Here is a 56,812-nt window from a genome sequence, read left to right on the forward strand (position 1 = left end):
GGGCGCTTAGCTCAGTTGGTAGAGCGTCTGCCTTACAAGCAGAATGTCGGCGGTTCGATCCCGTCAGCGCCCACCATAATTTCTATCAGAAATTTAAATTCCCTAAATTCATATTCATCTATAAATATCTTATACTTACATGTAAATTTATTTACTACGTGACTCAGTGTAGATACAACGTTTCTATTCTAAAATTAAAGTCCTTATACCTTTAAGTTATTCTTTTTATTGATCGCTAGTTCTTAATTTTTTAGCATTAGTGTTTTTTTACTCTTGCTGTTGATGGGCTTCCTCCTCCTTATTAAATTTCTTTATTAGTGGCTAAAGATAAGAATCTAACTTGCAATTTATGATCTTCAGCTTACATCAACTCTGTATTTGTACCGATCACTAATATTTTCACAAATAAAAAAACTGCTATTTTTTAAATAGCAGTTTTTTTTATTAAATTATTTTTAATATTCGTTTAAAAGCCATCCACTTGCATATGCGAAATATTCACGTAACCATGCATTGTAGCGAGTAGCTAATGGTGTCTCGGCCGCTATCCCATAAACTTGGGTATAGCCCTGTTTTTTTGCAATTGCTATTGCTCGAGGAATATGAAAATCACTTGTCACAATAGCGATTGGCTGGTCTAAGGTAATGTGGTGCTGTTCTAATAAGGGTTTACTATTTTTTAAGTTAAGCTCTGTGCTGGTGCTTTTATCTTCAAGGATCATTTGATCTCTTGCGATATGATACTTTTGTTCAAGATAACGAGACATAACCAATGCTTCGCTTTCTTTTTCTGAAAAATCAAGACCACCTGTTAGAACAATCTGTGCTTGCTGCTGTTTTAGGGCTAGAGGGGCGGCCGTATCTAAACGTTTTGCAAGAATTGTGGATGGCTGACCATTCTCAACACCGCTTCCTAAGACAATAATTGCTTTTACTGGAGGAATATTATTTGAAGTATCTTTATTTTCTTTAATAAAGCTAAAAAAATAGCCTAAGCCAACTAACCATATCCAGAAGCATAACCATCCAAAACGCCAAAGTGTGTGTAAGCGATAGTGATAGAAGAAAAAGCGTTCTAAATGATAATAAAATAAGGAATATAGGCAGAAGAAAGCACCTAAAATTAAAGGAATAACGGTGCCTACATTAATTTTATTGAGACAAATTAGAACTAATCCATCTAGAAATAAAATCGAACCAATGATTGCTAGGAAAATACGGATCCACTTACTGACTTGCATTGTGCTTAGAGTTGCAATTTAAATTGCAGACAGTGTATGCAAAATCATTCTGAATGCAATAAAAAACCGAGTAAAGCATTTAAGCTATTACTCGGTTTTTGTTTTTATTGATCTTTAATAAACATCACGGCGGTAACGGCCTTGTTGTCTTAAATCATCTACCTGTTCTTCACCTAGAATTTCGATAAGTGCTTGATCGACTCCACTTGCCATACCATCAATACTACCGCATACATACAGAACAGCACCCCGTTCTACCCAGCTTACTAATTCTGCTGCATTCTGACGGATTACATCTTGAACATACATGCGTTGTTCTTGATCTCTCGAAAATGCTAAATCGAGGCGTTTTAACATTCCTGTGGTTTTCCATGCCTCAATAGTTGATTCATAGAAGAAATCACATGCTCTTTGACGTTCACCAAAGATTAACCAGTTTTCAGTGTAATCATGACGTGTACGGGTGTGTAATAGGCTCATTAAGCCAGCAATACCTGTTCCGTTACCAATGCAAATAATAGGGCGGTTATCATCAATAAGATGGAATGATTCATTGGTACGAATACGCAAAGCAATTTCATTATTAACTTGTGTATGTTGAGTCAGCCAACCTGACCCTAAACCTAAATTACCAGACGCATCAAATTGTTGGCGTACAACCAAACGAAGGACTTGCTGAGAAGGAATACTCGCAATCGAATACTCTCGCGTTGGTAGAGTAGGGAGCTGCTCTAATAAATGATCCAGATTGGCAAATGGTTCAATTTCTCCCGTTAAATCTTTGTTCCAAAGAGCTTTTTCAATTGAAATCTGTAATGAATCAACTTTTGAATTTTTAAGAATATGATGCTTTTGCAAAAAAGCGTGAATACGTTCAGGACTATTACCAGGCTGGATTTCGGCAATATCACCCGCTTGCCATATCGCTTCATGATTTGCTTTAAGTTCAATATTATAAGCAGGCTGACCTAAGCTATTTGGATTGAGTAAATCACGTTGCTGCAATGTCCAACTATCAAATACTTTTTCCAGATTTACCGCATGCAAATCTAATTTAGTTGCCTTCGCAAGAGATTGGTTCCATTTTTGAATATCCGATTGGTTTGCATTATCAACTTCAATTGTATTGAAGAGAGCATGAGCACCATTTGCTTTAAGCCAAGCATCCACGGCATGGCCAAAACTACAGTAAGTGTCTGGATATTCTTTAGAGCCTAGCGCTAGAACAGCATAGTTGATGTGCTTAAGATCCACATTCAATTTTAAAAGTTTCTTAGCAAAGCTTGTCGCGAGATCAGGAGCATCACCAGTACCATAAGTACTGATCACAAATAAAACCTGCTGATGTTGCTCTAAATCAGTTTGTGTTAGCTGCTGTACAGGTTTTACCTGAACAGGTTGATGAGCCTCTTGTAAACTTGTTGCCGTACTCCAAGCGAGTTGTTCAGCTACGCCTGTTTGAGTTGCATAAGTAATAAGCCAAGGCTTTGCATTTGGATCAATGTATTGTCCTGCTAAAGACTGACGAGCCGCCTGTGTTAATTTTTTCTGTTTACGGCGTTTAAGGTAAAGCATCCACCCAGTAACTAAGAACAAAGGCATTGCTAGAGAGGCAAGCATCGCAACGAATTGATAAATTGGTCCAAAGAAGCTACCGCGGTGTACAGGCAACATGCTGCTCATAATCTTTTGATTAAGCTTTTTGTCTTCGTAAAGCTCCATCTTTTCGATGTTGCCAGTTTGATAATTATAGATGGCTTGGTTACGTGCCCGTTCGTGTTGTGGGGTAGCATCGACAAAGCTTAACTCAATTTTTCCATCATCTTTTTTCGGTAAGCTTAATGTTAGAGTCGAATAATCACGTCCAACCTGACTATTGAAGCCACTCCATGTTTGATTAAGTACTGTAATGAGTTGAGTATTATCTAATTGAGGCTCTGATTTTTTATCATTATTACGGTCAGATTGTTTACCTTGCTGTATTCCACGATTTTGATTTTGAGGAGTAGCGCCATGATCTTGTCGTTTAGGCTGTTCAACTCCCATCACTTTGAACATGCCACTACGCCACCAATCATAAGACCAATATAGTCCTGTACATGCGAAAAGAAGATAAAAAACAATGACCCATGTGCCGACAACAGCATGTAGATCCCAAATAAAATTCCGGCCTTTGAGTTTCGGTTTAACAGCAAGCCATTGACGAGCAGAGTGCTTTTTAGGCCAACGTAAATATAACCCACTGAGTACGAAGTAAATTAGCATGAGTGCGCAGGCCCCAGTAATTTGTTTACCAACTTCACCTGCTGTTAAATTACGATGAATTTGTTGTATGAGTAACAATAACTTTCGACCTTTAACATCTGGAAGAACCTCAGCGTTATAAGGGTTCACCATCATATTATAGCCACGGCGTTCACCTTCTTTTTCAATATTCACCACAGAAGAAGAGGTGGGGTCCTTGGCGATCGTAATGCTATTAATTTTGATTTCAGGTTGGGTTGTATTGAAATGCTGGTAAAGCTGAGCAGGAGTTAATTTTGGAGTGTTTTCAGCTTGAACAACATAACTATCAGAATTCACCCATTTTAAAATTTGTTGGTCATAAGAATAAATTGCCCCTGTAACACCCATAATGGATAAGATGAGGCCAGCAGTAATACCCAGAAACCAATGAATTTGAAATAAAATTTTTTTAAACATGGTCGAAAATGTAAATATGATGGAGATCTTGTAACGAAGTATAGCCGAAGATTGGGGAGATAATATGGATTTTGGAGATAATATTAATTTTCATTATCATTTATTTTTAGCTTAATAAAAAACCTCCATGAGGAGGCTTTTTATAAAATCTAGAATTACAAGGTTTTTGGTTCGCCTACAGATTCTTTTAAGTGTGTGCGAATTGTATTGAACGAGAAGTTTTTCGAATCCATGCGCTTAGGTAGGATATAAGCACCTTGTTGTTCTTGGCCTTTTGGGTCTTTTACCTTGAAATTGACCAAAATAAAATCAGGTGTATTGTACCATTCGTAGATATTTTTCCATCCAATAGTACCTACGCCTTCTTGTAAGCCCATTTGTTGACGCATCACAATACCATGAGGCTGCACACCTAAACGAATACCTTTGATTTCCTGTACCGGAAATTCATTCATTTTGCGTTTAACGTACCACTCTAATCCGTATTTACGACCTAGGTAGTAAAGTACTACAGCAACAATAGCAACCCAGCAAAAAACAGTAGAGTAGTTCTTAATAAAAATAAGACCTAATATAGCTAGGGCTAAAATGACACCCATAATTGCCCAAATTTTTGTGCTGATTTTATTAGTGCTGCGCCAGATAAGAAGCTGTGCATTACGTTGTTCAGCTTCTGACACGTCATAGGGAACAGGCTGAAGCGTATAAGCGTATAAAGTTTTCGCGGTCATAGTGCAAATAACAAATTGTAAACTGTTTTAAGTTTAGCATTAATTGGCATAAGTCAGGAAAGGATATTATGCCAATTTCATACTAATTTCCGACTCAAATTTATAACGATGCAAGCTCGCTGGCATCGTTATCAAGATCATGACTTAGACGTTGTTTTAGCATACTAAAACGGTTCAATACACCAAGCATGAGTGATAGCTGCTGTAAAATGATGAGTGATTTTTGATCCTCTTCATTATTTTGGCTCAAACGTTGACGTATCGTCTGGAGCATATTTTGTGCTGTAAGATCAGGCATCTCATCTCTCAATAAAGCCCCCTGAATATCATCTAGCGCTTGGTCTAAGAGTTTAAGAACAGCTTGATCTTGAATGCTTTCTCGATGTGCTCCAAGTGCGGCGATATAACTTAAAAATGTATGGTTTAAACATAAAAATTCAAAGATATCCGACTTACGGGTAGGGTCAAAGTCTGGCTCTGTTGCTAAAGTTGAAATAAGTGAAGCAACCTCGGCATCTGTATTATGAGCAGCTCGTCTTACAATACGGTAATTCAACGCATGATTGCGACCTTCATGATATTGTTTAACAACTTCAGCTAAATAATTGCATTGAGCTTGTAATGAACGTCTGATGTTGCGAGGTAAGCGTCGGAATTTCCAGTCAGGCCAAATAAAGGTCACACCAAACCAAGCTAGGGCACATCCAATTAAAGTATCTACAAATCGCGGAATAGCAGCAGCCATTGCCGAGCCATCTAGATTAAAGTTAATTAATGCCAAAATTGTAATAAATGCGGTTGCTTGAGCATATTGCTTACTGCGTAACTCAAAAAACAGTACCCCGCTCAAGATCAACATTAATAGTTGTCCTTCGACGGAAGGCACGAGAAATACAATGGTAAGACCAACAATAATTCCGACTAATGTTCCGACAATTCGTAAGCGTAAGCGACGTTTGGTTGCGTTGAAGTTAGGTTGGCTTACAAATAGGGCTGTAAGCATAATCCAATAGCCGTACTCGATATTGGTCATTTGAATCAGCACATACCCAATAAAAAGAACGATTGAGACGCGAATTGCATGGCGGAAAAGTACAGATTCAGGAGTTAAATTTTGCTTTATTCGGATGACAATATCATTCCATCCTTGTAAATCATCATCTTTAAGCTGGTTCTCTGCTTGTTTAACTTTATCAGACTGAATGTGTTGTTCCGTTTCCAAGTTAAGTAACTGAGAGTCGATAGATTTTAAATTTTGGTATAAAGCGAAAAGAGCATTTACCCATAAAAGATCATAATGCTGATCACGTCTTAGCTTCTCTAAAGATAGTCTTAAGTTCTCAAAACTCTGCTTGAAACGTTTGTTATGTTTATAGGGTTTACGTTGTAAAATACATTCATTTAACTCTTGGCAAGCTTTACCTTGAACTGCCAAAATTCGTTGAAATCTAAATAAAATATCGCTGTGCTGAAAAATTTTGGCTAACTTTTGATAGTCGATATGGGCTGAGTCAGCACGCTCATGAATGTCTTGAGCGACAAAATAATAATGTAAGCTTCGACGTGTATCTTTTTGTCCACGGTCACCTTTTAAACGAGTCAATAAAGCTGTTTTTAAGTCATTAAAAATCGTAATTAATTTACCATTTTCTAATGACAACTCAATCATGCTTTGCTGATAGCTGGCAGGAGTCATATCTACATCAAATAAGTTTGATTTCGCAAATAGAAAATCACCTAGAGAGGCATAAGACGCTGCGAGTTTGTCTTGAAGTTGGCGAACGGGGAATAGCAAAAAGCTAATCGTTGCAATGAGGCCATACCAAGCAGCGCCTGCAACTAAAAGAGCAGGTTGAATATACCAGTGATCGAAAAGGTGAACACCCAACATTGTATAGACCGAAACAACCAAACAGCCATAAGAAATGGTGGCGTAACGACGTCCTAATGAACCTAGTAAAATCCAGCCAATACATGAAGCAATCAACCCTAAGGCAAAAGCCATTGGGTAGGGGAAAAGTAGTTGTACAGAAGCTGCGGTAACGAAGAACCCAATATAAGTATAAATTAGGTTCATGATTCGCACGGAAAAGCGATCATCAATATCACTCAAACCTGCTGCGACTACACCTAAAGTGAGTGGAATAGTTGCTAATTGATAGCCTAAAAAATAAGGCACGAAAGCAGTTCCTGAAAAGGCTATCAGCATTCGCACGTTATACATAAATGTTGTGTTATAAGTCGCTCTTTTTAGGCGTTTAAACCAAGATTTCAAATGAAGTCCTTGCTGATCAACCTGAGTGATAAAGGATTTGTGTATTTCTACACCAATGTTGCACAAATCATACGATAGACAGTGTAAGCTTGTCTGTATGCAAATGAGTGAAAAATGAAATATCGTTATGTCTGAACAAACAGCCCAGCGTCAATATTCTATTGGCTGGATTATGTTGCTCGCTTTACTTACGGCTTTAGGGCCGTTATCCATTGATATGTACTTACCTGCGTTACCACAAATGGCCCATGATTTTGGGGTAAGTACGCAAATGGTGGCAAATACACTACCAGCTTATTTTTTTGGTTTAGCCATTGGGCAGTTGGTTTATGGTCCTTTAAGCGATCGTATCGGTAGAAAGAAACCACTTTACTTTGGCCTCGCGCTTTATGCAGTCGCAAGCTTATTTTGTGTAATGGCTACTAATGAATGGAGCTTGATTGCGGCCCGTATTTTACAAGCTTTAGGTGGTTGTGTTGGCGTAGTCATGGCTCGTGCTGCAATACGCGATAAATTGGACGTACAAGGCTCTGCACAAGCTTTCTCAAGCATGATGATTGTCATGGGGCTTGCACCAATTTTGGCTCCTATGATCGGAGCATGGATTTTAATTTGGTTCCCTTGGCAGGCTATTTTTATTGCGCTTTCAGTTGTGGGTGCACTATGTTGGCTGTGTGTACATTTCTTTTTTAAGGAAACTTTGGCAAATGATAAAAGGCTTAAGCTATCGCTCTATCAAGTGGTGACTTTATATGGAGCTATTTTCAAAGATGCGAGTTTCCGCTTACCTATGTTTGCAGGGTGTTTAACAGGGGCTGCATTATTTTGCTATATCAGCTCAGCGCCTGCGGTTTTTATGGATCAGTACGGGCTTAATCAGCAAGAATTTGCCTACGTATTTGGACTAAATGCTTTTGGCATTATGTTAATGTCATCTTTAAACAAGCATTTAACGACACGTGTTGAAATTACCAAACGCTTAAAATCGGGTTCACTTGTGCAAGTGACTGGAGCCATCATTGTATTTATTGCGGGTTTAATTCCTGCGGCGCCTTTATGGCTGGTTATGGTAGGGTTGTTTTTAGCTATTTCAGGCATTGGTTTAACAGGCCCAAATGCGATGGCGTTAGCAATGTCCAAACAAGGTGCTCGCGCTGGAACAGCAAGTGCAATTATGGGAAGTATGCAATTCGCTTGTGGCCTTTTAGGTGGCGTGCTTCTTAACTTCCTGATTTGGTCTGCATCGCTCAATATGGGGGTGATGATGGTGTTATTTACACTAAGTGGTTTTATTGTCGTCTTGAAAGCGACACAACAGGTCGAAACCAAGCCATTCTCATAGCTTTTAGAGAATGGCCACTTATAGCTTATTCGTCTAGAAAAACTGTGAAATTTTCAACAGGTTCTCTAGGTGTAATAAAGGTATTTACAATATGATTAGGGTCAGCATGGCCTAACGCAATTGCACATACTAGTTCTTCATCATCTGATGCACCCACTATATCTAAAACAATAGGGTGAAAATGATTCCAAGCTGCTTGTGGGCATGTATCTAAACCACGTGCCTTGGCAGCGACCATCACGTTTTGGATCATCATTGCGATATCCATTTTAGAACCGATTCCCATAGTTTTATTTACGGTAAAGAAAAGACCGACTGGTGCATCAAACAGTTTAAAATTACGTAGTTGCTGTTCAGCCATTTTTTCTTTTTCACCCTTTTTGATTTCGAGTAAACCATAAAGGCCCCAACCATTTTCGCGGCGACGGTCAATAAAAGGAGATATCCATTTTTCAGGGTAATAGGCAAAAGTTTCTTTATATCGTTCTGCAAGTTCAGGATTTTTTGAAACTTCAATTTGTGCAGCACAGACACGTTCAACTATTTCATCACGCTTTTTACCTGTGACCACATAGACTTTCCATGGTTGGGTGTTCGTTCCAGAAGGTGCTCGACTTGCGACTCGTAATATATCTTTAATGACTTCTGGCTCAATTGGAGTATTTAAAAAAGCGCGGACAGAATGTCGAGAAGTGATAGCTTCATCAACGAGACGAACTTGTTCCAGATTCATGCGTACTCCTATATCTTTTCTTAAATACTTCATACTTTTTTGAAGTTTAATTTCATGTTTTGAAAGTACTTCATTTATAAGCAAAAAATATTAGAAAAGGGATATCCTTAAAGATATGATGATGTGTTTAGTTTCGATATAATGTCTAATTAAATCTAATGTGAATATGCCACTTTAGATCTAAATAGACAAAAAAATATGATGTTTTTGACTAAAAAATAAATCTATAGCATCAGTTGGTTTAAAAATTACTCAATTGAAAAAAAGGTATAATATGTTTAAAAACAGTGCAAAACAGGTGGTTTTGGATGAAAAGCAATCGGAAATAACATAAAATTTTAATGAAAAACATACACAAAATTTTAAATTTCTGCATAATACCGACTTTTTTACGCAGGTATGATTTCTCCATACTCATGTTAGGAAAGAAATGGCTGCATGCAAAATCCCTTTACAAAAAGGATTTGAGTGTAGAAATGGAGAAATACACGAGGAATAAGGAGCTTTACATGAGTTTACCGCTCATCAACAAGCAGTTCATGAAACAAGGATTGGCGATTACCATTGCAACCATGAAAATGAACGTAACTCACGCAACTACTGAGCTACAAGAAATACAACAGCTTGGTACAGATCTAAATGCACTCTTCTCCAATCAGAGGGAAAAGGGCGCAGATAGCCGCGTTATGGCGATGGCTCGTTACAGTCTTTGAAATTCATATCCATTTTAGACATTCGCTCTCAAGTATATGTAAATATGCTTATTGGCTTAAATCCAGATTTTTATAACTCGATTAATTGATGGGAATCATTAAGCGAGCTGATTTAGCGGTGGTCATTTGTTAGTTTCCAAGTTTGTAGCCGAGTCGATGCATTCTGTTCACCCAAATGGGAATATGTTCAGTGGTGCGATGAATTCATTTTATCTGAAGGGTGCTTTCTCTCATGCGACCTTCAAAGGCTTAGTGCTGGGCATTATGTTGCTTAAACTTGTGACGTTAATTGCTATTCAAGTGACATTAAAAGTTTTTCCTTAAATGTACTGAAGAAGTCCCTATTTTGAGGGGCTTTTTTGTTTATTGCAGTATTTTGGCTTGTGCTATTAGCACATTAGCAAGAACGTAAGCGGACCGAGTATGAACGAACAACTCAATGCCACACTGATGTCGTGGGTACAATTTTTTAATGATCCTTTATGGGATTTTCTGGTTATTTTCTTGCTGGCTGTCGGTATTTTTTATACGGTCTTAACGGGGGCAGTGCAGATCCGCATGTTCTTGCAAAGTATCCGTGTCATGAAAAGCAGCCGTACAGAAGGCGAAGATGAGCATGGACTTACACCTTTCCAAGCTTTTGTAACGGGTCTTGCAAGCCGTGTTGGGGTGGGTAACATTGCAGGTGTGGCAATTGCGATCGCAATTGGTGGCCCTGGCGCTGTGTTCTGGATGTGGGTAACTGCCGTACTTGGTATGAGCTCTGCTTTTATTGAGTCTACACTTGCTCAGCTTTTTAAAGTTCGAGATAACAAGACTAAACAGTTCCGCGGTGGACCAGCTTACTATATTACCCAAGGTTTACGCAGTAAAACCTTTGGTGTGGTTTTCGCACTAGCACTCATTTTTACCTACGGTTTCGTATTCAACTCAGTCCAAATTAATGCGATTGCTAATGCTTCTTCACATGCTTGGGGTTGGGACAAAGCTAATCTTATTGCTCATTTAGGTGGTGTTGATCTAGAAATTTCATGGGTTGGCCTTGCGCTTGTCGTTATGGTTGCATTGGCAATTTTTGGTGGTATTAAACGTATCGCTAAATTTGCAGAGATGTTTGTACCTTTAAAAGCGGGTCTTTATCTAGCCGTTGCTCTCTATATTGCAATTAGTAACTATGCAATTTTGCCTGATATTTTAAAGCTGATTGTGACTGAAGCTTTCCACTTCAATGCTGCGGCAGGTGGTTTCTTCGGTGCGGCAGTGTCAATGGCAATGATGCAAGGTATTAAACGTGGTTTGTTCTCAAACGAAGCAGGTATGGGTTCTGCGCCAAACGCAGCTGCTGCATCTGATGTAAAACATCCTGTAAACCAAGGTTTAGTACAGATGCTTGGTGTATTCGTAGATACGTTCATTGTATGTACAAGTACTGCAATCATCATCTTAGTTTCTGGCGTTTACCAAGACGCAGGTTTTGTTGGTGTTGAATTAACACAACGTGCCTTAGAAACTCAAGTTGGGCATTGGGGATCTGATTTCCTAGCGGTTCTATTATTCTTATTCTGTTATTCAGCTGTATTAGGTAACTATGCTTATGCAGAAGGTAATGTACAGTTTATTAATAACAACCCGAAAGTCATGTTTATCTTCCGAATTTTCGTATTGGTGATGGTGTACTTCGGTGCAATCGGTAGTGTTCCACTCGTTTGGTCAATGGCTGACTTGTTTATGGGTATCATGGCAACCATTAACTTGATTGCAATTTTACTATTAACGCCAATGGCACGTACTTTGTTAAAAGATTACCGCGAGCAATTAAAACGAGGCATTAAAGAGCCTGAGTTTAAAATTGACAAGTATCCGGAATTGAAGAAAAAAGTTGATTCAGATATCTGGTAAGTTTCAAAAGGCCTCTTATACATAAGGGGCCTTTTTTATATAGGGGACAAATAAAATACTTGAGTCTAAATTTTAAACATGACAAATTAAATAAATTCACTACAGCTTTTCACGAAAGTAGCAACTAAAATTGCAATCCGAACTTAAACCTCATAGTGCGAAGATGGGCCATGAAACAGCTTAAATTGTGGGTTCTCGGACTCTCTATGGTGTTGGCGGGATGCCAGACCACCACACACTTGTCTGCTGCTCTAAAACCGCAAACGACAGAAGCTTATGCTCGTCCTGTCGATCAACCTTTTGCAAGAATTAAAAAAATGCAAAAACGTCCTGTTGTTGCGCTTGTATTGGGTAGCGGTGGAGCACGAGGTTATGCTCATATTGGGGTGATTGAAGTTTTAGAACAACATGGTATTCGCCCGGATTTTATTGTAGGTACGAGTGCGGGTAGTATTGTTGGGGCAATTTATGCGAGTGGTAAAACACCTGCTGAACTGCGTGATACTGCTTTAAAAATGAAAGCTGGTGACGTCCGTGACATTAGTATCGGTCTAAAAGGTTTTTTTGATGGTAAAAAAGTAGAGAACTACGTTAACCAGCAAGTAAATAATATGCCACTCGAAAAAATGAAGATTCCAATGTATGTGGTGGCAACTGAACTGAAGCATGGCACTAAGACCGTATTTAACTACGGCAATACTGGGCAAGCCGTGAGAGCCTCTGCTTCGATTCCGAGTATGTTTGTGCCGACTAAAATTGGTAAATCTGAATATGTAGACGGTGGGTTGGTGAGTCCTGTACCGGTTGAAGTAGCTCGTGATTTAGGGGCTGATGTCATTATTGCAGTTGATATTTTAGCTCAGCCTATTTACACAGAAACATCGAATGTCTGGGGACTGTTTAACCAGAATATTAATATCATGCAAGGGCGTTTGGCAGCAGAAGAATTACAATATGCAGATGTTGTTATTCAGCCAGATTTAAGAGAAAAAGCACATATTTTTGATGTCAAAGGCCGTGAAGCTACTATGAAATCTGGTATAGATGCAGCTAATGCCAAGCTTTCTGATATTCAGTTTGCTATTGATGAAAAAATAGCTGAACAAAATATGTCTACGGAAGGCTTGAGTGCTCAAAGCCAATAAATAAACGTTAATATTCTGAAAATTATAAAAAAAGCCCACATAGGGCTTTTTTTATGGAAGTCTAAATCTTCAATTTTTGGAATAAAATTTTTTGTATATTAGAGACATGTTGGATATGCTGAAAACTCTAATGGTTAATATGAAATATTGTTGCCGTTTTTTAAAAATAATTGATTTGTAGTGTATTGAGGCTGACTGGATAAATGATACAGCAACAGGTTAAAAATGGCTTTCCAACATTAGATGATGTTCATGCTGCCGCAGAGCGTTTGGAAGGTTTAGTTGTAAAAACTCCCTTTGTTTTCTCAGAGACCATTTCTAAAACCTTAGGGGCTGAGATGTGGTTGAAATTTGAAAACTTACAATTTACAGCTTCATTTAAAGAGCGGGGTGCTCTGAATAAACTGTTGTGTTTATCTGAGCAAGAAAAGCAACATGGTGTTATTGCAGCTTCGGCAGGCAATCACGCACAAGGTGTAGCCTACCATGCTCAGCGGACAGGTGTGACTGCAACTATTGTAATGCCGAAATCTACGCCAAATGTTAAGGTGCAACGAGTACGTGAGTACGGTGCGCGCGTTATTTTGCATGGGCAGGACTTTTCAGAAGCTGCTGCTGAAATGCATCGTGTTGCACAAGAAGAATCTTTAACGATTATCCACCCATTTGATGATGCTGAAATTATTGCGGGTCAAGGCACCATTGCACTTGAAATGCTTGCGGCTGTGCCTGATCTGGATATTTTGGTTGTGCCAATTGGTGGTGGTGGTTTAATTTCTGGTATTGCAATTGCTGCTAAAGCGATCAATCCAAAAATCAAAATTATTGGGGTGCAGTCAGTTGTATACCCAAGTATGGCAAAACTACTTTGCAATTATCAACATGCGGTTTCAATGGGCTCTACTGTTGCTGAAGGTATTGCGGTAAAAACTCCAGGTGAGCTTACGACCCAAGTTGCTAAAGAATATGTTGATGACATTGTCGTTGTTACTGAGGACATGATTGAAGAAGCGATTGCACTATTACTTAATATTGAAAAAACAGTATGTGAAGGAGCAGGAGCGACAGGTATTGCTGCAATTATGTCGCGTCCCAATCTATTTTTAGGTCATAAATTAGGTGTGGTGCTGTCGGGTGGAAATATTGATACACGTGTTATGGTCTCTGTATTACAACGCCATTTAACCCGTACAGGCCGTATGGTTCGTATTCGTGTTGAATTACCGGACAATCCAGGTGCTTTAGCTCGTTTGACGGCCATTATTGCTGAGCAAGGTGGTAATATTTATGAACTACGTCATGAACGCTTTGCGGCAACAAGCCGTGCCAAAGAAAGCGCTGTAAGCGTTGATGTAGAGTTAAAGAGTGCCTCAGACCTAGATTTGCTCATTCAAGCAATGCAATTAGAAGGCTATATTGTTCGTAAAGAAGAGATTTAATCTCTGATATCACTGTGTTATAAAAGCTGTATATGGCTCTATCGAGAGTCATATACAAGGTAATTTAAATGGATTAAATTGCCAAAAAAGGGATTAATTTACAAAAAAACGATCAAATCCTTCAATGGAACAGGAAAAACTGACAATTCTCTAAACTTTACCCTTCACAATTTTAAGGTTTAGGTTTTAGTATTCCTTTCATTGTAAATTTGAAGAAATATAGGGATATCCACGCTCAATGTTCAAATCATTTTTTCCATCACCAAGGTATTTTTTTATATCTGCGGTCATTTGGATCGCGCTCAATATGGTGCTCTGGTACTCAGGTGGGAACACATGGGGAACTTTTATCGGCTTTGCTAAGGGCTACCATGATGTTCAACCACCATTAGGTGTGAGCCGTTTTTGGTCTCCCACTTTCTTATGGTTTTATGTTTGGTTTTTAGTCTCTACTGCGCTTTTTGCTGGTTTCTGGAGGACTATATCGAATAACCCTTGGCAACGTTGGTCTGTGTGGGGCTCGGCGTTTATTTTATTCAATATCTGGTTTAGCGTTCAGGTTAGTGTAGCTGTTAATGCATGGTATGGGCCTTTTTATAATCTCATTCAAAGTATGTTGGATCACGGTGGTGGTGATATTAATAAACTTTATATGGGAACAGTTACATTTCTTTTAATTGCGATGGTCGGTGTGACTTTAGCTGTTATTAATGCTTTTTTTGCTAGTCATTATGTATTCCGCTGGCGTACAGCAATGAATGAATATTACACAGAGCATTGGGAAAAGCTTCGTCATATCGAGGGGGCTTCACAGCGTGTTCAAGAAGATACCATGCGTTTCGCCTCTGTTTTAGAAGACCTCGGAGTAAATTTTGTTAAGGCTATAATGGTTTTAATTGCCTTTTTACCTATTCTTTTTGAACTTTCTAAACAAGTTAGAGTACTGCCTATTGTAGGTGAAATTGATCATTCATTGGTCTGGGCTGCAATTGTATGGGCTGTTTTTGGTACTGTTCTATTAATGGTGGTTGGTATTAAATTACCTGGTTTACAGTTTAATAATCAAAAAGTAGAAGCTGCCTATCGTAAAGAACTTGTCTATGGTGAGGATCATGAGGAGCGTGCACAGCCAAAAACATTAAGAGAATTGTTCTCAAGTGTTAGGCTGAATTATTTCCGTTTATATCTGCATTACTCTTATTTTAATTTAGTTAGTATTTGGTATATCCAATTAGATATTTTATATAGTCTAGTTGTTTTATTCCCTTCTATTGCCGCAGGTAAAATGACATTGGGTTTAATTACGCAAATAGGTAATGTTTTTGATAAAGTCCGTGAATCATTCCAATATTTAATTAGTTCATGGAAAACGATTATTGAACTGCTTTCAATTTATAAGCGTTTAAGAATATTTGAGAAAATTTTAGATTAAAAAGTAATCATATCTCTGAAAGATGCCTTGGTTCAAGCCATGGCATCTTTAGAATATTAAGTATTTAGTAGAATAAAAGATTTGGTAAGTTTCTTCGTTTATAATTTTGATTTATATAAAAATATATTTTTGAAAATATTATATTTTCGCGGTATAAAACTTGCTTCTATATTGGTTTTAATTTTGCCATTCGCTTAATTAATAAAAAATAATCACTTTAAGCTATTGTTTTAGATCATTAAATATTTAAATATGAGGTTAAGTCTTTGAAATCTATTTTACTTAAAAGTGCTCTTACGATTGCACTTATGACTTCTGCTAATTTGGTACGTGCGGAATTAGTAACAAATTCTCAAATCAAAAAAATATCAGGTATAGATCAACAATATATTGATTCCTCTATTAATGAAAAGAACGATTTTTATTCACATGTAAATGGTATTTGGTTAAAAAATACTGAAATCCCAGCTGATAAAGCAAGTTGGGGAGCTTTTAATCAGCTCCGTGAGTTATCAATCAGCCAAGTACATGGAATTGTAGAAGAGCTCTCTGGTCAAAAGTGGGTGGATGGTAGTTTAGAGCAAAAAGTAGCTACTCTATATGCTAGCTTTATGGATGAAAAAAGTATTGAGAAGCAAGGTATTAGTCCCCTAAAAAATAAGATAAATCAAATTGATAAATTGAAAAATAAGAATCAAATTGCAATTTTAATGGCACATTTTGCTCGTATTGATGTCAATAGCCCAATCCGTCTAAGCATTGAACAGGATATGAAACAATCTACTGAAATGGTGGCTGGTTTGGAGCAAAGTGGTTTGGGTCTACCTGACCGTGATTATTATTTGAAAGATGATAAAAAATTTATTGAAACTCGTGCACAGTATTTAAAGTATATTGAAAAAACTTTAACACTTGCTGGAGACTCGCAAGCAGCACAACATGCTCAGGAAATTTTAAAACTTGAAACTCAGTTGGCAAAAATACAATGGAGTAATGTACAAAATCGTAATCTTGCAAAACGCTACAATAAATACAAAATCAAAGATTTATATAAACTAACACCTGTATTTGATTGGCAAGGTTATCTAACAGCAACTGAATTAAAAGGAAAAATTAATACTATTCAGGTAAATCAGCCAGACTACTTTCAGGGCTTAAATACAATTATTCAAGATACACCCTTAGATATATGGAAAGCTTATTTTAAATTGCATTTGATAAATAATTTTTCTCCATTACTAAATAGCGCTTTTGTAAATAATAAATTTGATTTTTATAACAAGACACTTCGAGATATTACTGAACAAGAAGCGCGTTGGAAGCGTGGTGTACAGCTTGTTGATAAGGTTCTGGGAGATGGTATTGGCAAACTTTATGTTGAAAAATACTTTCCTGCTGAGAAAAAACAACAGATAGAATTATTGGTGCAAAATCTGATTCGTGCTTATGACCAAAGCATTACAGAATTGGACTGGATGAGTCCTGCGACGAAAATACAAGCTCGTAAAAAGCTTTCTCACATGTCAATAAAGATCGGGTATCCAAAAAAGTGGCGTGATTATTCTGGTCTGCACATCGCTAAAAATGATTTAGTTGGAAATATAATTCGTGCAAGTGAGTTTAGATACCAATATGAACTTAATAAATTGGGTAAGCCGGTTGATCGTGATGAATGGTATATGAAACCACAAACGGTGAATGCTTATTACAATCCATCATTGAATGAAATTGTATTTCCAGCAGCGATATTACAACCACCTTTTTTTAATATAAAGGCAGATGATGCAGTGAACTATGGTGGTATAGGTGCTGTGATTGGCCATGAAATTAGTCATAGCTTTGATGATCAGGGGAGTCAGTTTGATGAATTGGGCAATATGAGAAACTGGTGGAATGCTGAAGATCATCAGCATTTTAAAGCTAAAACACAAGCGTTGATTGAACAATATAACCGTTATGAACCGATTGCTGGTTATCATGTTAATGGTGAATTAACATTAGGGGAAAATATTGCAGATAACTCCGGGTTAGCAATTGCCTATAAGGCTTATCAAATTGCATTAGATGGTAAGCCAGCCCCTGTAATTGATGGACGGACTGGTGAGCAACGTTTTTATATGGGGTGGGCTCAAGTTTGGCGTGCGAAAACCCGCGAAGCTCAAGCGGTTATCTATTTAAAAACAGATCCTCACTCTCCTGATAAAGTACGTGGCAATGGAGCTTTAATGAATCAAAAACCATTTTATGAGGCTTTTAAAATAAACGAAGATGATCAGATGTATTTACCACCAGAGAAGCGGGTAACTATTTGGTGATTAAGAAAACCCGCGAAAGCGGGTTTTTTATAAGTATTGGATTAATGGGTTGTATTATAAAAATTAAGGATAGGTCCTACTAAAGACTGTTGAGATTTATCTAAGGTGACTTGAATCTCTTTATAGTTAAAAGTGTCTTCATCATCATATTTAGCTATACCATGCGTTTTATTGTTCACTTGTGGAATTTGATAACTAAAAAAAGCCACTTTCTTAGAAGGATGAACAATGTTAATTAGTTTTTTAGGGTCTTTATAATCACCGAATTCATTTTCAAGACTTTCTTTTAACAGCTCAGGAAAATAAAGAGTTGCATTTGGTAGTCCACAGCCAACACAAAATGAAGAATCATAAAGTTCTATTGCTTGTTTTTGATCTGTACTCATTATTAGAGCAAAACCAGTCCCGTTAGCACCCGCATTTGCTTGCACATCTTGCCAGTTTCTTGGAACGAGCACTAAACCTGTTTCAGGTAATGCAAGAAGCTTGAGTTGCTTGGCATGTTGAGCATCGAGTTGAAAATTAAAACGGCAGCTTTTAGGCGTGCATTTTTCAAAATCTTTAAGTAAACCATCCTCCATTGGGTTCTGTGCAGTAACACCATAAAACGGAACTGTAACGCCGTTTAAAAATTTTGCCTCTCCTAGAGTGTAGAACTGATTGTCTGCTTTGCGGGTTGCAGCAGAGCTATAAAATTTGGGGAAATGGGGAGTAAAGCTTTTTACTTCTGCATAAGCAGATGAGGTTAGACAGGTAAATGCAGTAAATAATAAAAAATTCAGTTTTTTCATTTTTAGAAAGTAATCAATTTAAATTTTATATAAATCTAGCATATTCTTTTAAACTAGACGGTAACTCAAAATTTAACACTATTGTTAACTTCATAATAAAACAGACTTATAGAGATATGAAATAATGAAAAATATGCTTTCAATTTGCTGTTTGGCAGTAATGAGTTCTTATAGTTTTGCTCAAGACATCAAAGGTATTTCATTTTCACACCAAGAGTGGGAAGTTTCTTGCAGCAATACGGGAACATGTAAGGCTGCAGGGTATCAAAATGAAGAAAATGGTGATAACCCAGCTTCAATTTTATTAACACGTAAAACAGGCCCAAAACAACCTGTGCAGATTGAATTTGCTTTGTCAGACTATGAGCAAAGCATGCCAGCAAACCAGCTTAAAAATATTCATTTTTATATAAATGGCAAAGATTTAGGCGCTGTGACTGTAGATGGTACTGAGTTACCACTTATGGGTAAACTCAACAGCTCACAAGTCAATGCTTTACTACAGCAGTCCAAACAGAAGACCGAAATTGTATTTAAAAATGCTCAGCATGAATGGAAAATTTCCGATGCTGGAATGACTGCTGTGTTACTAAAAATGGATGATTTTCAGAAGCGTATCGGAACTGTTGGTGCTTTGGTTAAAAAGGGCAGCGCCAATGAAACCAAAGTGCTTATGCCTGAGCCAAAACTACTTGTTAAACGTATTAAGACTTCAAACAAACCTTATTTAACTTTACAGCCTAAAAATAAAAAGTACCAAGCCATACATCGTAGTTTGATGGCTGCTAAACCGAATCAGAAAGAAGATGGCTTTTGTGAAGGCGTTTATGGCGGTAATAGCGATGGAGCTGAACCACAGAAAATTGAGCTATATAAACTAACCAATAAGAAAGTTCTGGCGACTACGTTGTGCTGGAGAGGGGCTTATAATGAAGGATATGGTGCTTGGGTGTTAGATGAGTCTTTAAATGGTAAGGCAACATTTGTGACTGAGTCCGCTTCAGATTTTGATAGCGGTATTATCAGTAGTGCTCAAAAGGGAAGAGGCATTGGAGACTGCTGGGCAAGTGAAGAATGGGTGTGGGATGGTAAGAGTTTTGTACATACTAAGGATATGTGGACGGGTATGTGTAAAGGCTTGGCAGCAGGTGGAGTGTGGGAGCTTGATCGAATAGAGTCTGTGGTGAAATAAGTATTTTGTGGTTACAGAGTCATAACAGGTAACTTTAGTGACTCTGTGATAAAAAGAACAGATTGTTTATTGGAGCCAGACCTATGTCACATCATCTTTACGCTATTGTTCGCCGTAAGTTTTCACACCTGAGCCGTTCAATATGTGTGGCTGCTGCTGTGTTGGGGACTACTCAAATTGCGATGGCTGGACCAACGGTTGATCAGCTCAGTGATTGTTTAGTTAAGGCTACAACGGCTTCAGACAAAACTACTGTACTTCAATGGACATTTACGGCTTTAGCTGCTCATCCAGATTTAAAAGCATTTAGTAATGTAACGCCTGAGCAAAAAGATCAGTTAGACCAAAAACTGGCTCAGGTTTTACAACGTGTGATTGTGGAGCAATGTTCTGCTCAGACCAAAGCTGTAATTCAGGCTGAAGGTGTGAAGGCGGTTGGAGAGGCTTTTCAACAGTTAGGTCAAAGTGCGGGTGAAGATATTGTTAAAGACCCGGCCGTTAAACAGCAGTTACAAGGTACATTGCGTTATATCGATTTAAATAAATTAGTGACGACGTTTTTAACACCAGAAATTTGGAATAAATTAGGGATTACAAGATAAAAATCTAGTTTTCTATTTTAGTAATAAAGCCTGCTATCTAACAGCAGGCTTTATTGTATTTGGGATAAAGAGATCTCTTTAGATCGTAATTGTAGCCCCTAAAACTTTCACAAATTGAGCTAACCAAGCTGGATGTGCAGGCCAAGCTGGAGCAGTCACTAAATGACCATCTGTAACTGCTTCAGTCACAGCAATATCTGCGTATTGTCCACCTGCCAATTTTACTTCGGCAGCACATGCTGGATAAGCTGAGCAGAGGCGACCTTGTAATACATCTGCCGCTGCCAGTAACTGAGCGCCATGGCATACGGCTGCTATCGGTTTTTTCACTCTATCGAACTCGCGTACAATTTCGACAACACGATCATTCATGCGTAAATACTCTGGTGCACGACCACCCGGAATCACTAGACCTACATAGTCTTCGGTATTAACGGCATCAAAATCATAATTAATCGCGAAGTTGTGGCCACGTTTTTCACTATAAGTTTGCTCACCTTCAAAATCATGAATAGCCGTTGCAATATGGTCGCCGTTCTTTTTATTTGGGCAAACAGCATGCACGGTATAACCTAGACCAGTTAAGAACTGAAAGGGAACCATAGTTTCATAGTCTTCGGCATAGTCACCGACCAACATTAAAATCTTTTTAGACATGATTTATCTCTCTTATTTAAAATATATGTGATTTCAATTTTTAATTTAAATTAGCACAATGAAAGTATGATTTTTAGCAAAAAGCACATTCTTTAGTCGAAGGATGTTTCATAAGGATGTAAAAAAAGCCCCGATAAATCGAGGCTTTTTCTTGAGTTGACTAATGAAATCAACCAATCAACTTCTTCATTAATTCATTTACTTGAGCAGGGTTAGCTTTACCCTTAGAAGCTTTCATGACTTGACCAACAAGACCGTTAAAGGCTTTTTCTTTACCAGACTTGTACTCTTCAACCATTTTTTCATTGGCTGCAAGTACTTCTTTAATGATCGCTTCAATTGCACCTGTGTCAGTTTCTTGCTTTAAGCCTTTTTCTGCAATAATGTCATCGGCAGATTTACCTTCCGATTCCCACATAAAGCCAAAGACTTGTTTAGCAATCTTACCGCTAATGGTGTTGTCAATAATGCGTGCAATCATGCCGCCAAGTTGTTCAGCAGAAACAGGAGAGTCTGCTAAGTCTAGGCCAGCTTTGTTTAACGCACCTGAGAATTCACCCATTACCCAGTTTGCTGATACTTTACCTTGCTTCGCACCGCCAGCAGCAGCCACAACAGCTTCATAGAAGTCTGCCATTTCGCGTGAGAGCGTAAGTACATGTGCATCGTACTCAGTTACACCAAAGTCTGCGATAAAGCGCGCACGGCGAGCAGCAGGGAGCTCTGGAAGTGCAGCGCGAGCAGCTTCAATTTGCTCATCAGCAATAATCACAGGTAACAAGTCTGGATCTGGGAAGTAGCGGTAATCGTTTGCTTCTTCTTTAGAACGCATTGAACGCGTTTCCATTTTGTTTGGATCGAACAAACGAGTTTCTTGGTCGATACTTCCGTCGTATTCCAAAATTTCCATTTGGCGTTCAATTTCAACATTGATCGCTTGCTCAATGAAACGGAATGAATTGAGGTTTTTAAGTTCACAGCGCGTACCAAAAGGTTGGCCCGGACGACGTAAAGATACGTTACAGTCCGCACGGAATGAACCTTCTGCCATGTTACCGTCAGAAATACCTAACCAACGTACTAATGTATGAATCGCTTTAATGTAAGCAACAGCTTCTTCAACTGAACGCATGTCTGGTTCAGAAACGATTTCAAGTAAAGGTGTACCAGCACGGTTTAAGTCAATGCCAGACATACCTTCAAATTGGTCGTGTACGGATTTACCAGCATCTTCTTCAAGGTGAGCACGAGTTACGCCAATGCGTTTAGTCGTACCATCTTCAAGCTGAATGTCGATGTGCCCCAAGCCCACAATCGGGTTGTCCATTTGGCTAATTTGGTAGCCTTTTGGCGAGTCAGGGTAGAAGTAGTTTTTACGTGCAAATACTGATGCTTGGTCGATGTAAGCATCAATTCCAAGACCGAAGCGAATTGCAAGATCAACCACTTTTTCATTCAAAACTGGAAGTACACCCGGCATTGCCAAGTCCACAAGGCTCGCTTGCGTGTTTGGGTCTTGACCAAATTCAGTCGATGAACCAGAGAAAATTTTAGAATTGGTTGCAAGCTGAGTGTGAATCTCGATACCAATAACGACTTCCCAACCGTCAATCAATTTCAACTTTTGAGCTTCAGCCATTATGCGTTCTCCTCAGCAATTGCCGCACGTTGAGTATGGAAATCGGTGTTTTGTTGGTATTGATGAACAATCGACAATAATTGTGATTCTGACCAATAGTTACCAATCAACTGTAAGCCTACAGGTAAGCTGTCTTTATCAAAACCAACAGGAGCATTAATCGCTGGTAAGCCTGCCAAGTTCACTGCAAGTGTATAAATATCGCCTAAATACATTTCTGTTGGGCTTAAGTTCGCACCAATTTTATATGCAGTTGTTGGAGCAGCAGGAGCCGCAATCACGTCCACATTTTCAAATGCTTTTAAGAAGTCTTGTTGAATTAAACGACGTACTTTTTGTGCTTTCACATAGTAAGCATCGTAATAACCCGCAGAAAGCGCATAAGTACCAATGAGAATACGACGTTGAACTTCTGGACCAAAACCTTCTGAACGAGAGCGTTTGTAAAGATCCATCAAATCAGCAGGGTTTTCACAGCGGTAGCCGTAACGAACACCATCGTAACGTGACAAGTTAGAAGATGCTTCTGCTGGCGCGATGAGGTAATACGTTGGAACATAGGCTTCAGTCATGTTGAGGTCAATCTCAACAAGTGTTGCACCCATTTCTTCAAGCTTTTTCAAAGACTCTTCAACACGTGCTTTTACATCAGCATCTAAGCCTGCAACGTTAAAGTACTGTTTAGGAATACCAATGCGTAAACCTTTTACAGATGTGTTGTTTAAGTTTGCAACGTAGTCATCAACTTCTTTTTTAACCGAAGTCGAGTCTTTTGCATCATGACCTGCAATTACATTCATGAGGTAAGCACAGTCTTCGGCAGAACGAGCCATTGGACCCGCTTGGTCTAAAGATGATGCATAAGCAATGATCCCGAAACGAGATACACGACCATAGGTTGGTTTTAAGCCTGTTAAACCGCAGAAAGAGGCAGGTTGACGAATTGAGCCACCTGTATCAGTACCTGTAGCAAAAGGTGCTAAATCAGCTGCTACAGCCGCAGCAGAACCCCCTGATGAGCCACCAGGAACGTGGTCGAGTGCCCATGGGTTACTTGTTGCACCAACATACGAGCTTTCTGAAGTTGAACCCATTGCAAACTCGTCCATGTTCACTTTACCTAAAGTGACCAGACCAGCTGCTTTAGTTTTTTCAACAACAGTTGCGTCGTATGGAGAGATGAAGTTGTCTAGTATTTTTGAACCGGCAGTTGTTTTAATGCCTTTGGTACAAAAGATATCTTTATGCGCAAGAGGAATACCCGTTAAAGCGGTTGCATTACCTGCTTTTAATGCAGCATCGGCAGCGTCGGCTTCAGCAAGCGCTTGTTCAGGCGTAACCGTCACGTAGCTTTTTACCAGTGGGTCAATTTTAGCAATACGTTTTAAATAGTGTTCAGTCAGTTCGCGAGATGAAAACTTCGCTTGGCTTAAGCCCTCAGCAAGTTCACGAATTGATAAGCGATGTAAATCAGTCATGAGTAAAATTTCTTTACATTCAAAATAGGGAAGATGGGTTAATTGAGTAAAAGTTATTCAATCACGCGAGGAACAAGATACAAACCATCTTGAGTTGCAGGCGCAACTGCTTGGTATTCATCTCGATGATTGCTTTCAGTTACCACATCAGCACGTAAAGGTTGAGGATTGTCAAAAGGACTTTTCAAAGGTTCTACGCCTTCCGTATCAATGCCTTTTAAGGTTTCCATCATGCCTAAAATTTTATTTAGACTTTGAGCATATTCAGCAGATTGCGTATCATTGAGCGACAATCGAGCAAGATTGGCGATTGCTGAAACTGTTTGTGCATTTAAATCTGCTGAATGCTGTGCATCCGATGTAGACATAACATCACCTAATCAGTATTAAAAATTTTCAAAATATCGTGCGTTATAATAAGCGATTGACTTGTTCAAATCATCACATTTAGTTTAAAGTTGCCACCTTGCATCCACATGAAAGTTTAACTGAGAACGAACCGTGATTCTAAAACGACTAATTGGCTTGTTTTCGCCGGATCTAGCCATTGATTTAGGTACAGCAAATACACTTATTTATGCACCAGGCCGCGGCATTATATTAAATGAACCAACAGTTGTGGCAATTCGTCACAGTGGTTCACAAAAAATTGTTGCTGCTGTAGGTCTAGATGCTAAGCAAATGCTGGGCCGTACGCCTGCGAATATTTCTGCAATTCGTCCAATGAAAGACGGTGTAATTGCGGATTTTGAAGTGACTGAAACCATGTTGAATCAGTTTATTGGTAAAGTTCACGAAAAACGTTTGTTCCCACCTGCACCTCGTGTAGTTGTATGTGTACCATGTAAATCAACTTTGGTCGAGCGTCGTGCGATTCGCGAAGCAGTATTTAATGCTGGTGCCCGTGATGTTCGTTTGATTGAAGAGCCTATGGCAGCAGCAATTGGCGCAGGTATGCCAGTTGAACAAGCATGTGGTTCTATGGTTGTGGATGTTGGTGGCGGTACAACAGAAATTGCAATTATTTCATTGCAAGGTTGTGTCTATGCTGACTCTTTACGCATCGGCGGCGATGTTTTTGATGAGCAAATCATCAATTATGTTCGTAAAGCTCACGGTTGTGTGATTGGTGAAACTACTGCTGAAATTATTAAAAAAGAAGTAGGCATGGCTGTTTCTGATGGTACAACATTAGAAATCGAAGTACGTGGCCGTAACCTTGCAGAAGGTGTGCCTCGTGCAATTACCGTAACTTCTGACGAAATTACTCAAGCTATTTCTGATCCGTTACAAAGCATTGTAAGCGCTGTGAAATCTGCTCTTGAGCAAACTCCTCCTGAACTTTCTTCTGATATTGCTGAGCGCGGTATTGTGTTGACAGGTGGTGGTGCGCTACTTCGTAACCTTGACAAGTTATTGGCTCAAGAAACTGGTTTACCAGTTGTTGTTGCTGAAGATCCTCTTACTTGCGTAACCCGTGGTGGTGGTAAAGTATTAGAATTCTTCGACAACCCGAACCATGACATGCTTTTCGTCGGTTAAGTTTAAGGATTAGGCGGTGCAACCGAATATTTTTTCAAGACAGCCGCCATCTTTCCGCTCGTTCATTATTGCGGTCATTACATGTTTGGTTGTGCTGTTCTTTGATTGGCGCATGCCTTATGTAATTCAGCCAGCAAGGGATGTCTTGTACGCTGCATATAACCCAATTTATGCATTGGCTAGTTATCCGGTACTGTCGAGAGAATGGCTGAATCAACAAACAAAATCTGAAGCACAACTGCGTCGTGAAAATACCGCGATGCAGGCTGAGCTTTTACAAGCTCAAGTCCGCTTACAGAAGCTTTCTGAACTGTCAGCTGAAAATACCCGTTTACGAGGCCTTCTTGATACACCGTTAATTATTGATGGTCGTATGGAAATTGCCGAAGTGATTGGGACAGATGCAGACCCATTACGCCATATCATCATTATTAACCGAGGCTCTACGGACCATCTAAAGGTCGGTCAAACGGTTCTGGATGATAAGGGGATTATGGGGCAGATTATTAATGTATACCCTCATAGCTCACGTGTGATGTTGTTATCAGATAAAGAACATTCACTGTCGGTACGTCTTGAGCGTACTGGAATGCGGGCGATTGTTTCTGGTACAGGTGATTTGGGCCGTTTAAAAATGGAATATGTCCCGACCAGTGCGAATATTCAGGTGGGTGATAAAGTGTTTAGCTCAGGCTTGGGTGAACATTTCCCAGCAGGTTACGCAGTGGGTACAGTGGCCAAAATAAAACGCCATAATTCAGGTGAGTTTGCTGAAATTGATGTAACACCATCAGCACAATTAGCAACAGGCCATCATGTAGTTGTACTTTTCTCTGAATCATTAGCGAAGGAGCAGCCGTATGCCGATCGCTAAACTTAAACGAGAAAAGCGTAAAGACCCATTATGGGGAATTATTCTCTCCGTTATTGTGGGTTCTGTACTCATGGTTTATCCGCTATCTTATGATATTTCAGGATGGCGGCCACTATTCATGTTGATGATCATGCTATTTTGGGTAGTATGTCAGCCAACATGGTGTGGGGTCTGGTTTGCATTTGGGATGGGGATTTTTACAGACTTACTGCTTGATGCGCCTTTAGGGCTCAATGCCTTAAGTTTTGTAATTGTGACTTTTCTTACCCGTTTTTTAATTCGGGAACGCCGTATTTTAACTTTTGTTAATTTATGGACGATAGCAACGTTGGTCATTATTGCCCATTTAGCATTTATGTGGGTAACACAGACGATGGGTGGAATTCATTTTTCGATTGCTAGACATTGGCAACCTTTGATGACAAGTATCATCACGTGGCCAGTCGTCTATTATTGTTTGGCAAAATGGCGCATATAGTTTTAGCATCTAGCTCTCCTCGTCGGAAGGAGCTGTTGCAACAGCTAGGCTTAGATTTTGAAATCTATAGTCCTGACATTGATGAGTCTGTTCATGAAAATGAGCTGGTTCATCATTATGTTGAACGGTTGGCTAGAGAAAAAGCTCAGACTGTATTGAAGCTTTTTCCAGAAGCAATTGTTATTGCTGCCGATACAAGTCTGGGACTTGATGGTCAAATTATTGGTAAGCCTGAATCGAAAAATCATGCCTTTGAAATCTGGAAACAATTATCTGGACGTTGGCATGATGTGTTTTCTGGACTGTGCGTTGCGACTCAACAACAGATGTTAAGTCAGGTAGTGCAAACACAAGTTGAGTTTCAGCGCCTGACTACACAGGATATGGAAGATTATTGGACCACGGGTGAGCCTGTTGGAAAAGCGGGTGGATATGCAATTCAAGGAATTGCCTCGCAATATATTCCCCAAATTCAAGGAAGTTATAGTAATGTGGTAGGACTTCCTTTATACGAATTTGCACAGTTATTCAAAAGAGTAAAGACATAAGGGGTTGTTATCATTCTTCATTGAATAGCATTGTCGATGAACACTAGACAACGTTAAAGTTAACAGCTTCTCTGACTCTTTAATAAAAATTTTATAATGCTTTGAGTTTATGTATGTCAGAAGAACTACTTATTAATGTCACGCCTATGGAGTGTCGGGTGGCATTAATCGAAAATGGAACTGTTAATGAACTGTATGTCGAGCGTACAGTTAAACGTGGTCTAGTCGGCAATATCTACAAGGGTAAAGTTGTGCGAGTGCTTCCGGGCATGCAAGCTGCCTTTGTTGATATTGGTTTGTCTCGAACAGCCTTTTTACATATCAATGATATGGTTTGGCCTCGTTCGCAGCCTACCCCAAATGTCTTTGAGCTATTACATCCTGGGCAAACCCTTACTGTCCAAGTAATGAAAGATATGTTGGGCACAAAAGGTGCACGTCTAAGTACAGATCTTTCAATCCCTTCTCGCTATTTGGTTTTAATGCCATATGGCAACCATATTGGTGTTTCGCAGCGTATTGAGTCTGAAGAAGAGCGAGATCGTCTGCGTAATATTATTGAAGGTATTCAATCTGAGCATAATTTACCCGGTAGCGTGATTGTCCGTACGGCTGCAGAAGGTGTGGATGAGGCAGAAATTGCACAGGACATGTGCTATCTGAGCAAATTGTGGGAGTACATTCAGCGTAAACAGACCGACGTTGCTGTTCCTTCTTTAATTTTTGAAGAACTTCCATTACCTCAACGTATTATTCGCGACTTAGCAAGCGAAGAAACTGCAAAGATTTATGTAGATTCGCGAGAGATTCATGCAAAACTGCTTGAGTTTGTAGATGAATTTGTCCCGAATATGAAGAGTCGTCTCATTCATTATCCGGGCGAGCGACCACTATTTGATCTTTATAATGTTGAAGAAGATATTCAAAAAGCCTTACAAACTCGCGTAGCTTTGAAGTCGGGCGGTTATCTGATGATCGACCAGACTGAAGCCATGACAACGATTGACGTTAATACAGGTTCATATGTAGGTGGTCGTAGTCTTGAGGATACGGTTTTTAAAACCAATATGGAGGCGACTCAAGTTATCGCACGTCAACTTAGACTGCGTAATTTGGGGGGGATTCTCATTATTGATTTTATTGACATGCAAGAAGCAACTCATCGTGAAGAGGTGATGCGTCAGTTTGAGAAAATGCTTGAGCGAGATCACGCGAAGACCAAAATTACTCAAGTGTCAGAACTTGGTCTGGTCGAAATGACGCGTAAACGAACTCGTGAATCATTAGAACACTTGTTATGTGAATCATGTCCAACATGCCAAGGGCGGGGTTTTGTCAAAACAGCGGAGACAGTGTGTTACGAAATATTTCGTGAGATATTACGATATACCCGCGCATTTGAGTCAACGAGTGGCTTTACTGTTGTTGCCCATCCTTCTGTGATTGACCGATTATTAACAGCAGAAGCACCAGCAGTAGCCGATTTAGAGCATTTTATTAACCGTGTTATTAAATTTCAGGTCGAAAATTTATATACGCAAGAGCAATACGATATCATTTTAAGTTAAAGTTGTAACAAGATATCGCTTAATCCTTGTTACAACTGAAATTTTACTTTCATTCATGAATTTTAAATACTACTTACATACAGTAGCCCTAGACGTTCTCCCTATTAAACGTCTTAGCAAACAATAAGAGGTATAACCCATGAATGTAAGTGAAAACTTAATTAGCAACGGTCTTAAACATGTTTTAGAAAGCACGCCAGTAAATAGCTGCTATATGTTGAATGACCAAGGTAAAGAAGTACCAATCACAACTGCAATGATTCGTTCAGTATGTCATCAGTTGCTTAACCAGTGCCGCACAATCAAAAAATAAGGGGCCAATTCAAAGCCCCTTAACTTTTTCTAACTTGCTGAATGATGTTTCAGCTGTTTCTCTGCAATAATTTCTTCAAAACGTTGAATCTCATCTTCTAAATGAGTCAAAAGGTTTTGCATTTTCGGCAAAGCATTTCGACAAGCTGTTAATCCAACTTCAAGCTTATCTAAATAACTGGTCATGGTAATGTTTAGAGCTTGTCCATCCATGACAATCGAAGCAGGGTAGAGTGCATCTAATTTCGCGCCATTCCAATAAAGCGGCTCACGTGGTCCTGGTACATTGGAAATCACTAAATTGAACGCCTGACGCTTAGGAAGCATTCCTGACATGATGTTTAATCCTGCCGGACCATAAACAACCGCACTATAGTTTAAAATTTCATTCGCAGTCATGCGGCTAAAGCGTTGCTTTGAATTCTGCATGCTACGGCGAATGATTTCTAGACGCTCTAACGGTTGATCTTTATGCGTCCCTAAATTTGCCAAAATCATGGTAATTCGGTTACTCATGTCAGAATCATCTGTACGTAATGAAGCTGGAACCCAGGCAATAAGTGGCTTTTTAGGTAAGCTGTTTTGGCTAATCAAATATTCACGTAAAGCGCCTGAACATACAGCTAGGACAACATCATTAATCGTCACGCCTAATGCTTTTGAAATTTTTCTAAGGCGGCTTAATTCAAATGATTGGGCCGCAAAACGACGTGAAGCACTAACTCTTTGGTTCAAAATAGAAACTGGTGCCTGAAAAGTAGAAACATAATCAGGATTTTTACCCATTTCCTTGAATATTGTTTGAGATAGCTCGTGCATAACTTTTGGAGCTATGTCGAGTTGAGATTTAATACCGCCTAAAATACTCTTAATTTTACTAGTACTTGGAGTTGGTACTTTTAGCCGCTTAGCTCTTTTACTCTCAACACACCATAAAGGAACAACATGTTTCTCTTCCGGCGTTTTTGACAGAGATTTCTCGATCAAACGCATACCAGCAACACCATCTACCATTGCATGATGGATTTTAAAATACATGGCAAAACGATTGCCCTCGATTCCTTCAATAATGTCACAAGTCCAAAGTGGCTTTGCGCGATCAATTAGTGAGCTATGCTGCTGTGAAATATACACCAGAAGTTCACGAATACGGCCAGGATGAGGCAAAGCAATGTGGCGAAAGTGATGATCGATATCGAATTCTTCATCTTCATCCCAAAATAGACCACTTAAACGGTTATTGAAGGGAGGGATAGGAATGCTCTTTGACCGTTTAATATCTTCTACTAAATCATGTACAAAGGTTTCTGGTGCATTTTCAGGAATTTCAAATAAAAATAATCCACCTACATGCATGGGTTGCTGTCTTTTTTCAAGTGACAGAAAAATGAAATCAATTGGGTGTAATGGACGCATAAATCATTGTGCCTCATGCATTTTTCTAAGAAGCCCTTATATGAGCTCTTATTAGAATTATAGAACCGTAAAATTAAGTATATAGCGTTTAGAGTAGAGAAAATATGACTTTGTGTACGGAACATGACATAAAAAAAACCACTGATTTGCCAGTGGTTTTTTGATATCCAATTACTTTTTCATATTACCAGCATGTAAGCCACACTCTTTTTGAGTGGCTTCTTCCCACCACCAGCGTCCTTCACGCTCATGTTGATTTGGTAATACAGGTCGCGTACATGGTTCACAGCCAATAGAAACAAAACCGCGCTCATGAAGAGGGTTATATGGAATTTCCATCATACGGATGTAGCTCCATACCTCAGCACTTGTCCAGTTCGCTAGAGGATTATATTTAATGAGTTGCTTACCTGGACCCGAGAAACCTGCATCAGCTTGTACTACAGGAATCTCTGTACGCGTACCAGGACTTTGATCTTTACGTTGCCCCGTAATCCAGCCATCTAAAGTCGCAAGTTTTTTACGCAAAGGCTGAACTTTTCGAATACCGCAACATTCTTGATGCCCATCTGTAAAAAAGCTGAATAAACCTTTTTCGTTTACCATGTTTTGAACAGCTTCAGATTCAGGGAAACAAATTTCGATATTGATATTGTAGTGTTTACGGACAGTTTCAATAAATTGATAAGTTTCGGCATGCAGGCGGCCTGTGTCGAGACTAAATACACGGAAAGGTTTGCCTAAGCGTGAAGCAATATCAATTAACACAACATCTTCTGCTCCCGAAAACGAAATTGCAATTTCACCTTGTTGGCTTAAGGCAAGTTCTAAAATTTCTCGAGGGCTTTTGGTTGCATATTCAGCAGCAAGAGCATCTACGATATCAATAGTCGGAATAACGGTCATGTGTGTTCCTGGCAAAAGGCTTGGGCGCATTGAGTTATGAAAAATATTCTAAAGGATAGTTGATAAAGTGCTTAGCACTTTAATTTCGATCCTTATGAATAAAATTGATTTGATCAATAACAACGCAAAACTGAAAATCTTAATGGTATGATACAGCAATTTTTAACCAACGTTGGAAGCATTCATGGAAATCGTATGCCTAGATCTTGAAGGGGTTTTAGTTCCTGAAATCTGGATCAATTTCGCTAAAAAAACAGGGATTAAAGAACTCGAAGCAACAACTCGTGATATTCCGGATTATGATGTTTTAATGACTCAGCGCCTTAATATCTTAAAACAACACGGTTTAGGCTTAAACGACATTCAAGAAGTTATTGCTGAGATGGGACCATTACCAGGTGCAAAAGAGTTTGTTGAATGGGTAAGTACTCATTTCCAACTTGTGATCTTGTCAGATACTTTCTATGAATTTGCACATCCTTTAATGAAGCAATTAGGATGGCCAACAATTTTCTGTCATAAGTTAGAGACAGATGAAGAAGGTATGATTACCGCTTATAAACTACGTCAACCCGATCAAAAACGTGAGTCGGTTAAAGCATTACATGGTTTAAATTTCCGTGTAATTGCTGCTGGTGATTCGTATAACGATACAACCATGCTTGGTGAAGCTGACCACGGTTTCTTGTTTGATGCACCAGAAAATGTGATTGCTGAGTTTCCACAATTTCCAGCGATTCACGGATATGATGCATTAAAAGAAGCAATTCGTTCAGTTTCACAGCGTACAATCCCAGCTTAAGAATAAATAATAAAAAAGGCGCTTTAAGCGCCTTTTTTATATACATAATTTTTTAAACTTAGAATTTATAACCAAGTTTTAAACCATAAGCGATAGCGTTGTTGTCAGAGAATTCTGCAACATATTCATCACCGCCCGCTTGCGCACCAGTTTGAGCTTTGGCATCACCCAACCAGAAGTATTTTACACCACCTGCAATAAATGTCTGTGGAGTTGGACTATATTGAAGGCCTAAACCTACGTTCCAGTAACCTTCAGTTGGGCCTAAAGTTGTGATTGGGTCACCAGCACCAGAATCCCAACCTACAGAAATGTTACCAGCCCATTTATCATTGAGTTTGCGACCAACACCTGTGGTTACTGTCCATTGGTCATCTGTATAGCTAACTAAATCGAAGCCATTTGGGCGGTTGACAATAGGACCTACAACTTTTGATAGTTGTCCAAATTTGTATGGCTGAACAGAGAAATCTTTCCAGTTCACCCAACGAATGTTGGCAAACGCAACAGTGTCAGCCATGATGCCTGTTTGGAAATCAAAGTTAACTGATTGAGGTGTTGTAATTGTAGTATCTGCTGAGCTATTTTTAATTGCATCGGCCGCAGCAGCTTGCCCTAATAATGAAAGAGCAGGAAGTGTAGGCAAATTTTCACGAATATTGACGTCATGGTCAACTTCAGAACGATAAGTTAAAGAAGCTTTAAGGGCAATTTCAGGAATTTGATAAGCAAAACCTGCTAACCAACCCACACCGCCAGTTTCTTTGATGTCTGCATCATAGCCATTGTAGATACTATAAGCTTGTCCACGGAGGCTAATATTTCCTTTAATTGTTTGATATACACCACCTGCATAGAGGTTCCAGTTTTTATTTGGTTGAAAACCAAAAACCATAGCAAGGTTTTGAGTATCAACTTCAACTTTGGTGCCACCTTTGCCAAGTAAACCATTAATTTCATTTATACCAGCATCTACTCTTGCTGCAACGCCTTGTTTTACGCCCGCATCGATAGCAGCTTTCGTAGCTGCATCATTATTATAAGCATTTAAAGTAGCAGCAAATTTTGCTTTCCCGGCATCAGTGCTTAAATCAACTCCTTGGGCTTGTAGAGCAGCACCGACACGCTGATCGCTAGTTAATCCATTAAAAGTTGTATCAATAGTATTGGCACGAATTACATCTAATCTGTCTTGGGCTAAAATTGTATTAGAAGAGTCTGATACAAATACATTTTTCCCAGAATATTCTGCATCTGCACCAAAAGGTTGATCGTAAATTAAACCAAATGAGAATTTATCGTTAAGTTGTAGTTTTAAAGCTGCATTTGGGAAAAAATAATCCTCCCCCATATCGCTAATATCACGGCGAGTTGCGCTTGATCCTGCTTCTTTACCTGATACATCGGGGTCTAAAACAGAAATTCCCGCTTCAAAGTAGTTCCCAGGCTGCAAAAATGCAGACATCGATTGTCCAGAGCGATCCAATGCTGCTGCAAAAACCCCAGTTGCAGGCAGCGTTGCTAAAATCATTGCAGTGCTCAGATGTTTTAATTTCATTTTAATCTTTCCTTGAACTTCAAGACATTTTTTTAAAAGTAACAGAGTTAAACCGTTTAAACTGTGTTGCCTTCAAAGCTCCTAATTACAAGTAATAGAAGCTTTGATAACTCCATGTAACAAAAATAGCATAATTACAATAAGAGTAAATCTGTTATATGAACTGAGGAGTACTCACTTTTTATACAAATAGTGCCGATAATGAATGAAATATGAAGGAATATTTTCATTGTTAAATTAATTTAATTGATTGATATTTATATTTTTTATCTATTAGTAATGTCCTTTGTTTTTATGACATTTTTGTCACAAATCCAAGAAAAATGGTCAAAGATTTTTTTGTAAAAATATGAATTAAGTGATTATGAAATGAGTATTGGTTGTCATTTTTAGTTGATAAGTCCAGTTTCTCTACATATGTATATTATTGATTAAATTTTATATTATTCATTTTATGAAAAAGTTTACCTTAATTTTTTTACCATTTGATCTATTTTTTGAGCGAATTTGGATTCTATATTTGAAAGTTATGTGTAATAAGAAAACCGAAAATAATGATCTAAATTCGGTTGTTTAATTTTAAGAGCTAAAACATAGCATTAGAGTGGATATAATTTTTCATCAAATTCCTCAAGCTTCGGAAATGTTAATGACTCAAGCTGGTCCAGATGAGTAAGGTAGATTACATAGTCTTCAAGAAGGGTTTCTCGTGCTTCTCGGCTAATATAAGGTGCATGGTAAGCAATGAATGGAGGTAAGACTTCAAAACCAGCATATGCCAAAGTACCACGTTGAATCGGGGATAAATAATTTTCGATTGGTCCGTGAATTGAGTTTTCTCCAAACATGTGTGTTCTACCACCGAGTGTTAAACACAACATCGCTTTTTTTCCTGCCATGCCACCATGATTGTAAAACCGTTTACCCCCATAAAAAAGTCCAGAGACAAACACACGATCAATCCAGCCCTTTAAAATTGCTGGAACAGATGTCCAATAAAGTGGGAAATTTAAAATGACGAGATCAGCTTTTTTTATCTTTTCAATTTCTGCTTGAATATCTGGAGCTAGAAGCTGATTTTTGCTGGCATTTCTTTGTTCAAGTGCATAGTTAAAATAATCAGGTTGGTTAAGCTCTAAAAAATCTTCTTTGGATGCAACCGGGTTAAATTGCATCGCATATAAATCTGAAATTTCTACGCTGTGCCCCAATTCTTCTAAGGTTTGCTTAGCTGTACTTTTTAGAGCATTGGTGAAAGACTGGGGTTCTGGATGAGCATGGACAATCAGAATGTTCATAGGGGAGGACCTGTATTCTTTTTTAGAAATTGTGCTGTCTAGTGCAATTCAGCGGATTTTGTTTTGAATAACTATGCATCAATTTAAAAGCATGGCATAGTTCATGAACTGACAGTTTTTACCATTTCGCGCCATTTTATTTTGCTCATATGGGTTGCTAATGAATCCAGAATTACCCGGAACTTATATTAATTTAATCGTCGAGACTGTTAAGCGGTGGGGTGTCTCTGGTGAGCAGCTTTTAAATGGAAGCGGAATAACTTTAGACCAATTAGAAAAGCCTTACTGGTATGTTGAATTCAACATCTTAAATCAGCTTATTGAACGGGCGATCGAGTTATGCAAAGAGCCAGCACTAGCAGGGTATTTAGCTTTAAGCATGACGGCTTCATGTTATGGTTCAGTCGGAATGGCTGCCATAGTTTCTCCAAATTTAGGAGAAGCACTGAAAATACTTGAACAATTCATTGGTTCACGTTGTAAGGTTTTTAAACCGGAATTAAAACAAGAAAATAATGATGCATATTGGTCAATTCATCAGCCTGTCAATGCATTTCAGCTGAGCCCAAATGCCAACATTTTTTTGTTAGTCGGTTTTGTTCAAATTGCCAAAAAATTAACAGGGCTTTCTCATTTGGGAAAAGTTGAATTACAAATGCCAGAGCCGATAGGTTTTGGCCAAATCAGTCATCAACTGGCTGTAACTTGTTTATTTAACCAAAAGGGTAATCGTTGGATATTTCCAAAAGAGTATTTAGCACAATCTGTATTAACGGCAGACCCAATGCTAGCGCCGTTATTAAATGCGCAATGTAAGCGGGATATAGAGAAATTAAACTTAAAAAGTGGTTGGAAAGGACAAGTCAAACAAGTTGCCGAAAAATTGCTTTTGAATGGGGAGATTGAGACATTAAAAGTTGGGCAAGTGGCTCATATCATGAATATGTCAGAGCGAACTTTGCAACGCTATTTAGCTCTTGATGATACTAGCTTTACGCTCTTGGTAGACTCACTGAAAAAGGAGTATGCCCAGAAACTTTTAACTCAAAATAATATGTCGGTTGAAAAAGTGGCTTTAATGCTAGGTTATGCCGAGACTTCTCACTTCACTCGTGCGTTTAAGCGCTGGATGGGAGTGACGCCTAAATATTTCCAAACCAAACATAAGATGGATGATTTAAGTTAAAAGGCCACAAATTTAATTTCATGGCCTTTCATTTATGATTTGAGTCAATTAATTAGATTGTTCTGGCTTAGATGAGAGTGAATCAATCACTTCAAAATAGCTAGGTGGTGCTGGAACATGGCCGCGCGCTCTCAATAGACGATGCATACGCGGCAGTTTGAAGTAGGGCACCGAAGCCATTAAATGGTGTTCCATGTGGTAATTGACATGAATAGGCGCCACAAAACTTCTAGCAATCCAACCTGCACGTGTTGTTCGTGTATTGGTTAAAGCCGTATTACTCGTTTGCATACCTGCATGTTCGGCCATTGAGCGAATTCTTAAAAATAATGGAAACGGTGTTAAATAAGCTAGGGGCCATAACCAATAAAACCGTTGTTGACCAAAAGCTTTTAAAACACCATAAAGAGCTACATTGGTTGCAATGGCACCACTACTGTTTTTTATAAGACTTTTGGCATAGTCAACGAAATCTTTATTGCTTCGATCTAACCAGACTTGATCATTGGCAACAGTCCATTTCATTAGATCTAGATCCATTAACACTCGACCAAAGCTAAACTTTAATCCTGTCATACCTGTTAAGTCGCGTAAAAATTTACGAGTAAGCGATTTTTTATTTACAGGAAAACCAGAAACTAACGAAAGATCGGGGTCATCTGGAGTAGAGGTTTTTGCATGATGACGGACATGATGTACGCGGTATTTTTGTAAATCATTCCAGATTGGACGGGCGCATAGCCATTCACCTACAAAGTCATTTATTTTCTTATTTTTGAACAAGCTTTTATGAGATGCATCATGCATCAAAATTGCTAGACATAACTGGCGACCCGCCAATATGGCCAAAGCTAGCATACAAGCAAGTAATTTGCCCCAGCTAGGTAAGTAATCCCACATCATGATTAAGCTTGCAAATGTTCCGCCAATAACAGCCCACGTACTTGCAACAGCCCAAGCACCGTATATGTCTGAGGGTTGTGTGAGTTCTTGTATTTCTTCTCTGCTAAATAGATCGGTCACACTCACTTGTGCATTCATTTTTATTCTCCCAAATCAGATTTTGGTATCCATATCTTATATTACAAATATAATTATAAAATTTTAAAAAGTGAAATATTTGTTTGTAAAAAAATAAATCGCCCTTTAGTGGGCTAATTCATTTTCATAAAGTTTCTGCCATAGCTTTTGTCCAATCGAATCGAGCTGTTGTACATTTTGAGCAAACTGATTGCGGGCATGTTCATTAACAAATGGAGGGGGGAGCAGAGGATCATTCATAAGTAAGGTAATTGTTTCGCGTCCTAATAACAAAGCTTGAGTGGCAGCCTCGTTTAAGGATAAATTTTTATAATTTAAAAGCCATTCTTGGATATCTTGACTATACATTTCATAGTTCTTTTCAAGCTGTTTGGTATCCCACAAAGAAGGAATTAACGAAACTGTTTTTGCGTCAAATTTTTGAATAATAGAAATTTTAGCTTCATTTTCAAGACCCGCTAAAATGAGCTCTTCACATGTTTTTTCAAAGCTATACGCTAAATTATCTGGACGTATATAAATTCCAGTTTCGAGTTCTCTAAAACCAAATTGACGTAAAGCGTGTTCTCTCTTTTTTAAAGCGGTTCGATCAATACGACCTAATGTCCCCGTAAATACTGCCAGATAGTGTTGTTGCCATTCTTTAGTCTGCTTAATCCCATTTTTACGATTCAAAATGACTTTTGCCCATTCTTTGGTTGATGGCGAAAGTTGATAAATACCGCGTTCTACACTTTCTATCATGCCTTCATTTAATAGCCGAGTCGTAGCCACACGTATACCGTTGTCACTCATATTAAAAAGTTTAGCGGCAATTAATATTTGTCTAATCGTGAGCTGAGGGTAAGCAGAGGAAAGAAATAAATCGATAATGAGATGGCGTGCATTAATTTTGGTATTTTTCATTCAGATTGAATTTTTGAGATGACCTGCATTTGATCAGAATAATATCATGTTTTTTTAAGGACTTTTTAAGATCATTTTGTAGAGTAAGTAAAGGTAAAAAGCTTTGTCTATAACAAGAAAAACTTTGGCAGTTCTTAACCAAGTTTTATCTTTTTACGATAGTTAACCCAAGTTTGTCATCATGATGTGATACATTATCGCACTTTAAATAAACTGCCTTTAACTAGGGGCAATAATCACAAACGTTAGAAATGATCTGATATTGAACTTGTGTTAAGTCTAATTTGGGACTTACCAATTTCGATAAAACAAATTTTAGGTCGTTCTAATGATTAACTTTCTTTGAGCAAGTTATGGAAAATTTTGAAGTTATAAAAGCACTGTTTTTAGGCTTTGTCGAAGGCTTAACTGAATTTTTACCCATCTCGAGTACAGGCCATTTAATTTTATTTGGTCATATTATCGATTTCCACTCAGACGGCGGTCGTGTATTTGAGGTCGTAATCCAGTTAGGTGCTATTTTGGCAGTGTGCTGGTTATACCGACAAAAAATTATTAACTTGATTAAGGGATTTTTTAGCGGTGATGTGGAGTCACGTCATTTTGCGATCAGTGTGCTTATTGCATTCTTTCCAGCAGTCATTATTGGTGTTCTAGCTGTCGACTTTATTAAAAGTGTTCTATTTAGCCCAATTGTGGTTGCGATTGCTTTGATTGTCGGTGCTCTTATCATTTTCTGGGTGGAATCTAGACAGTTTGAATATAAGACACTCGATGCGACTAAAATTACTTTTAAACAAGCGCTTTTAGTAGGTCTTGCTCAGTGTGTGGCGATGATTCCGGGAACTTCACGTTCAGGCGCAACAATTGTAGGCGGAATGTTTGCAGGTTTATCACGTAAAGCTGCTACAGAATTTTCTTTCTTCCTTGCTATGCCGACCATGTTGGGGGCTGCGACTTTTGACTTGATTAAAAATGCTGACGTACTTACCTCAGACAATATGGTTAATATTGGGGTAGGTTTCGTTGCTGCTTTTATTGCCGCGCTGTTTGTTGTAAAAGCATTGGTACTGTTTGTAGAACGTCACACGTTACGTGTATTTGCTTGGTACCGAATTGCACTCGGTGTAATCATTTTGATTGCAGCAATGTTCTTTAATTTATCGGCTTAAATAGCCTAATAAAGTGAAAAACCTAGAATGCTCTAGGTTTTTTTATGCCTAAAAATTGATTTGAATTGCCTATTTATACAAAGTAAACGTAAGACAGATGTTTTCATTTTAGGTTCATTGTTATATTGATTATTAGATTACCTCTCACAATAAAACTATGCCGCAAAATCATCTTACAGAACATTTGGTCGATGCATTTTTGCACTTGGCTCCAGCAGAAGGCCTCTATCCTACTTTTATTTCTAACATCACCTTAATGCGGGTAGATCATTCCACACCACCTGTTGCCGTGCTGCAAGAACCCTCAATTGTTTTAGTGATACAGGGGTTAAAGCGTGGATATATTGGTAAAGAAATCTTTCAGTTTCAACAAGGTCAGTGTTTATTTATCTCAATTGCAATACCGTTTGATTGCGATACTGTAGTTGAAAATAATGAACCGATGTTGGCAATAGCAATAAAGTTTGAACCACAAATGATGACTGATCTCATTACTAAAATGGATAAACAGCAACAAGTGGTTACTGAAGATGCTCATTCAGAAGATTTAAAATTAAGTTGTGGGCTTAGAGTGATTGACATGAATGCGACCATATCAGAGGTTGCTCTCAGGTTACTCAATTTACTTCGTTCTAAACAAGATACTTTTGTATTGGGTGAGCAAGTTAAAAGAGAATTGGTTTATCGTGTGGTGCAGGCTTCGGGCGGCAATCTAGTCGAGAGCTTATCGGCTATAGTAAGTCGAAATGGCGTGATTTATACCATTTGTGAAATTATTCAGCGCGATTATTATCATAACTTAACGGTTCAAGAATTGGCGAAACAAGCGGGCATGAGCATATCGCTTTTTCATCAAACTTTTAAAAAGGTGACGAATTATTCTCCCTTACAGTACATCAAAATTACTCGGTTACATAAGGCACGTGAGTTGATTATGAACAATAAAATGGGTGTAGCAGAAGCCGCCTATGAAGTTGGATATGTCAGTGCTTCACAATTTAGCCGAGAATTTAAACGACTGTTTGGAGTTCCACCCAAGTCCTCAATTATTTAACGTAGATTAGTATTTTTAAATATAAATCAAACATGGAGCATTTTATGACCCTTCCAACAACCATGAAAATTATTGAAATTATGGCTCCGGGTGGACCTGAGGTTCTAAAAGTTCAAGATGCTAATATTCCAGCACCTCAAGCAGATGAAGTCTTAATTGAGGTAAAGGCTGCTGGAATTAACCGTCCTGACGTTTTACAGCGTATGGGATTATATCCAATGCCTAAAGGTGTTACTCAAATACCGGGACTTGAGGTTGCTGGTGTTGTGGTTGCTGTGGGCGAGCAAGTCGATCAATTCAAGGTTGGAGATAAAGTTTGTGCCCTAACAAATGGCGGCGGTTATGCAGAATATTGCGCGGTAACAGCAACTCAAGTATTACCAATTCCTGAAAATTTATCTTTTACTCAAGCTGCTGCAATTCCGGAAACATTTTTTACGGTTTGGGCAAATCTTTTTGATATTGGCCGTTTAAAGAAAGATGAAACCGCACTGATTCATGGTGGGGCAAGTGGTATTGGAACCACAGCTTTAGCGATTTGCCACGCTTTAGGGATTAAAACTTTTGCTACGGTTGGTAGTGAAGATAAAGTTGAAGCACTCTCAAATTTAACGACAGCAATTAACTATAAAACCCAAGATTTTGAGCAAGAAGTTTTGAAATATACTCAAGATCAAGGTGTTGATGTTATTTTGGATATTGTGGGTGGTTCTTATTTCACAAAAAATTTAAATCTATTAAAACGTGATGGCCGACTTGTTATTATTGGTTTTATGGGTGGTCGAATCGCAAAAGAATTTGATTTACAAAAACTGATTTTAAAACGTGCCACAATTACGGGCTCAACAATGCGAGCACGTAATAGCCAAGAAAAAGCAGAGATTGCACAATCTTTGCATGAGCATGTATGGCCATTATTGGTTCAAGGTAAATGTTTACCACAAATCTATAAAACGTATGCTTTTTCAGATGTACAAAGTGCTCACGCATGTATGGAACAAGGTGATCATATTGGAAAGATCGTTTTAGAAATGAATGCGTAACACTGTAATCATTGAAGTTTGGGCGAACGACAGATTCGCCTAAACTGAATTTTATAATTCTAGATTCTGCCTATTTCTCTATAAAAATTGCCAAATTCTATTGGCAGATTGCACCAGTTCCATAACTTCACCTATAAATTGAGTAAGAAATAAAAATGGGTTCTTACCTTATTATTTCTTTCCATACTGATGAAAAAGGATAGTAACAATGAATACCGCAAATATTGATGATAAAAATCCTACTCCAGATTTGGCTGAAGATAATGCCTTTTTCCCATCACCTTATTCACTAAGTCAATATACTGCTCCTAAAACCGATTACGATGGCACGACTTATTCAACGCCGTATGCGGGCAATAAAAAAGTTTTAATGATTGCAACTGATGAACGTTATATTCAGATGCAAAACGGTAAGTTCTTTTCAACAGGTAACCATCCTGTAGAAATGCTTTTACCGATGTTTCATTTAGATAATGCAGGCTTCGAAATTGATATTGCGACACTTTCAGGTAATCCAGCCAAGCTTGAAATGTGGGCAATGCCAAAACAAGAACAAGTGGTATTAGACACTTTTCAGAAATATGCAGATAAATTAAAAAATCCATTAAAGCTGGCTGATATTTTAGAAAACGCAGTGGGGGAAAACTCACCATATGCAGCTGTATTTATTCCAGGTGGGCATGGCGTATTAGCTAAGATTCCACATAGCCTTGAGGTGAAAAAAGTTCTTAAATGGGCGGTTGAACAAGATAAATTTATTATTACGTTATGTCATGGTCCAGCTTCGTTACTGGCTGCCGCAGTAGATGAACAGCCTGAGAATTATATTTTTAAAGATTATCAAATTTGTGTATTCCCTGATTCGTTAGATAAGGGAGCGAATATTGATATTGGTTATATGCCAGGGGCTTTACCTTGGCTAGTGGGTGAAAACCTTGAAAAGCTCGGTGTCGAAATTTTAAATAAGGGCATTACAGGCCAATGTCATAGAGATCGTAAATTGCTAACTGGCGATAGTCCGCTTGCTTCTAATAATTTAGGAAAACTTGCAGCTGAAACATTGTTGGCTGAAGTGAAGGATTAACGTATTAAGTATGTGCGCCCTGCGGGACTCGAACCCACTCAGATAAGAAACAATCATACTCTATATGGCTGTCATTGTTAAAAATCAATAACTTAACAATTTTCAATCTAATAGAATCTGATTGTTTCTCACCTCAGCCTGTCATAAAACCTGTCAGGATGTGTTGAGCTTTGCCATCTCAATTTTGTTTTTATCGCCGTGCATCCATTTCGCATAGCGCTTCATTAGCATTTGCAAGCTATGACCCATTTGATCAGCTACAAACACAGGATTTACACCATCCATAAGCATCATGGTTGCATAGGTGTGCCGAGCGTTATAAGCAGGTCTGTGGCGAATCCTACAAGCTTTCATTGCCTCATTTAGCCTGAATCTTGGTGGTCTTTCATCATAGAAAGGCAATCCAGTTTCAGGGCAAATCATCACATAGTCTCTACTTAGCCCAAGCTTTTGTATTTCAGTTAGGGCGCGTGTCGATCTATCATTCAAATATACATCCCGCACAGTATGAGTTTTCGTTACTGATTTTTCATAACCACGTACCCGGCTCTTACTAATCCGCATTGTTCCATTGAACCAATCAATATCATTCCAGCGCAAAGCAAAAAGTTCAGAAGGGCGGCATCCGGACCAAAAAGCAAGCTCGTAATACCAATAGTAAAGACGGTTTGTACCCTCAAGATTTACATCAAGCCATTTCAGCAAAGCATTCATTTCCGCTCTACTAAAAGGATCTGGTATAGCTTGCTGGATCCTCTTATTCTCAATGCCATGCATTGGATTATCTAAAATCAACTTGCTATTCATTGCCGTCTCAAATACACCGCGCAATGGTATTAAGCTGTTATTAAGGGTTTTGGCTGTCTTGAAGTTTTTATCGATAATCAAATCTCTTATTTCATCATTGGTGATTTGATTTATTGGTCTTAGTGCAAAGTGTGGCATCCAGTGACAATTCAGAATTCTTACATAACCCTTTCTTGAGTCTAAATTTGCCTCGCACTGGCGCAAATACTTTTGTGCTACCTCTTGAAAAAGCACCTCATTGCTATTGAGGATGAGGTGCTTTTTATCAATCGTTTCTCCTTTAGCCTCAGCAATATCTTTATCAGTTAAAATTCCCCACTCAGCCTTTGTAATTAATTGGCTTCTAATTTTAGCGGCTGCGCTAATACCTTCCGCAGTTGGGGGGTGTGGTAACGTGATGTTGTAGGCTTGCTTGTTTCGCTCAAAATAGATTTGGATTGCGCCACTTCTAATCCGCACGCCTTTTGGTAGCGATTTTTCGCTTGCTCCGTCAGCCATTCGTTATAGCCTCTGATCGAATAATAAATATTGCCGTCTTGTTTGGACCAGACTAGATCCTCGGGCCATTTCTTGCGCCGATGATCTAGTTTCTGTTCTCCAATACCTGTCAGCTTTGAAAATTGGCTTGCATCAACCCAATCTATAGGGGTTAGGCCAAGTTCAAGTAAAGCTTCTAAAATTTCATTTGGCATTTTCCCCTCCAGATCTCTAAAAAGTTGAATTAAAATTTTTTACCATTAGCAAGTAATCGGTTTTCGATTTTGTGGTCTGCACGCTGCTTGTTATATTCAAGTTTTTCATGAATAGCGCCGTCCAGATCCAAGCCTAAGCCACCAGCCATATCGCAGATACGGATAACAGCATCTGCAAGTTCAACTTCAAGCATTGATCTGTGGGGTAATTTGTCATCCATTAGGTTTTTACGATGACCTTCCATTGCTTCTGAAATTTCTGAATGAATCAGGCAAAGCATCTCTGGAACATTTCGCTTTGCTGGCTCACCATTTTTTGATGTTAGGCTTTCACCTGTAACTAGGTCAGTCCACCATCCAGCTTGTACGTTTTGCTCGTGGATTTTGTTGATTAAGTCTTTCATTTTATTTCCTTAAATTAATTCAGATTCTCTTGGATAGCTTGATTCGGATTTGCCCACCAAAGAACAGGGCCATTCTCAGAATCAAGAGCAGCAATTAAAAAGAGTCCATCTTCTGGGGGTTCTGGCTTCCAGTTAGACCAAACTATTGCATCGTCTGGAATATTTGGAATGTCATCGTAATCCAAGATTTGTGTTTCTATTCCCACCCCAAGATTTACCTTAAGCTGTTCCCATTGTTCTCTTGTGTAGGCTTCTGCACCTTCTTCAATGGTGTCGTGCTGTTCAATATCAGGATGGAGCCAATTAAATAGGTTTTCAGGCAATTCAATTGGCTTAATTTGGTACTTGACCTCTTCAAGTCTGTAATAGGTCTTACCTTCACAGCGGGGGCACACCAGATCATCTGCCTTAATACCCCATTTATGTGTGGGCTTCTCAACACGCTCACTCTCTAAATGCTTATTGCGACAACGACAGCATTTAACTAAATAATCAGTCATGTCTAAGCCCCTGTAGTTGTTTCAGTTTGAGTTAATTCAAATCGGCGTTTTTTAACAAAATCCATCAATTTCGTTTGGATTTCTTGCGGTTTGCCGCCTATATCTACCTCAAGAATATCTAGGGTTGCTAAGTCTGGAGCCGTTTGTATTTGAACCATTAATGATGGTGGTTCTTTTGCTTGTGGTTGAGTAAATGTTGTTAGGCGTTTATTAATCGCATCCAACAATGGTTTACGTTGCTCTTCGCTCCAGTGGCGCGTGCGACTAACTAGATCATTGGCGCTTCCCGGTGAAGTGGTGTTTTCCAATTCATCCAATAAGCTTTTCAATTCAACTTCATAATTCGATTCAGAAGTTAATTCCAAAGATTGTTCTTTTGGGGCATCACCATCTTTAAAAACCGTACCTAATACAAGCTCAACTTCTGATGGATCTGGAATATCTGTGCTCACCTCAATAATTGAATCCTCTGACTGAGCATCAAGGTTAATGACACAGCTACCACCGCTTATCCGGACCAACGCAACTGCATGCTTAATTACATTGAACTCATCCAAATGGACCATGCCACGTTCAAGAAGCAACTTATCTTGCTTAGAGTCACGCCATTTAAATTGCTGGTAAGCCTTCTCAGTCAAAATAGAAGGGGAGAAGCAAACAGTTCCTTTCTTTGGTGCTTCTCTAATTGGCTCAGGGACCAGCATTTCACCAATTTGAATTTCACGAGGTTTTAGGGCAAATTCATATTTTTCAAATACTGAAATGCTCCACTCAAGAGGGTGAAAGTCTGTCCAGCCGTTCTTGTTTATAAGAAGCGGTTCGCCGTTTGCCCATGCAAGCTTAGCTTCGTTTTTGTCTAATAATTTCATGTGAAACTAGTCCTTAATCTTGGTTAGGGTAGTAAAGATCTTCGGGATCAAAATTGTCCCAAACCAAAAATGAGTTCCCATAAAAGAGAGCGCACATTAATTTCTCGAATTTGGTATGAGGGTCTATTATTTTTTTACCAAGTACGATCCCACGAACTTGACCTGCATAAAGTTCATAGCACTTAAATTCACCATGCATCTTGAATGTTTTATTGCGATAATCTGTGTAAATTGCACAGATATTCAAGCAGTTCTCAAACTCAAACCCATGTGTTTTAGAAGGTCGATAGCTGTGGGTTTCTTTCTCTTGTGCCTCAAAACCTATTTGCCAATATTCGCTTAGATATGAGTTTCCAGATTCCTTCACTAAGATATTTGGTTTTTCCCAATTTTCTTGCGCAGCTTCTTCTGCATTAGCATCAATAAATGCCTCAAAAAGTTCAGACATAAGTACATATTCAGGTACTTTCATATCTTCAATAACTTTCATTGAAGCGGCCTGTATTTGCTGCACTGCATTATTTTCAATGCCTGAGCTTTCCCATGTTGACTTAAGAGTGCTTACAACCAAGCTGTTATATTTTGCCAAATCAACAAAATCATTGAGGTTTGCAGGCATTGCACCCTTAATGGCTTCTTTTACACGGTTTGGGAAATCACCCCAGCGGAACACATCGTCAATTGCATCCTTATAAAGCTTCTCAACACGCGTTTTTAACATCTCCTGATATTCAGGCGACTCTTCAAAGCGTTTGCATTGCTCAGCAAGATTTTCGGCTAAGGCTGAAATATTAAGGTTTGACATTAGACAGCCTCCACAGTTAAACCTAGAACCTCATTAAGCCTTTGAACCTGAACCGCTGGAAGAATCGCAATAGCTGGCTTCTCTTCAAATTTCTCAAGCAATGTTTTTGATTCGGGCCAAACCTCCCAAAGTTTTTTAAATGTTTGGACGCTATCGAGTAGGGCTTGCACCTCGCTTCGCATAGAATTTCGCTGCTTTTCTAAGTCACTACATATTTCGACTGACTTTAAGAAATCCACTGCAACAGCTTCATCGCCAACATATAACTTTGCTTTATTTCCATGCCTGTCTCCGTGAGAACTACCTATCAGACGGATTTCTGAAAAATTAACAATGTGCATTTGACCAGCAATTGCAATATAGATATGACGTGAACGAGGTAGGAAACCTTTTGGCAAGCTCTCCATTGCAATTAAATTCGTTGAATAAATATCTTGGTAAATTTTTTCACCACAGATGATTTTATTTTGATGAGCTGTTTTTTGCTTTGAATCAAATGCGTGAGTAAGGATTGTTTCAAGCATCGCTTCACGTAAAGTTTTTGTTAAACGACTCATGATTAGCCACCTCGCACAATTGCATACAAAGCAACTAAGCCAACAAAAAACAGATAACCAGCAAACATGATTGCAAATACAAGCATGGTGTGTTTAAAGTTCGGCCAAAAGTGATCGCGCCAGCTATGCTGAAAATCTGCTGGCTGCGGTTGAGTGCAGCATGGGCGAGTCGTTTGACTCTCTATTGTTCTTACTTTCATATTGACCTCGTATTAAATGCCGCGCAGTGTTCGCCGTGCGGGGCTTTTGTTGTCTACGAGATAAATACTACTTTAAGTAGAAATTAAGTCAATATGAAGTAGTAATTATTTTCTACTAAAAGTTGAATATATTTGATTTTGAATAATAAAAAACCCACAAAAAGTGGGCTAAAAGAAAAAGATTAATATTTGGTTTCAAAGATTAGGGGGGCTGAATATTAGTAAATATCTCTATATAGACCAACCACCTTACCAACTAAACGGCAATCTTCTGAAAGTTTAATAATTTTATCGGGCCAATCAGGGTTTAAAGGCTCTAGGAATTTGCTAGTTCCTTCACCCTCAATGATTAGCTTTTTAAATGTAGCTTCTGAATCACCAGCACAGGCAACAATAACAAGATCATCTGTTTTAAGGTCGAATGTTTGAATGTCTGGATTAACATAAATTCTATCGCCCGGTAAAAACGTTGGGGCCATAGAATACCCTACAACTTTTAAAGCATATCCATTCTTACCGCATCTACGGTTTGGCGGTAAATATTCTTCAATTTCCGTATCTTTCAAAACTGTCTCAATCGGTGTAAATGAACCAGCCGCAACCCAAGAGATTACTGGAACTCTGCGTCCTTCGAAACCAACTTTATCTGATAAATTGATATTATTGTCTAACTTAGTACCATGATCTAAGTAACTAATTTCTACTCCAAAAATATCAGCTAATGTTTGTAGCTTTTCAATTCTTGGTTTAGCTGTACCAAGTGTATACCTACGAGCCATCTCATAAGAAACACCAATAGCCTTTTTTAACTCATTGATAGTTTTAATTGGAGAGTCTTTTGCCTTCATCAATGCGTTGAGTCGGTCCGCAAAGTCTTTGTATTTAGCGTCTTCCATCAAAATAGGCTTCTTTTCTACTGTAGGTAGAATTTTACTATCAATTTTTAGTTGCACCAATTCTATTTTTGGTAGTATATTGCTTTCTACTTTAAGTAGGTTTTTTGGTGTCATTTATGACTACTCCACATGAAGCATTCACCAATGCTGTGACTTTTGCAGGGAGCATCTCAGCTTTAGCTCGAAAAATAGGGGTTACACCTTGGGCTGCTAGCAAATGGAACCCTGAGAAAATTCCAGAAGATCGCTGTTTAAAAATTGAGGAAATTACTCAGGGTCAAGTTAAGGCAGAACAACTACGACCAGATATCAACTGGGAATATGTTCGCAAGAACCTTAAAAAGCAAAACCAATCCGTGAGCTAATTCTCACAAATTAATAAACGTGCGTATACGTGAAATTTAAAGAGGGATTCACATATGAGTGAAATCAACTTAAGTCCAGAGGCTAAAACGGCAATTTACAAAATGGTTCACCAGTCACAGGGAATTACGCCGCAAGAAATTGCAAACGTACTTGGTGACTCATACAAGAGCGTACTCAATTACGCAAATCCAAACATGGAAACCCATTTACCAAGCATTAAAAAGCTTGAGGCAATGATTCAGTTTACCCGCAACCCGGCATTAGTTAAGGCATGGGCACACATGCTTGGTTTTGTATTGGTTCCAGCTAATCAAGCTGATGAAAAATCGCATGAAGTGAGCATCGTTGAAACCTTGCTGCATATCAATATCAACAATGGTCAAGCTAATCAGCAAGTTCATAACGTTTTAGAAGACGGTGTGGTAACGCCATCTGAATTGGCAGACACGGAAGCAATTTTAGAAGAAATGGAAAATCACATTCATCAACTTCGACAAGCTCTTAAGGCAGCCGCTTCTAATTACATTTCGAAATCACAAAAAGAAAAAGCTTGATCGGCGAAATCAAGCTTTTGTCAATTCATTAATTTTCGAGGTCAATGAATATGAAAACTAATTTATCACAACACCCTTGTGAAAACAAATGCTCTCAATTCAATGGGGAACAGTGCCGAACTTGTTTGATTGGTGAAGATCTTGGCGATGACCGCCATCTTGCTAATCACATTTCTACAAAGTGCCAAGTTATTCCTCATGACGAATTAAAGCACCTCAATCGCGCACATCAAGCAATAGGGGAAGTTTCATGAGCACACATTTTCAATCTCAAGCAGATTTTAAGCAAACAAGCCAAGTTCAATCGTTTTATGAGCCAGCAATGGCGGTTGTTAATGAGTTGATGGCTGTTAAGAAATCTAACCTTAAAAGTAAAGGCTACGATGAGAATAACGCTGCTATTACGAAAGAAGAGTTGCGCCAATCTTTAATGCGCCGTTTATGTATAAGCCACTTCATGGCCTCTCAAATAGTCACCAGTTTGTCTAAATCTGGCCATATACGTGAGTTTGGGGGTTATGTTGCTCCTAAGGCGGTGAGTAATGACAAGTAGCGCTACAAAAATACAGATCAAAGGTGAGGATCCAAAATATCCAATCGCATTTGATGTGGAGCTTATTGCACCAGTGCGTATTTATACTGCGGTTGAATTGGCAGCTATGCCGCTCTCGAAAATGATTCGTTGCCGTGATGCTCAAGAGGAGTTTTACATCAACAACAAAAAGCTTTCAGGTAGAGCAAAAGACATAAAAGATCGCCTTGTTGCAGGTGAAAAATTAACACTTGTGCTTGAAAAAAAACATTCAAGAGTAACTCAGACGTATTTCATTGGCGAAGAGATTGTGGGCAAGAGAATTGTCAAGCAACTCGAAACACGCCGTTTTATACGCCTTCCAAAAATGGAGGGTATAGCGTGAACCAAGCCATAAACCACCTTGAATTTAAAAACCATTCACACACCTGTGTAGATCCACACAAGTGCGCAGTATGTCGTACATACGTTCAGCAAACACACATTAGCAGCGTTCTTTTTGGCGCATTAGCGAAACTGGAGAAGAAGCATGGCTAATTTTATCTCTAATGCATTTATGCTGCCTAATGACCTTGTTGACAAGGGATTTATGGCCCAAATGAGAGGGGCGGCTTTACCGTGCTATTTGTACATTGTTCGCAAAACACGCGGCTGGAATAAAACTGATGATGACATAAGTATTTCTCAGCTTGTGGAAGGCACAGGATATAAAAAAGATGCGGTTTTAGCTGGTATTGATATTTTGCTCGGATTAGGAATTATTGAGAAAATTACCTATGTAAATCGTCCGTCAAACTACACTTTAACTGACAACATTATTGCTGTCGGAAAAACCGACACCGAGCAATCTGCTGTCGGAAAAACAGATAGCGAAACCGAATCTGCTGTCGGAAATTCCGACACCAAAAGTGGTTCTGCTGTCGGAAAAACCGACAAGTTGCTGTCGGAAAAACCGACACACAATAACAATATAAAAACAAATACAAAAACAAAGGGGAATTTTTCAGAAGAATTTGAAATTTTCTGGAATGCATATCCGACTTGCAAACGTAAATCAGATAAATCTGGAACCTTTAAAACTTTTGAAAAATACACTCGTGTAATTTCACTTGAAAAACTCATCGCAATTTTGAATGCATTCAAGTTGGATTCTCAGTGGATCAAAAACGATGGTGAATATATCCCAGCACCTTCGGCATGGTTGAACAAAAAACATTGGGAAAATGATTTCTGGTTGAAAGCTGCTGGTTTGGTTGAGCAACAACCACAATCAGCAGAAACACCTGAATACGCAAATCCACAACGCCGTCACATCCCAACAATGCCAAAACGCTTTAAGGGGATGAACGCATGATCGATTTATTTTCTATCCCGGTTGAGCAATCAGTGCTTGTTACATTGCTAACGGTCGAACAAGGTGCTGGTGAGTATATCGATTCACTTGAGGTTTCTGATTTCTATTCAGACCGTCACCAAATTATTTTTAAACACATCAAGGAGCAGCACGAAAAAGGCGAAGGCCATAACGAGATTTTAATCTGGGAATTAATTCGTTCTCATACGCTTGAAGTTAAGACTGTACCTGAGCAATACATGATTGAGCTAATGTCTGGCGCAGTTGTTTACACAATGCTTGGCAGCTTGGTTAAAAAACTTAAAGATTTCTCTACTCGCCGTAAGATCCAAGAGTTATCAAAAAACATCGGTGTGGTTGCGGTTGATACGGTTAGCTATAGCGCTGAGGCAGCTTTAGACCGAGTTCAGACGTTGGTATCTAGCCTTGATGGTAATTCGCATGAAAACAAGACCATGTCTGCAGGCGATCTATCAAAACAGGTCTTGGCAAACATTCTTGATAAGCATGAAAAGATCCACGCTGGTGTTGAGGTTAAGCGCGGCATTAAAACTGGTTTCTTTGAGTTAGATAACAAGCTTGATTGTATCGATCAAACTGACTTGGTGATTATCGGTGCTCGTCCTTCGATGGGTAAAACAACACTGGCGCAAAACATTTTAAGTGATGTTTCAGTGAATCAAGGTGAACCAGCTCTGTTTATGTCTGGCGAGATGAACAAAGAGCAGATCATGGAACGCCTCATTTCTGGCATAGGTCAAATTGAACTTAAGAAAATTCGCTCTGGCCGCTTTCAGTCTGAGGATGCAGGTTTAATTCACCGTGCAATGACGATTATTGGCAACACAAAAATCGAAATTAACGACCAAAGCGCACCAAGCCTAAGCGACATACGCCGAGAAGCTCGCAAAATGGTCCGTAAGTACGGCAAAGTGGGTTTGATAATGGTTGACTACCTCCAAATCATGACACCGCCTCAGCGCACGGGAAACCCCACTCAGGAGATGGGTGATATTTCTCGTGGACTCAAGAAACTTGCAAAAGATTTTAATTGCCCAGTTGTTGCTTTATCGCAATTAAACCGCTCACTCGAAAATAGACCAAATAAACGCCCAATTATGTCGGATCTTCGTGACTCAGGACAGATTGAACAAGATGCCGATGTGATTTTGTTTATTTATCGAGATGAGGTTTACAACAAAGAAAGTAAAGACGCTGGTATTGCGGAAATCATCGTAGGTAAGGCTCGTAATGGAACGGTTGGGACCGTGCGATTAGCTACCGACTTGGCTAGATCAACTTTTCTTGATTTGGATCCGCAGTATTACCACGCAATGGAGGAAATTGCATGACAATTTTTGAAGCACTAGCATTAACGGTTTTAATTTCAATTGCATTAGGTTTAGCCATAGGTGTTTGGATACTTGTGCGATACATCAAAAATCGCACAAAAGCAGAACAGGAATTTTTAAAACGTCACGGGATTGGTTCTCACTTTGTATGGCAACGCAAATGGGAATCAGATTTCTTATATGGCGATAAGAACAATGACAACTCTGTACCAGAGGCAATTCTTGAAGCTACTGAAAATCGCCGAGGTGAAAATGATCAAGCCTAAATGGGGTAATTATCGTTTTCCAGTTGATAAGAATAAGACTGGTAAAAAACGGACCAATAGAGATCCATCGCCTCAAATTCCAGCATTTTTAATTAAGGGCAAAAATTATGAATGTGATGTTAATACGCTGCTTAGCTGTAGCGTAAACATCATACCGCCGTCAATGAACAATTATTGGCTTGATTCTGGAAAAACCAGTAAGCGTTTAAGTAAACGGGCTAACCATTTTGTTGAGGTGATGAAACGTTTTGTGCAACCACTTCAATACATGGGGGATGTACAGGTAATTATTGATTACCACATGCCAGATAAGAAAGTACGAGACATCGATAATATTTTAAAACCTTGCCTTGATGCTTTAACCAAGTGCGGGCTTATTGATGACGACTCTCAAGTAAAAAGCCTTTCAGTAAACGCTCGTCCAATTGTGGCGGGTGGTCAAATCGATATTCAAGTAAGAAAACATAACACAGGGGCTTAATAAGTATGAATGCAGTTACAGCAAGTCAAGGTCGTAAACATTTTACAGTTGCTATTGATTGGAATGAGCATCCGATTGAATGGCATTTGGAGCAATACGGGTCATGGTTATTGTTGGACGGTAATGGGGAAACCTATTTAGGTTCAAGAGGCATTCTTGGTCATGTCATTGATGCTGAGAATGGTGTGCAAGTTGACCGCCGTTTTAGAGCGCCGCCTCGTTGTAAGATTGATGTGTTTCATGCGATGGCAGTAGAGGATCTATTAAGTCACATGATGGAGACAGAAAATAAAAAGGTTAGGCACTGGATTAAATGCGTGGTTCTTTACCATGTAGATTTCAAGAAGGAAGATGAAATAGCAAAAAAACTTGGTGTTTCTGAATATTCGGTACAACGTGACAAAATGCTTGGTTTGGTTCGCATGGCATCACGCTTCAAGATCAAAAGTAAATTGATGGGGTAATGTTGACAAGCCAGACTGCATTCTGATACTTTTGTGATATGCTGGACGAAGTTATGGTCGATCAGCAAGATTTTAGTTTAAAGCTCACTTTTCAGTGGGCTTTTTATTTGCTTTAGATTTAGTGTTTTTTAATTCTCAATAGTAAATAAAATATTATATTTACTATTGAGAACAATAACTTAATTTGACCAATTCACTTAAAATAGGTATCCTTGTTGAATAAATTTTATTCATCAATAGGTGTCTTATGAAGCATGGGAAATTTTAGGAAGGGAAAGAGGTTTTCTTGAAGGGTTGTAAACAAAGAATGACTCTAGTTTCAATCGATCAAAAGGCTGAAACTGGCTTATGTAAGTGGACTGATCCTAATGTTCCAAAAATCCACCAAGAAGTCTTTAATCTTTCTGACCTTAGAGCAGCAGGATCAAATATAAATTGGGCTGAGGTGAATAAGGAGTTTGAAGCCCAGTCACGATTTAGATGATAGATTTTTAGTTTTTGTTGGCCGAACGGATTACGGCATATATGGCCCCGCTGAATACTAGTTATTGGCGGGGCTTTTATTTTTTCGGGGGATATATGAAAGCTAAAAAACTTTTAGAGAAGCTTGGTGCTAAGGGAATAAAAAAGATTCTTGAGAGTGCACACCAAGAAGCTGTTTATTTTGTGGATGAATGGAATGAGCATTTTAAGGTACATGGGTTTTACACAGATAAGTGTATTGTCGGTGTTCACAATCCACATTCACACTACAAATTGTCAGAATTAAAACAGGCATTGGGTGGCGAACATGGATACAAGCGAAGCTAAGAAAAATTTAAACAAATATTCGGATGAATTAAGCCGCTACCAGAACTTGTCTCGCACCGGGTTAAGCCGTGAAGAAATGCTTGTTATAGATCGAATCATCATTCGACTGAAAAACAAGATTAATAATTTACGGTCCATGTTGAATGCGTGATGCCAAACGATTAGCCGAAGTTCGCAAGCTGCCATGCATGAGATGTGGTGCACCAGCACCAAGCCAAGCCGCGCATTCTAATTCTAGTAAAGACGGTAAGGGCAGATCCATTAAGGCTTGTGACTCTAAAACTGTTTCTATGTGTTTTTCCTGCCATCATTTATTTGATACCTACCAACTAGGCAACAGACAGGAAAGCGAAGAGCTATTTAATAAATGGCTTAAGCGAACCAACGCAATGCTTGAGTCAGAACAAGATTTATTTTGATATGATTTAACCAACGTAATTGGTGTAAGGATTTACAATGGTTAAGCATGTTGATTATGAGGCTGTATATGACGGTGAGAATTTTTCTTTCATCAAAGTATTAATGGATGATGGTTCATATGACCCAATAGCTGGAACAAATGGGCCTTATGGCATCATAACTATTGTTGGATATGAGGTTAGGATTTCGTACCCTGAAAATCTCACACAAGAATTAATAGAGAAAATGGTAAACCAATTTACTAGAAAGAATTAAGCCACCCTCGGGTGGTTTTTAGTTTAATCGGAGCCGAAAGGCTCTTTTTTTGTGCCTAGAAAAAGGAAGCGAGAAATGAAAACCAACCAGAAAGGCCAAGCTGATGTGGTATTAGCCGCACTTTGCTTTCTTGCCATTTTAATTGTCATTGTTTTGATTATGTTTGCATGGCCTCACTATAAAGTGTGGAAGCAAGGCATGAATGGTCAAGCACTATTGGCAGAAGCAGAACAGTCAAAAATGATTCAGGTTCAAACGGCGCGAGCTGAACTTGAAAGTGCCAAGTTGCGTGCAGAAGCGATCAAAACTATTGGTCAAGCTGCAAAAGATTATCCAGAGTACCGCAAACAAGAGTTTATTGGTGCGTTTGGTGATGCTTTACGTGATGGCAAGATTCAACAAATTGTATATGTCCCAACTGAGGCAAACATTCCAGTTTTAGAAGCTGGTAAACGTGCCGCCGTTGATGAATAAGTTATAGGTGGGAATATGGAACCAGCAACATTCCCAATCAATAGTTATTCTGGAATTGTTCAGGTAATTAACTATCTGAACAATAACCACTCCAAAGCAGCCGCAGAAGGCAAACCTTTAGTCGTTAGAATCAATCAGAAGGAAGACGACAGGAGCGCCGCACAAAACCGGCTTTATTGGGCTTGGCTTGAGCAGATCAAGCAAAAGACTGGTAACTCAAAGGATGATCTTCATTTACTTTTTAAGAAAAAGTTTCTTGCCCGGATCTATGTTGAGGGTCGGCAAGAGACTGCAGAAAAGTACATGGCTTTGCAGAACTTTAAAGATGTTATTCAAGCATTCGATGGACCTAAGCGCCGTCAACTTGAAAAGGATTACCAAGTTTTGGTCAATACCTTCATTAAAGACCACCTGCAAAGCAAGAAGGCCACCATTAAAGAATTCACCAAATATCTGGATAAGATCAACATTTATGCACATAGAGACTTGGGCGTGATGTTGATTATCCCGGATGACCTTAAGTGGTGTTATCAAAATGAGCAATGATTCAAATTTGCAAGATGTAGTGCTTAAACTGATAGAGCAAAACAATAAGTTGATTGAACAGAATAGCTTGATCGTCCAAATCAATGCTGAGCA

Annotated in this window: 60 protein-coding genes, 1 tRNA gene and 1 pseudogene (1 of these 62 cut by a window edge); 37 read left to right on the forward strand and 25 right to left on the reverse strand. The window is 38.8% G+C overall.

The window, feature by feature from the left end; all coding sequences use genetic code 11:
• Positions 1–76 (forward strand) — tRNA-Val (locus MKL33_RS06450).
• 379 nt (positions 77–455) lie between these two features.
• Here the strand turns inward: MKL33_RS06450 and MKL33_RS06455 are convergent.
• The 4 genes from MKL33_RS06455 to yccS all read right to left on the reverse strand — a co-directional run bounded on the left by MKL33_RS06455 (position 456) and on the right by yccS (position 6,950).
• Positions 456–1,241: a YdcF family protein gene (locus MKL33_RS06455; RefSeq protein WP_161282944.1), complete on the reverse strand. Its 786-nt coding sequence runs from the start codon at positions 1,239–1,241 to the stop codon at positions 456–458.
• Positions 1,242–1,355: 114 nt separating this feature from the next.
• Positions 1,356–3,944, reverse strand: coding sequence for a PepSY domain-containing protein (locus MKL33_RS06460; RefSeq protein WP_141315944.1), 2,589 nt, complete (start codon positions 3,942–3,944; stop codon positions 1,356–1,358).
• A gap of 155 nt (positions 3,945–4,099) precedes the next feature.
• The gene (locus MKL33_RS06465) at positions 4,100–4,675 is read right to left on the reverse strand and encodes an SdpI family protein (protein WP_014207549.1); all 576 of its coding nucleotides are present in this window, start codon (positions 4,673–4,675) and stop codon (positions 4,100–4,102) included.
• 100 nt (positions 4,676–4,775) lie between these two features.
• On the reverse strand, positions 4,776–6,950 hold the full coding sequence (gene yccS, locus MKL33_RS06470) for a YccS family putative transporter (protein WP_151302303.1): 2,175 nt from the start codon (positions 6,948–6,950) through the stop codon (positions 4,776–4,778).
• A 127-nt stretch (positions 6,951–7,077) separates the two neighbouring features.
• On the opposite strand from yccS, the gene MKL33_RS06475 reads away from it, so the two are divergent.
• Complete coding sequence (locus tag MKL33_RS06475; protein WP_130173345.1) at positions 7,078–8,292, forward strand: multidrug effflux MFS transporter; 1,215 nt, start codon at positions 7,078–7,080, stop codon at positions 8,290–8,292.
• 25 nt (positions 8,293–8,317) lie between these two features.
• On the opposite strand, the gene MKL33_RS06480 is transcribed toward MKL33_RS06475, so the two are convergent.
• Positions 8,318–9,025, reverse strand: coding sequence for a nitroreductase (locus MKL33_RS06480; protein ID WP_199977930.1), 708 nt, complete (start codon positions 9,023–9,025; stop codon positions 8,318–8,320).
• 509 nt (positions 9,026–9,534) lie between these two features.
• On the opposite strand from MKL33_RS06480, the gene MKL33_RS06485 reads away from it, so the two are divergent.
• From MKL33_RS06485 to MKL33_RS06515, 7 genes are all read left to right on the forward strand, one after another.
• Positions 9,535–9,738 carry a hypothetical protein gene (locus MKL33_RS06485; RefSeq protein ID WP_130119519.1) on the forward strand — a complete coding sequence of 68 codons (204 nt, stop codon included), beginning with the start codon at positions 9,535–9,537 and terminating at the stop codon, positions 9,736–9,738.
• Positions 9,739–9,921: 183 nt separating this feature from the next.
• Entirely contained in the window at positions 9,922–10,062 is a 141-nt protein-coding gene (locus MKL33_RS06490) for a hypothetical protein (protein WP_014207545.1), read from the forward strand.
• Between the two features lie 99 nt (positions 10,063–10,161).
• The gene (locus MKL33_RS06495; protein ID WP_057062565.1) at positions 10,162–11,637 is read left to right on the forward strand and encodes an alanine/glycine:cation symporter family protein; all 1,476 of its coding nucleotides are present in this window, start codon (positions 10,162–10,164) and stop codon (positions 11,635–11,637) included.
• Between the two features lie 170 nt (positions 11,638–11,807).
• Positions 11,808–12,782, forward strand: coding sequence for a patatin-like phospholipase family protein (locus MKL33_RS06500; protein ID WP_005804673.1), 975 nt, complete (start codon positions 11,808–11,810; stop codon positions 12,780–12,782).
• A 203-nt stretch (positions 12,783–12,985) separates the two neighbouring features.
• On the forward strand, positions 12,986–14,221 hold the full coding sequence (locus MKL33_RS06505) for a threonine ammonia-lyase (RefSeq protein WP_032037380.1): 1,236 nt from the start codon (positions 12,986–12,988) through the stop codon (positions 14,219–14,221).
• A gap of 238 nt (positions 14,222–14,459) precedes the next feature.
• The gene (gene sbmA, locus MKL33_RS06510) at positions 14,460–15,653 is read left to right on the forward strand and encodes a peptide antibiotic transporter SbmA (protein WP_032005414.1); all 1,194 of its coding nucleotides are present in this window, start codon (positions 14,460–14,462) and stop codon (positions 15,651–15,653) included.
• A gap of 266 nt (positions 15,654–15,919) precedes the next feature.
• Positions 15,920–17,968, forward strand: a complete 2,049-nt coding sequence (locus MKL33_RS06515) for a M13 family metallopeptidase (protein ID WP_270906687.1) — start codon at positions 15,920–15,922, stop codon at positions 17,966–17,968.
• Positions 17,969–18,009: 41 nt separating this feature from the next.
• On the opposite strand, the gene MKL33_RS06520 is transcribed toward MKL33_RS06515, so the two are convergent.
• Positions 18,010–18,759, reverse strand: a complete 750-nt coding sequence (locus MKL33_RS06520) for a DUF4850 domain-containing protein (protein ID WP_270906688.1) — start codon at positions 18,757–18,759, stop codon at positions 18,010–18,012.
• Between the two features lie 124 nt (positions 18,760–18,883).
• Between MKL33_RS06520 and MKL33_RS06525 the strand changes: the two genes are divergently transcribed.
• The gene (locus MKL33_RS06525; RefSeq protein ID WP_270906689.1) at positions 18,884–19,951 is read left to right on the forward strand and encodes a DUF1176 domain-containing protein; all 1,068 of its coding nucleotides are present in this window, start codon (positions 18,884–18,886) and stop codon (positions 19,949–19,951) included.
• Positions 19,952–20,034: 83 nt separating this feature from the next.
• Positions 20,035–20,553 carry a hypothetical protein gene (locus MKL33_RS06530; RefSeq protein ID WP_032005407.1) on the forward strand — a complete coding sequence of 173 codons (519 nt, stop codon included), beginning with the start codon at positions 20,035–20,037 and terminating at the stop codon, positions 20,551–20,553.
• 78 nt (positions 20,554–20,631) lie between these two features.
• Here MKL33_RS06530 and MKL33_RS06535 read toward each other — a convergent pair whose 3' ends face one another.
• The 4 genes from MKL33_RS06535 to gatC all read right to left on the reverse strand — a co-directional run bounded on the left by MKL33_RS06535 (position 20,632) and on the right by gatC (position 24,695).
• A complete protein-coding gene (locus MKL33_RS06535) occupies positions 20,632–21,210 on the reverse strand; it encodes a DJ-1/PfpI family protein (protein ID WP_270906690.1) in 579 nt (192 codons plus the stop codon).
• Positions 21,211–21,379: 169 nt separating this feature from the next.
• Positions 21,380–22,849 carry an Asp-tRNA(Asn)/Glu-tRNA(Gln) amidotransferase subunit GatB gene (gene gatB, locus MKL33_RS06540; RefSeq protein WP_270906691.1) on the reverse strand — a complete coding sequence of 490 codons (1,470 nt, stop codon included), beginning with the start codon at positions 22,847–22,849 and terminating at the stop codon, positions 21,380–21,382.
• Positions 22,849–24,327 (reverse strand): Asp-tRNA(Asn)/Glu-tRNA(Gln) amidotransferase subunit GatA, encoded by a 1,479-nt coding sequence (gene gatA, locus MKL33_RS06545; protein WP_005072830.1) that lies wholly within the window; start codon positions 24,325–24,327, stop codon positions 22,849–22,851. Before gatA ends, gatB begins: the two co-directional genes overlap by 1 nt.
• 53 nt (positions 24,328–24,380) lie before the next feature.
• Positions 24,381–24,695, reverse strand: a complete 315-nt coding sequence (gene gatC / locus MKL33_RS06550) for an Asp-tRNA(Asn)/Glu-tRNA(Gln) amidotransferase subunit GatC (protein WP_000107699.1) — start codon at positions 24,693–24,695, stop codon at positions 24,381–24,383.
• 133 nt (positions 24,696–24,828) lie between these two features.
• Between gatC and MKL33_RS06555 the strand changes: the two genes are divergently transcribed.
• From MKL33_RS06555 to MKL33_RS06580, 6 genes are all read left to right on the forward strand, one after another.
• A complete protein-coding gene (locus tag MKL33_RS06555) occupies positions 24,829–25,869 on the forward strand; it encodes a rod shape-determining protein (RefSeq protein ID WP_000601379.1) in 1,041 nt (346 codons plus the stop codon).
• A gap of 16 nt (positions 25,870–25,885) precedes the next feature.
• Entirely contained in the window at positions 25,886–26,743 is an 858-nt protein-coding gene (gene mreC / locus MKL33_RS06560; RefSeq protein WP_002116449.1) for a rod shape-determining protein MreC, read from the forward strand.
• Positions 26,730–27,221: a rod shape-determining protein MreD gene (gene mreD / locus MKL33_RS06565; RefSeq protein ID WP_002116279.1), complete on the forward strand. Its 492-nt coding sequence runs from the start codon at positions 26,730–26,732 to the stop codon at positions 27,219–27,221. Before mreC ends, mreD begins: the two co-directional genes overlap by 14 nt.
• Positions 27,209–27,769 (forward strand): Maf-like protein, encoded by a 561-nt coding sequence (locus MKL33_RS06570; protein ID WP_025465969.1) that lies wholly within the window; start codon positions 27,209–27,211, stop codon positions 27,767–27,769. The genes mreD and MKL33_RS06570 overlap by 13 nt, the downstream gene beginning before the upstream one ends.
• A gap of 113 nt (positions 27,770–27,882) precedes the next feature.
• A complete protein-coding gene (gene rng / locus MKL33_RS06575; protein WP_005064412.1) occupies positions 27,883–29,337 on the forward strand; it encodes a ribonuclease G in 1,455 nt (484 codons plus the stop codon).
• Between the two features lie 139 nt (positions 29,338–29,476).
• On the forward strand, positions 29,477–29,650 hold the full coding sequence (locus MKL33_RS06580; protein ID WP_002116397.1) for a PA1571 family protein: 174 nt from the start codon (positions 29,477–29,479) through the stop codon (positions 29,648–29,650).
• Positions 29,651–29,679: 29 nt separating this feature from the next.
• Here the strand turns inward: MKL33_RS06580 and MKL33_RS06585 are convergent, their stop codons facing one another.
• Positions 29,680–31,065, reverse strand: a complete 1,386-nt coding sequence (locus tag MKL33_RS06585) for a WS/DGAT/MGAT family O-acyltransferase (RefSeq protein ID WP_270906692.1) — start codon at positions 31,063–31,065, stop codon at positions 29,680–29,682.
• Between the two features lie 171 nt (positions 31,066–31,236).
• Positions 31,237–31,971 (reverse strand): phosphoadenylyl-sulfate reductase, encoded by a 735-nt coding sequence (locus tag MKL33_RS06590; protein ID WP_005064416.1) that lies wholly within the window; start codon positions 31,969–31,971, stop codon positions 31,237–31,239.
• A 184-nt stretch (positions 31,972–32,155) separates the two neighbouring features.
• On the opposite strand from MKL33_RS06590, the gene thrH reads away from it, so the two are divergent.
• The gene (gene thrH, locus MKL33_RS06595; RefSeq protein WP_009389629.1) at positions 32,156–32,773 is read left to right on the forward strand and encodes a bifunctional phosphoserine phosphatase/homoserine phosphotransferase ThrH; all 618 of its coding nucleotides are present in this window, start codon (positions 32,156–32,158) and stop codon (positions 32,771–32,773) included.
• Between the two features lie 58 nt (positions 32,774–32,831).
• Here thrH and MKL33_RS06600 read toward each other — a convergent pair whose 3' ends face one another.
• Positions 32,832–34,331, reverse strand: a complete 1,500-nt coding sequence (locus MKL33_RS06600; protein WP_270906693.1) for an outer membrane protein transport protein — start codon at positions 34,329–34,331, stop codon at positions 32,832–32,834.
• Positions 34,332–34,930: 599 nt separating this feature from the next.
• Positions 34,931–35,629 (reverse strand): NAD(P)H-dependent oxidoreductase, encoded by a 699-nt coding sequence (locus MKL33_RS06605; RefSeq protein ID WP_270906694.1) that lies wholly within the window; start codon positions 35,627–35,629, stop codon positions 34,931–34,933.
• Positions 35,630–35,789: 160 nt separating this feature from the next.
• Between MKL33_RS06605 and MKL33_RS06610 the strand changes: the two genes are divergently transcribed.
• The gene (locus MKL33_RS06610; RefSeq protein ID WP_119684653.1) at positions 35,790–36,815 is read left to right on the forward strand and encodes an AraC family transcriptional regulator; all 1,026 of its coding nucleotides are present in this window, start codon (positions 35,790–35,792) and stop codon (positions 36,813–36,815) included.
• Between the two features lie 48 nt (positions 36,816–36,863).
• Here MKL33_RS06610 and MKL33_RS06615 read toward each other — a convergent pair whose 3' ends face one another.
• Together MKL33_RS06615 and MKL33_RS06620 are read right to left on the reverse strand one after the other, a co-directional pair.
• A complete protein-coding gene (locus tag MKL33_RS06615) occupies positions 36,864–37,856 on the reverse strand; it encodes a fatty acid desaturase family protein (RefSeq protein WP_017402624.1) in 993 nt (330 codons plus the stop codon).
• 105 nt (positions 37,857–37,961) lie between these two features.
• Complete coding sequence (locus tag MKL33_RS06620; protein WP_270906695.1) at positions 37,962–38,762, reverse strand: PaaX family transcriptional regulator C-terminal domain-containing protein; 801 nt, start codon at positions 38,760–38,762, stop codon at positions 37,962–37,964.
• A gap of 353 nt (positions 38,763–39,115) precedes the next feature.
• Between MKL33_RS06620 and MKL33_RS06625 the strand changes: the two genes are divergently transcribed.
• The 4 genes from MKL33_RS06625 (at position 39,116) to hchA (ending at position 43,115) form a co-directional block, all read left to right on the forward strand.
• On the forward strand, positions 39,116–39,934 hold the full coding sequence (locus tag MKL33_RS06625; protein WP_064785339.1) for an undecaprenyl-diphosphate phosphatase: 819 nt from the start codon (positions 39,116–39,118) through the stop codon (positions 39,932–39,934).
• 157 nt (positions 39,935–40,091) lie between these two features.
• The gene (locus tag MKL33_RS06630; protein WP_270906696.1) at positions 40,092–40,988 is read left to right on the forward strand and encodes an AraC family transcriptional regulator; all 897 of its coding nucleotides are present in this window, start codon (positions 40,092–40,094) and stop codon (positions 40,986–40,988) included.
• A gap of 32 nt (positions 40,989–41,020) precedes the next feature.
• Entirely contained in the window at positions 41,021–42,031 is a 1,011-nt protein-coding gene (locus tag MKL33_RS06635; RefSeq protein ID WP_270906697.1) for an NAD(P)H-quinone oxidoreductase, read from the forward strand.
• Positions 42,032–42,239: 208 nt separating this feature from the next.
• Positions 42,240–43,115 (forward strand): glyoxalase III HchA, encoded by an 876-nt coding sequence (gene hchA / locus MKL33_RS06640; RefSeq protein ID WP_206216966.1) that lies wholly within the window; start codon positions 42,240–42,242, stop codon positions 43,113–43,115.
• Between the two features lie 153 nt (positions 43,116–43,268).
• Here the strand turns inward: hchA and MKL33_RS06645 are convergent, their stop codons facing one another.
• The 8 genes and pseudogenes from MKL33_RS06645 to MKL33_RS06680 form a co-directional block, all read right to left on the reverse strand.
• A complete protein-coding gene (locus MKL33_RS06645) occupies positions 43,269–44,420 on the reverse strand; it encodes a tyrosine-type recombinase/integrase (protein WP_000763161.1) in 1,152 nt (383 codons plus the stop codon).
• Positions 44,421–44,643: 223 nt separating this feature from the next.
• Positions 44,644–45,018: a hypothetical protein gene (locus tag MKL33_RS06650; RefSeq protein ID WP_098713741.1), complete on the reverse strand. Its 375-nt coding sequence runs from the start codon at positions 45,016–45,018 to the stop codon at positions 44,644–44,646.
• Positions 45,019–45,032: 14 nt separating this feature from the next.
• Positions 45,033–45,365: pseudogene (locus tag MKL33_RS06655) on the reverse strand (hypothetical protein); the annotation flags it as partial.
• Between the two features lie 155 nt (positions 45,366–45,520).
• Complete coding sequence (locus tag MKL33_RS06660; RefSeq protein ID WP_270906698.1) at positions 45,521–46,387, reverse strand: hypothetical protein; 867 nt, start codon at positions 46,385–46,387, stop codon at positions 45,521–45,523.
• 13 nt (positions 46,388–46,400) lie between these two features.
• Positions 46,401–47,192: a hypothetical protein gene (locus tag MKL33_RS06665; RefSeq protein ID WP_264425803.1), complete on the reverse strand. Its 792-nt coding sequence runs from the start codon at positions 47,190–47,192 to the stop codon at positions 46,401–46,403.
• Entirely contained in the window at positions 47,192–47,749 is a 558-nt protein-coding gene (locus MKL33_RS06670) for an Nmad5 family putative nucleotide modification protein (RefSeq protein WP_264425802.1), read from the reverse strand. Before MKL33_RS06670 ends, MKL33_RS06665 begins: the two co-directional genes overlap by 1 nt.
• Positions 47,750–47,751: 2 nt before the next feature.
• The gene (locus tag MKL33_RS06675; RefSeq protein WP_000868404.1) at positions 47,752–47,949 is read right to left on the reverse strand and encodes a hypothetical protein; all 198 of its coding nucleotides are present in this window, start codon (positions 47,947–47,949) and stop codon (positions 47,752–47,754) included.
• Positions 47,950–48,167: 218 nt separating this feature from the next.
• Positions 48,168–48,959 (reverse strand): LexA family protein, encoded by a 792-nt coding sequence (locus MKL33_RS06680; protein WP_270906699.1) that lies wholly within the window; start codon positions 48,957–48,959, stop codon positions 48,168–48,170.
• A 2-nt stretch (positions 48,960–48,961) separates the two neighbouring features.
• Here MKL33_RS06680 and MKL33_RS06685 point away from each other — a divergent pair, with 2 nt between their 5' ends.
• From MKL33_RS06685 to MKL33_RS06735, 10 genes are all read left to right on the forward strand, one after another.
• Positions 48,962–49,210 (forward strand): transcriptional regulator, encoded by a 249-nt coding sequence (locus MKL33_RS06685; protein WP_000210974.1) that lies wholly within the window; start codon positions 48,962–48,964, stop codon positions 49,208–49,210.
• Positions 49,211–49,264: 54 nt separating this feature from the next.
• Positions 49,265–49,765, forward strand: coding sequence for a phage regulatory CII family protein (locus tag MKL33_RS06690; RefSeq protein ID WP_003115422.1), 501 nt, complete (start codon positions 49,265–49,267; stop codon positions 49,763–49,765).
• 250 nt (positions 49,766–50,015) lie between these two features.
• A complete protein-coding gene (locus MKL33_RS06700; protein WP_270906700.1) occupies positions 50,016–50,318 on the forward strand; it encodes a hypothetical protein in 303 nt (100 codons plus the stop codon).
• The gene (locus MKL33_RS06705) at positions 50,308–50,682 is read left to right on the forward strand and encodes a hypothetical protein (protein ID WP_270906701.1); all 375 of its coding nucleotides are present in this window, start codon (positions 50,308–50,310) and stop codon (positions 50,680–50,682) included. The genes MKL33_RS06700 and MKL33_RS06705 overlap by 11 nt, the downstream gene beginning before the upstream one ends.
• 144 nt (positions 50,683–50,826) lie before the next feature.
• The gene (locus MKL33_RS06710) at positions 50,827–51,651 is read left to right on the forward strand and encodes a replication protein (protein WP_001273372.1); all 825 of its coding nucleotides are present in this window, start codon (positions 50,827–50,829) and stop codon (positions 51,649–51,651) included.
• A complete protein-coding gene (dnaB, locus tag MKL33_RS06715; RefSeq protein WP_106919130.1) occupies positions 51,648–53,003 on the forward strand; it encodes a replicative DNA helicase in 1,356 nt (451 codons plus the stop codon). The genes MKL33_RS06710 and dnaB overlap by 4 nt, the downstream gene beginning before the upstream one ends.
• Positions 53,000–53,269: a hypothetical protein gene (locus MKL33_RS06720; RefSeq protein ID WP_024436865.1), complete on the forward strand. Its 270-nt coding sequence runs from the start codon at positions 53,000–53,002 to the stop codon at positions 53,267–53,269. Before dnaB ends, MKL33_RS06720 begins: the two co-directional genes overlap by 4 nt.
• Positions 53,256–53,750, forward strand: coding sequence for a RusA family crossover junction endodeoxyribonuclease (locus MKL33_RS06725; RefSeq protein WP_270906702.1), 495 nt, complete (start codon positions 53,256–53,258; stop codon positions 53,748–53,750). Before MKL33_RS06720 ends, MKL33_RS06725 begins: the two co-directional genes overlap by 14 nt.
• Positions 53,751–53,755: 5 nt before the next feature.
• Positions 53,756–54,214, forward strand: coding sequence for a hypothetical protein (locus MKL33_RS06730; protein ID WP_270906703.1), 459 nt, complete (start codon positions 53,756–53,758; stop codon positions 54,212–54,214).
• Positions 54,215–54,793: 579 nt separating this feature from the next.
• Positions 54,794–55,024, forward strand: a complete 231-nt coding sequence (locus MKL33_RS06735) for a hypothetical protein (RefSeq protein WP_017724764.1) — start codon at positions 54,794–54,796, stop codon at positions 55,022–55,024.
• 127 nt (positions 55,025–55,151) lie between these two features.
• Here the strand turns inward: MKL33_RS06735 and MKL33_RS20625 are convergent, their stop codons facing one another.
• Positions 55,152–55,286 (reverse strand): hypothetical protein, encoded by a 135-nt coding sequence (locus MKL33_RS20625; RefSeq protein WP_017724763.1) that lies wholly within the window; start codon positions 55,284–55,286, stop codon positions 55,152–55,154.
• 194 nt (positions 55,287–55,480) lie between these two features.
• Here MKL33_RS20625 and MKL33_RS06745 point away from each other — a divergent pair, with 194 nt between their 5' ends.
• The 4 genes from MKL33_RS06745 to MKL33_RS06760 form a co-directional block, all read left to right on the forward strand.
• Entirely contained in the window at positions 55,481–55,699 is a 219-nt protein-coding gene (locus MKL33_RS06745) for a hypothetical protein (protein WP_000238616.1), read from the forward strand.
• 75 nt (positions 55,700–55,774) lie between these two features.
• Complete coding sequence (locus MKL33_RS06750; RefSeq protein WP_038338986.1) at positions 55,775–56,173, forward strand: hypothetical protein; 399 nt, start codon at positions 55,775–55,777, stop codon at positions 56,171–56,173.
• Positions 56,174–56,188: 15 nt separating this feature from the next.
• Positions 56,189–56,719: a hypothetical protein gene (locus MKL33_RS06755; RefSeq protein WP_000433061.1), complete on the forward strand. Its 531-nt coding sequence runs from the start codon at positions 56,189–56,191 to the stop codon at positions 56,717–56,719.
• Positions 56,709–56,812, forward strand: the 5' portion of a protein-coding gene (locus MKL33_RS06760) for a hypothetical protein (protein ID WP_110958304.1). It continues 79 nt past the right edge of the window; only the first 104 of its 183 coding nucleotides appear in the window; it begins with the start codon at positions 56,709–56,711; its stop codon lies off the right edge, out of view. The genes MKL33_RS06755 and MKL33_RS06760 overlap by 11 nt, the downstream gene beginning before the upstream one ends.

Origin of the sequence: Acinetobacter sp. AOR43_HL (genome assembly GCF_027854635.1) — a bacterium.
Taxonomy (GTDB): Bacteria; Pseudomonadota; Gammaproteobacteria; order Pseudomonadales; family Moraxellaceae; genus Acinetobacter; species Acinetobacter pittii.

Excerpts from the sequence above, each read along its gene's own strand:
- MKL33_RS06455 (WP_161282944.1), bottom strand. The coding sequence starts at position 1,241 with ATGCAAGTCAGTAAGTGGATCCGTATTTTCCTAGCAATCATTGGTTCG.
- MKL33_RS06460 (WP_141315944.1), bottom strand. The coding sequence starts at position 3,944 with ATGTTTAAAAAAATTTTATTTCAAATTCATTGGTTTCTGGGTATTACT.
- MKL33_RS06465 (WP_014207549.1), bottom strand. The coding sequence starts at position 4,675 with ATGACCGCGAAAACTTTATACGCTTATACGCTTCAGCCTGTTCCCTAT.
- MKL33_RS06475 (WP_130173345.1), top strand. The coding sequence starts at position 7,078 with ATGTCTGAACAAACAGCCCAGCGTCAATATTCTATTGGCTGGATTATG.
- MKL33_RS06480 (WP_199977930.1), bottom strand. The coding sequence starts at position 9,025 with ATGAATCTGGAACAAGTTCGTCTCGTTGATGAAGCTATCACTTCTCGA.
- MKL33_RS06485 (WP_130119519.1), top strand. The coding sequence starts at position 9,535 with ATGAGTTTACCGCTCATCAACAAGCAGTTCATGAAACAAGGATTGGCG.
- MKL33_RS06490 (WP_014207545.1), top strand. The coding sequence starts at position 9,922 with ATGTTCAGTGGTGCGATGAATTCATTTTATCTGAAGGGTGCTTTCTCT.
- MKL33_RS06495 (WP_057062565.1), top strand. The coding sequence starts at position 10,162 with ATGAACGAACAACTCAATGCCACACTGATGTCGTGGGTACAATTTTTT.
- MKL33_RS06500 (WP_005804673.1), top strand. The coding sequence starts at position 11,808 with ATGAAACAGCTTAAATTGTGGGTTCTCGGACTCTCTATGGTGTTGGCG.
- MKL33_RS06505 (WP_032037380.1), top strand. The coding sequence starts at position 12,986 with ATGATACAGCAACAGGTTAAAAATGGCTTTCCAACATTAGATGATGTT.
- sbmA (WP_032005414.1), top strand. The coding sequence starts at position 14,460 with ATGTTCAAATCATTTTTTCCATCACCAAGGTATTTTTTTATATCTGCG.
- MKL33_RS06520 (WP_270906688.1), bottom strand. The coding sequence starts at position 18,759 with ATGAAAAAACTGAATTTTTTATTATTTACTGCATTTACCTGTCTAACC.
- MKL33_RS06525 (WP_270906689.1), top strand. The coding sequence starts at position 18,884 with ATGAAAAATATGCTTTCAATTTGCTGTTTGGCAGTAATGAGTTCTTAT.
- MKL33_RS06530 (WP_032005407.1), top strand. The coding sequence starts at position 20,035 with ATGTCACATCATCTTTACGCTATTGTTCGCCGTAAGTTTTCACACCTG.
- MKL33_RS06535 (WP_270906690.1), bottom strand. The coding sequence starts at position 21,210 with ATGTCTAAAAAGATTTTAATGTTGGTCGGTGACTATGCCGAAGACTAT.
- gatB (WP_270906691.1), bottom strand. The coding sequence starts at position 22,849 with ATGGCTGAAGCTCAAAAGTTGAAATTGATTGACGGTTGGGAAGTCGTT.
- gatA (WP_005072830.1), bottom strand. The coding sequence starts at position 24,327 with ATGACTGATTTACATCGCTTATCAATTCGTGAACTTGCTGAGGGCTTA.
- gatC (WP_000107699.1), bottom strand. The coding sequence starts at position 24,695 with ATGTCTACATCGGATGCACAGCATTCAGCAGATTTAAATGCACAAACA.
- mreD (WP_002116279.1), top strand. The coding sequence starts at position 26,730 with ATGCCGATCGCTAAACTTAAACGAGAAAAGCGTAAAGACCCATTATGG.
- MKL33_RS06570 (WP_025465969.1), top strand. The coding sequence starts at position 27,209 with ATGGCGCATATAGTTTTAGCATCTAGCTCTCCTCGTCGGAAGGAGCTG.
- rng (WP_005064412.1), top strand. The coding sequence starts at position 27,883 with ATGTCAGAAGAACTACTTATTAATGTCACGCCTATGGAGTGTCGGGTG.
- MKL33_RS06580 (WP_002116397.1), top strand. The coding sequence starts at position 29,477 with ATGAATGTAAGTGAAAACTTAATTAGCAACGGTCTTAAACATGTTTTA.
- MKL33_RS06585 (WP_270906692.1), bottom strand. The coding sequence starts at position 31,065 with ATGCGTCCATTACACCCAATTGATTTCATTTTTCTGTCACTTGAAAAA.
- MKL33_RS06590 (WP_005064416.1), bottom strand. The coding sequence starts at position 31,971 with ATGACCGTTATTCCGACTATTGATATCGTAGATGCTCTTGCTGCTGAA.
- thrH (WP_009389629.1), top strand. The coding sequence starts at position 32,156 with ATGGAAATCGTATGCCTAGATCTTGAAGGGGTTTTAGTTCCTGAAATC.
- MKL33_RS06600 (WP_270906693.1), bottom strand. The coding sequence starts at position 34,331 with ATGAAATTAAAACATCTGAGCACTGCAATGATTTTAGCAACGCTGCCT.
- MKL33_RS06605 (WP_270906694.1), bottom strand. The coding sequence starts at position 35,629 with ATGAACATTCTGATTGTCCATGCTCATCCAGAACCCCAGTCTTTCACC.
- MKL33_RS06610 (WP_119684653.1), top strand. The coding sequence starts at position 35,790 with ATGAATCCAGAATTACCCGGAACTTATATTAATTTAATCGTCGAGACT.
- MKL33_RS06615 (WP_017402624.1), bottom strand. The coding sequence starts at position 37,856 with ATGAATGCACAAGTGAGTGTGACCGATCTATTTAGCAGAGAAGAAATA.
- MKL33_RS06620 (WP_270906695.1), bottom strand. The coding sequence starts at position 38,762 with ATGAAAAATACCAAAATTAATGCACGCCATCTCATTATCGATTTATTT.
- MKL33_RS06625 (WP_064785339.1), top strand. The coding sequence starts at position 39,116 with ATGGAAAATTTTGAAGTTATAAAAGCACTGTTTTTAGGCTTTGTCGAA.
- MKL33_RS06630 (WP_270906696.1), top strand. The coding sequence starts at position 40,092 with ATGCCGCAAAATCATCTTACAGAACATTTGGTCGATGCATTTTTGCAC.
- MKL33_RS06635 (WP_270906697.1), top strand. The coding sequence starts at position 41,021 with ATGGAGCATTTTATGACCCTTCCAACAACCATGAAAATTATTGAAATT.
- hchA (WP_206216966.1), top strand. The coding sequence starts at position 42,240 with ATGAATACCGCAAATATTGATGATAAAAATCCTACTCCAGATTTGGCT.
- MKL33_RS06645 (WP_000763161.1), bottom strand. The coding sequence starts at position 44,420 with ATGGCTGACGGAGCAAGCGAAAAATCGCTACCAAAAGGCGTGCGGATT.
- MKL33_RS06650 (WP_098713741.1), bottom strand. The coding sequence starts at position 45,018 with ATGAAAGACTTAATCAACAAAATCCACGAGCAAAACGTACAAGCTGGA.
- MKL33_RS06660 (WP_270906698.1), bottom strand. The coding sequence starts at position 46,387 with ATGAAATTATTAGACAAAAACGAAGCTAAGCTTGCATGGGCAAACGGC.
- MKL33_RS06665 (WP_264425803.1), bottom strand. The coding sequence starts at position 47,192 with ATGTCAAACCTTAATATTTCAGCCTTAGCCGAAAATCTTGCTGAGCAA.
- MKL33_RS06670 (WP_264425802.1), bottom strand. The coding sequence starts at position 47,749 with ATGAGTCGTTTAACAAAAACTTTACGTGAAGCGATGCTTGAAACAATC.
- MKL33_RS06675 (WP_000868404.1), bottom strand. The coding sequence starts at position 47,949 with ATGAAAGTAAGAACAATAGAGAGTCAAACGACTCGCCCATGCTGCACT.
- MKL33_RS06680 (WP_270906699.1), bottom strand. The coding sequence starts at position 48,959 with ATGACACCAAAAAACCTACTTAAAGTAGAAAGCAATATACTACCAAAA.
- MKL33_RS06685 (WP_000210974.1), top strand. The coding sequence starts at position 48,962 with ATGACTACTCCACATGAAGCATTCACCAATGCTGTGACTTTTGCAGGG.
- MKL33_RS06690 (WP_003115422.1), top strand. The coding sequence starts at position 49,265 with ATGAGTGAAATCAACTTAAGTCCAGAGGCTAAAACGGCAATTTACAAA.
- MKL33_RS06700 (WP_270906700.1), top strand. The coding sequence starts at position 50,016 with ATGAGCACACATTTTCAATCTCAAGCAGATTTTAAGCAAACAAGCCAA.
- MKL33_RS06705 (WP_270906701.1), top strand. The coding sequence starts at position 50,308 with ATGACAAGTAGCGCTACAAAAATACAGATCAAAGGTGAGGATCCAAAA.
- MKL33_RS06710 (WP_001273372.1), top strand. The coding sequence starts at position 50,827 with ATGGCTAATTTTATCTCTAATGCATTTATGCTGCCTAATGACCTTGTT.
- dnaB (WP_106919130.1), top strand. The coding sequence starts at position 51,648 with ATGATCGATTTATTTTCTATCCCGGTTGAGCAATCAGTGCTTGTTACA.
- MKL33_RS06720 (WP_024436865.1), top strand. The coding sequence starts at position 53,000 with ATGACAATTTTTGAAGCACTAGCATTAACGGTTTTAATTTCAATTGCA.
- MKL33_RS06725 (WP_270906702.1), top strand. The coding sequence starts at position 53,256 with ATGATCAAGCCTAAATGGGGTAATTATCGTTTTCCAGTTGATAAGAAT.
- MKL33_RS06730 (WP_270906703.1), top strand. The coding sequence starts at position 53,756 with ATGAATGCAGTTACAGCAAGTCAAGGTCGTAAACATTTTACAGTTGCT.
- MKL33_RS06735 (WP_017724764.1), top strand. The coding sequence starts at position 54,794 with ATGAAAGCTAAAAAACTTTTAGAGAAGCTTGGTGCTAAGGGAATAAAA.
- MKL33_RS20625 (WP_017724763.1), bottom strand. The coding sequence starts at position 55,286 with ATGGATCTGCCCTTACCGTCTTTACTAGAATTAGAATGCGCGGCTTGG.
- MKL33_RS06745 (WP_000238616.1), top strand. The coding sequence starts at position 55,481 with ATGGTTAAGCATGTTGATTATGAGGCTGTATATGACGGTGAGAATTTT.
- MKL33_RS06750 (WP_038338986.1), top strand. The coding sequence starts at position 55,775 with ATGAAAACCAACCAGAAAGGCCAAGCTGATGTGGTATTAGCCGCACTT.
- MKL33_RS06755 (WP_000433061.1), top strand. The coding sequence starts at position 56,189 with ATGGAACCAGCAACATTCCCAATCAATAGTTATTCTGGAATTGTTCAG.